This is a genomic window from Fulvimonas sp. R45 (assembly GCF_030504985.1).
In the GTDB taxonomy this organism is placed as follows: Bacteria; Pseudomonadota; Gammaproteobacteria; order Xanthomonadales; family Rhodanobacteraceae; genus Rhodanobacter_A.
Genome location: NZ_JASERU010000008.1, coordinates 112,248 through 161,211, shown reverse-complemented (window position 1 = coordinate 161,211; position 48,964 = coordinate 112,248). Strand labels below are relative to the sequence as shown.

At 69.8% G+C, this 48,964-nt stretch carries 47 protein-coding genes, 2 tRNA genes and 1 pseudogene (1 of these 50 running past the window's edge); 19 read left to right on the top strand and 31 right to left on the bottom strand.

Translation table 11 applies throughout. The annotated features are described in order from the left end of the window. A partial coding sequence (locus QMK61_RS10025) for an IS110 family transposase (RefSeq protein ID WP_302072060.1) occupies window positions 1–584 on the bottom strand: 584 nt, incomplete at its 3' end. A gap of 206 nt (window positions 585–790) precedes the next feature. Between QMK61_RS10025 and bla the strand changes: the two genes are divergently transcribed. Then, entirely contained in the window at window positions 791–1,804 is a 1,014-nt protein-coding gene (gene bla / locus QMK61_RS10020) for a class A beta-lactamase (RefSeq protein ID WP_302072055.1), read from the top strand. On the opposite strand, the gene QMK61_RS10015 is transcribed toward bla, so the two are convergent. Further along, entirely contained in the window at window positions 1,805–3,193 is a 1,389-nt protein-coding gene (locus tag QMK61_RS10015) for an FAD-binding oxidoreductase (protein ID WP_302072054.1), read from the bottom strand. A 108-nt stretch (window positions 3,194–3,301) separates the two neighbouring features. On the opposite strand from QMK61_RS10015, the gene serA reads away from it, so the two are divergent. Beyond that, window positions 3,302–4,534, top strand: coding sequence for a phosphoglycerate dehydrogenase (gene serA / locus QMK61_RS10010; protein ID WP_302072053.1), 1,233 nt, complete (start codon window positions 3,302–3,304; stop codon window positions 4,532–4,534). A 1,987-nt stretch (window positions 4,535–6,521) separates the two neighbouring features. Here serA and QMK61_RS10005 read toward each other — a convergent pair. The 9 genes from QMK61_RS10005 to thrS form a co-directional block, all read right to left on the bottom strand. Continuing rightward, window positions 6,522–6,598 (bottom strand) — tRNA-Pro (locus tag QMK61_RS10005). Between the two features lie 105 nt (window positions 6,599–6,703). Further along, the gene (locus tag QMK61_RS10000; protein WP_302072052.1) at window positions 6,704–7,060 is read right to left on the bottom strand and encodes a MerR family transcriptional regulator; all 357 of its coding nucleotides are present in this window, start codon (window positions 7,058–7,060) and stop codon (window positions 6,704–6,706) included. Beyond that, window positions 7,041–7,340: an integration host factor subunit alpha gene (ihfA, locus tag QMK61_RS09995; protein WP_302072051.1), complete on the bottom strand. Its 300-nt coding sequence runs from the start codon at window positions 7,338–7,340 to the stop codon at window positions 7,041–7,043. The genes QMK61_RS10000 and ihfA overlap by 20 nt, the downstream gene beginning before the upstream one ends. Window position 7,341: 1 nt before the next feature. Beyond that, complete coding sequence (pheT, locus tag QMK61_RS09990) at window positions 7,342–9,720, bottom strand: phenylalanine--tRNA ligase subunit beta (RefSeq protein WP_302072050.1); 2,379 nt, start codon at window positions 9,718–9,720, stop codon at window positions 7,342–7,344. 19 nt (window positions 9,721–9,739) lie between these two features. Next, window positions 9,740–10,735: a phenylalanine--tRNA ligase subunit alpha gene (gene pheS, locus QMK61_RS09985; RefSeq protein WP_302072049.1), complete on the bottom strand. Its 996-nt coding sequence runs from the start codon at window positions 10,733–10,735 to the stop codon at window positions 9,740–9,742. 258 nt (window positions 10,736–10,993) lie between these two features. Beyond that, complete coding sequence (gene rplT, locus QMK61_RS09980; protein WP_128898432.1) at window positions 10,994–11,353, bottom strand: 50S ribosomal protein L20; 360 nt, start codon at window positions 11,351–11,353, stop codon at window positions 10,994–10,996. A gap of 15 nt (window positions 11,354–11,368) precedes the next feature. Beyond that, window positions 11,369–11,566: a 50S ribosomal protein L35 gene (rpmI, locus tag QMK61_RS09975; RefSeq protein ID WP_026635107.1), complete on the bottom strand. Its 198-nt coding sequence runs from the start codon at window positions 11,564–11,566 to the stop codon at window positions 11,369–11,371. A gap of 334 nt (window positions 11,567–11,900) precedes the next feature. Beyond that, entirely contained in the window at window positions 11,901–12,428 is a 528-nt protein-coding gene (infC, locus tag QMK61_RS09970) for a translation initiation factor IF-3 (RefSeq protein ID WP_302072059.1), read from the bottom strand. Between the two features lie 165 nt (window positions 12,429–12,593). Beyond that, window positions 12,594–14,495 (bottom strand): threonine--tRNA ligase, encoded by a 1,902-nt coding sequence (gene thrS, locus QMK61_RS09965; protein ID WP_302072048.1) that lies wholly within the window; start codon window positions 14,493–14,495, stop codon window positions 12,594–12,596. 230 nt (window positions 14,496–14,725) lie between these two features. Between thrS and QMK61_RS09960 the strand changes: the two are divergent. Beyond that, window positions 14,726–15,731, top strand: a pseudogene (locus tag QMK61_RS09960) (NAD-dependent epimerase). Window positions 15,732–15,823: 92 nt separating this feature from the next. Here the strand turns inward: QMK61_RS09960 and QMK61_RS09955 are convergent. Together QMK61_RS09955 and QMK61_RS09950 are read right to left on the bottom strand one after the other, a co-directional pair. Then, window positions 15,824–16,273, bottom strand: a complete 450-nt coding sequence (locus QMK61_RS09955) for a CopD family protein (RefSeq protein ID WP_302072047.1) — start codon at window positions 16,271–16,273, stop codon at window positions 15,824–15,826. A gap of 71 nt (window positions 16,274–16,344) precedes the next feature. Next, on the bottom strand, window positions 16,345–17,226 hold the full coding sequence (locus QMK61_RS09950; RefSeq protein WP_302072046.1) for a hypothetical protein: 882 nt from the start codon (window positions 17,224–17,226) through the stop codon (window positions 16,345–16,347). Here QMK61_RS09950 and QMK61_RS09945 point away from each other — a divergent pair. Continuing rightward, a complete protein-coding gene (locus QMK61_RS09945; protein ID WP_302072045.1) occupies window positions 17,225–18,139 on the top strand; it encodes a winged helix-turn-helix domain-containing protein in 915 nt (304 codons plus the stop codon). The genes QMK61_RS09950 and QMK61_RS09945 overlap by 2 nt on opposite strands. A gap of 162 nt (window positions 18,140–18,301) precedes the next feature. Here the strand turns inward: QMK61_RS09945 and QMK61_RS09940 are convergent. After that, a tRNA-Val gene (locus QMK61_RS09940) sits at window positions 18,302–18,376 on the bottom strand. A gap of 89 nt (window positions 18,377–18,465) precedes the next feature. Further along, window positions 18,466–20,490, bottom strand: coding sequence for an excinuclease ABC subunit UvrB (gene uvrB / locus QMK61_RS09935; protein WP_302072044.1), 2,025 nt, complete (start codon window positions 20,488–20,490; stop codon window positions 18,466–18,468). A gap of 152 nt (window positions 20,491–20,642) precedes the next feature. Between uvrB and QMK61_RS09930 the strand changes: the two genes are divergently transcribed. Then, window positions 20,643–21,200, top strand: coding sequence for a GspH/FimT family pseudopilin (locus tag QMK61_RS09930; protein ID WP_302072043.1), 558 nt, complete (start codon window positions 20,643–20,645; stop codon window positions 21,198–21,200). Window positions 21,201–21,226: 26 nt separating this feature from the next. Here the strand turns inward: QMK61_RS09930 and QMK61_RS09925 are convergent, their stop codons facing one another. Genes QMK61_RS09925 through QMK61_RS09915 form a run of 3 tightly spaced genes read right to left on the bottom strand, consistent with a single transcriptional unit; the run spans window position 21,227 to window position 23,239 of the window. Further along, on the bottom strand, window positions 21,227–21,730 hold the full coding sequence (locus QMK61_RS09925) for a TPM domain-containing protein (RefSeq protein WP_302072042.1): 504 nt from the start codon (window positions 21,728–21,730) through the stop codon (window positions 21,227–21,229). A gap of 1 nt (window position 21,731) precedes the next feature. After that, window positions 21,732–22,613 carry a TPM domain-containing protein gene (locus tag QMK61_RS09920; protein ID WP_302072041.1) on the bottom strand — a complete coding sequence of 294 codons (882 nt, stop codon included), beginning with the start codon at window positions 22,611–22,613 and terminating at the stop codon, window positions 21,732–21,734. Window positions 22,614–22,615: 2 nt separating this feature from the next. Next, entirely contained in the window at window positions 22,616–23,239 is a 624-nt protein-coding gene (locus QMK61_RS09915) for a LemA family protein (protein ID WP_302072040.1), read from the bottom strand. A gap of 126 nt (window positions 23,240–23,365) precedes the next feature. On the opposite strand from QMK61_RS09915, the gene QMK61_RS09910 reads away from it, so the two are divergent. Continuing rightward, on the top strand, window positions 23,366–24,139 hold the full coding sequence (locus QMK61_RS09910) for a sel1 repeat family protein (RefSeq protein ID WP_302072039.1): 774 nt from the start codon (window positions 23,366–23,368) through the stop codon (window positions 24,137–24,139). Between the two features lie 6 nt (window positions 24,140–24,145). On the opposite strand, the gene QMK61_RS09905 is transcribed toward QMK61_RS09910, so the two are convergent. Then, entirely contained in the window at window positions 24,146–24,520 is a 375-nt protein-coding gene (locus tag QMK61_RS09905) for a diacylglycerol kinase (RefSeq protein ID WP_302072038.1), read from the bottom strand. 227 nt (window positions 24,521–24,747) lie between these two features. Between QMK61_RS09905 and QMK61_RS09900 the strand changes: the two genes are divergently transcribed. The 7 genes from QMK61_RS09900 to QMK61_RS09870 all read left to right on the top strand — a co-directional run bounded on the left by QMK61_RS09900 (window position 24,748) and on the right by QMK61_RS09870 (window position 34,164). Then, a complete protein-coding gene (locus QMK61_RS09900; RefSeq protein ID WP_302072037.1) occupies window positions 24,748–26,298 on the top strand; it encodes an oligopeptide:H+ symporter in 1,551 nt (516 codons plus the stop codon). An 81-nt stretch (window positions 26,299–26,379) separates the two neighbouring features. After that, window positions 26,380–27,645 carry an ATP-binding protein gene (locus tag QMK61_RS09895; RefSeq protein ID WP_302072036.1) on the top strand — a complete coding sequence of 422 codons (1,266 nt, stop codon included), beginning with the start codon at window positions 26,380–26,382 and terminating at the stop codon, window positions 27,643–27,645. Window positions 27,646–27,712: 67 nt separating this feature from the next. Beyond that, window positions 27,713–28,297: a response regulator transcription factor gene (locus QMK61_RS09890; RefSeq protein ID WP_302072035.1), complete on the top strand. Its 585-nt coding sequence runs from the start codon at window positions 27,713–27,715 to the stop codon at window positions 28,295–28,297. 363 nt (window positions 28,298–28,660) lie between these two features. Beyond that, window positions 28,661–30,913 (top strand): TonB-dependent receptor, encoded by a 2,253-nt coding sequence (locus QMK61_RS09885; protein WP_345783627.1) that lies wholly within the window; start codon window positions 28,661–28,663, stop codon window positions 30,911–30,913. Window positions 30,914–31,044: 131 nt separating this feature from the next. Continuing rightward, window positions 31,045–32,214, top strand: a complete 1,170-nt coding sequence (locus QMK61_RS09880) for a sialidase family protein (protein WP_302072034.1) — start codon at window positions 31,045–31,047, stop codon at window positions 32,212–32,214. Further along, on the top strand, window positions 32,214–32,678 hold the full coding sequence (locus QMK61_RS09875; RefSeq protein ID WP_302072033.1) for a hypothetical protein: 465 nt from the start codon (window positions 32,214–32,216) through the stop codon (window positions 32,676–32,678). Before QMK61_RS09880 ends, QMK61_RS09875 begins: the two co-directional genes overlap by 1 nt. 130 nt (window positions 32,679–32,808) lie before the next feature. Next, window positions 32,809–34,164: a 3-oxoacid CoA-transferase gene (locus QMK61_RS09870; RefSeq protein ID WP_302072032.1), complete on the top strand. Its 1,356-nt coding sequence runs from the start codon at window positions 32,809–32,811 to the stop codon at window positions 34,162–34,164. A gap of 29 nt (window positions 34,165–34,193) precedes the next feature. On the opposite strand, the gene QMK61_RS09865 is transcribed toward QMK61_RS09870, so the two are convergent. The 3 genes from QMK61_RS09865 to QMK61_RS09855 form a co-directional block, all read right to left on the bottom strand. Then, window positions 34,194–35,219, bottom strand: a complete 1,026-nt coding sequence (locus QMK61_RS09865; RefSeq protein ID WP_302072031.1) for a histidine kinase dimerization/phospho-acceptor domain-containing protein — start codon at window positions 35,217–35,219, stop codon at window positions 34,194–34,196. Window positions 35,220–35,236: 17 nt separating this feature from the next. Further along, the gene (locus QMK61_RS09860) at window positions 35,237–35,968 is read right to left on the bottom strand and encodes a response regulator transcription factor (protein ID WP_302072030.1); all 732 of its coding nucleotides are present in this window, start codon (window positions 35,966–35,968) and stop codon (window positions 35,237–35,239) included. A gap of 116 nt (window positions 35,969–36,084) precedes the next feature. Then, window positions 36,085–36,708 (bottom strand): arylesterase, encoded by a 624-nt coding sequence (locus QMK61_RS09855; protein ID WP_302072057.1) that lies wholly within the window; start codon window positions 36,706–36,708, stop codon window positions 36,085–36,087. Between QMK61_RS09855 and QMK61_RS09850 the strand changes: the two genes are divergently transcribed. The 5 genes from QMK61_RS09850 (at window position 36,707) to QMK61_RS09830 (ending at window position 42,131) form a co-directional block, all read left to right on the top strand. Continuing rightward, a complete protein-coding gene (locus tag QMK61_RS09850; protein ID WP_302072029.1) occupies window positions 36,707–37,414 on the top strand; it encodes an ATP-binding cassette domain-containing protein in 708 nt (235 codons plus the stop codon). The genes QMK61_RS09855 and QMK61_RS09850 overlap by 2 nt on opposite strands. Then, window positions 37,411–39,894: an FtsX-like permease family protein gene (locus tag QMK61_RS09845; RefSeq protein ID WP_302072028.1), complete on the top strand. Its 2,484-nt coding sequence runs from the start codon at window positions 37,411–37,413 to the stop codon at window positions 39,892–39,894. Before QMK61_RS09850 ends, QMK61_RS09845 begins: the two co-directional genes overlap by 4 nt. Before the next feature lie 42 nt (window positions 39,895–39,936). After that, window positions 39,937–40,155 carry a hypothetical protein gene (locus QMK61_RS09840; protein WP_302072027.1) on the top strand — a complete coding sequence of 73 codons (219 nt, stop codon included), beginning with the start codon at window positions 39,937–39,939 and terminating at the stop codon, window positions 40,153–40,155. Window positions 40,156–40,174: 19 nt separating this feature from the next. After that, window positions 40,175–40,804, top strand: a complete 630-nt coding sequence (locus QMK61_RS09835; protein ID WP_302072026.1) for a glutathione S-transferase family protein — start codon at window positions 40,175–40,177, stop codon at window positions 40,802–40,804. Window positions 40,805–40,997: 193 nt separating this feature from the next. Beyond that, window positions 40,998–42,131: an SLC13 family permease gene (locus tag QMK61_RS09830; protein ID WP_302072025.1), complete on the top strand. Its 1,134-nt coding sequence runs from the start codon at window positions 40,998–41,000 to the stop codon at window positions 42,129–42,131. A gap of 48 nt (window positions 42,132–42,179) precedes the next feature. Here QMK61_RS09830 and QMK61_RS09825 read toward each other — a convergent pair whose 3' ends face one another. From QMK61_RS09825 to QMK61_RS09795, 7 genes are all read right to left on the bottom strand, one after another. Then, on the bottom strand, window positions 42,180–42,953 hold the full coding sequence (locus QMK61_RS09825) for a DUF4097 family beta strand repeat-containing protein (RefSeq protein WP_302072024.1): 774 nt from the start codon (window positions 42,951–42,953) through the stop codon (window positions 42,180–42,182). Window positions 42,954–43,029: 76 nt separating this feature from the next. Beyond that, window positions 43,030–43,842, bottom strand: a complete 813-nt coding sequence (gene mazG, locus QMK61_RS09820) for a nucleoside triphosphate pyrophosphohydrolase (RefSeq protein ID WP_302072023.1) — start codon at window positions 43,840–43,842, stop codon at window positions 43,030–43,032. Beyond that, window positions 43,839–44,660 (bottom strand): 3'(2'),5'-bisphosphate nucleotidase CysQ, encoded by an 822-nt coding sequence (gene cysQ / locus QMK61_RS09815; protein ID WP_302072022.1) that lies wholly within the window; start codon window positions 44,658–44,660, stop codon window positions 43,839–43,841. The genes mazG and cysQ overlap by 4 nt, the downstream gene beginning before the upstream one ends. Continuing rightward, on the bottom strand, window positions 44,657–45,217 hold the full coding sequence (gene nudE, locus QMK61_RS09810; protein ID WP_302072021.1) for an ADP compounds hydrolase NudE: 561 nt from the start codon (window positions 45,215–45,217) through the stop codon (window positions 44,657–44,659). The genes cysQ and nudE overlap by 4 nt, the downstream gene beginning before the upstream one ends. A gap of 25 nt (window positions 45,218–45,242) precedes the next feature. Then, window positions 45,243–46,031, bottom strand: a complete 789-nt coding sequence (locus QMK61_RS09805) for an inositol monophosphatase family protein (protein WP_302072020.1) — start codon at window positions 46,029–46,031, stop codon at window positions 45,243–45,245. After that, window positions 46,028–46,813 carry a type II secretion system protein N gene (gene gspN / locus QMK61_RS09800; protein WP_302072019.1) on the bottom strand — a complete coding sequence of 262 codons (786 nt, stop codon included), beginning with the start codon at window positions 46,811–46,813 and terminating at the stop codon, window positions 46,028–46,030. The genes QMK61_RS09805 and gspN overlap by 4 nt, the downstream gene beginning before the upstream one ends. A 260-nt stretch (window positions 46,814–47,073) precedes the next feature. After that, window positions 47,074–47,400, bottom strand: a complete 327-nt coding sequence (locus QMK61_RS09795) for a hypothetical protein (protein WP_302072018.1) — start codon at window positions 47,398–47,400, stop codon at window positions 47,074–47,076. A 153-nt stretch (window positions 47,401–47,553) separates the two neighbouring features. Here QMK61_RS09795 and QMK61_RS09790 point away from each other — a divergent pair, with 153 nt between their 5' ends. Continuing rightward, complete coding sequence (locus QMK61_RS09790; protein ID WP_302072017.1) at window positions 47,554–48,291, top strand: 16S rRNA (uracil(1498)-N(3))-methyltransferase; 738 nt, start codon at window positions 47,554–47,556, stop codon at window positions 48,289–48,291. A gap of 100 nt (window positions 48,292–48,391) precedes the next feature. Here QMK61_RS09790 and QMK61_RS09785 read toward each other — a convergent pair whose 3' ends face one another. Then, the gene (locus QMK61_RS09785) at window positions 48,392–48,883 is read right to left on the bottom strand and encodes a chemotaxis protein CheW (RefSeq protein ID WP_302072016.1); all 492 of its coding nucleotides are present in this window, start codon (window positions 48,881–48,883) and stop codon (window positions 48,392–48,394) included. Then, window positions 48,880–48,964, bottom strand: the final stretch of a protein-coding gene (locus QMK61_RS09780; RefSeq protein ID WP_302072015.1) for a chemotaxis protein CheB. 1,595 nt of this gene lie beyond the right edge of the window; only the last 85 of its 1,680 coding nucleotides appear in the window; its start codon lies beyond the right edge, outside the window; it ends in the stop codon at window positions 48,880–48,882. Before QMK61_RS09780 ends, QMK61_RS09785 begins: the two co-directional genes overlap by 4 nt.

Here is a 48,964-nt window from a genome sequence, read left to right as displayed (position 1 = left end):
TCCATGTCCACCTGCAATCCCGCCAATCGCTCCAGCAACTCGCCCAGCGTGTGACGCAGGGCCATCGGCAGGTCGTTGTCGCCGTCTTCGAGTGCCGCCAGCACCGCCGGACGTACCTTGGTCGCGCCCAGCGGAATGACCAAGCCGAACTCGCGCAACACGCCACGCAGCAAATTGATCGTGGCGGTGCGCTGGGCCTTGAGCCGCTCGCGGATGCGATGCAGCGCCTGCACGCCCTGCTGCTCGGGCGACTTCACTGGCACCGGATCGATCTGCGCACAACGATCCGCCTCGAGTATCCCGGCCACATCGGTGCGATCGGTCTTGTTGCGCCGGACGTACGGGCGCACATCGCGCGCGGGCAACAGCCGCACCGAGTGCCCTTGCCGGGTAAACCGACGCGCCCAGTAGTGCGCGCTGCCGCACGCTTCCATCACCACGCGCAACGGACCACGGTTGTCCAACGCATGGGCAAAGGCACGGCGCGACAGCCGCTTGCGCGCCACGATTCGGTGCTCGGCATCGGCATACGCCAGCTCAAACACGTCCTTGGCCAGATCCACGGCGACCATGGTCGCCGGCACAGTTTCAGGCGTAGCATGCATGGCGGACTCCTCTCGTGATCCCGTCGACTGAACGGCAACGGCTCAGTCTGGCTCATCGAAGCCGTGTGGCGCGGGAGGAGTCCATTCAATCATTCCAGGCGACGGCTCCGCCGAGCCATCCGCACGCCATCATCCGGGCCTTTCCACATGGAAGAATGGGCATCCGCCACCTTCCGGCCCACCGCATGCACGCCGCCCGCGTCCGCCTCGCCAACCTGTTCGCCCTGGCCCTCGCCTTCATCGCGCCGACGGCATTGCCGGCGACTCCGGCCCCGGACGTTCCCGCAGCCCACGCCGCGCTGCAAGGCAGGCTCGAAGCCCTGGCCAGGCGCGCCCGGCCCGGCGTGCTCGGCATCACCGTGCTCGACCCGCGGAACGGCGAACGCTGGCAGGTCAACGTCGAACGCGCCTATCCGATGATGAGCGTGTTCAAGGCGCCGGTCGCCGCCGCGGTCCTCGCACGCATCGACCGGGGCGAGCTGTCGATGTCGCAGGCCGTCACCTTGACCCGCGCAGACATCGTCGCCGGCTCCGCCGTGCCATCCATCGGCGCACATTTCCACGGCGAGCGCATGAGCTTCACCGTACGCCAGCTGCTCGTCGCGGCCGTCAGCGACAGCGACAGCACCGCGGTCGATGCCCTGCTGAAGCTCGTCCCGCCGCGGGACGTCACCGCCTTCCTGCGCGCGCACGGCGTCACCGGCATGCGGGTGGACATCGGCGAAGCCGGCGTCAGCGACGTCTTCGAGCAACTCGCCGCCGGCCAGCAACCGCCGGCCAACGAGACGGACGAGGCGCGTGACCTGCGTCTGCAGCGCGGCTATCGCGCCTATCTCGCCGATCCGCGCAACCGCAGCACGCCGGGCGCCGCCGCCGATTTCCTGCGCCAGCTGCAGCGCGGCACCCTGCTTTCGCCTTCGTCGACGCAGGCCCTGCTGGCATGGATGCGGGCGCAGACCAGGCCGGCCCGCATGCGGCAAGGCCTGCCCCGCGGCGTGGTGCTGGCAGACAAATGTGGCACGTCCTACACGCTGGACGGGCTCACCGCCGCCTACAACGACATCGGCATCCTGACCTGGCCCGATGGCCGCAGCGTGATCGTGGCCGCCTTCCTCACGGCTTCACGCGCGCCGAAAGCCGACCGCGACGCGCTGTTCGCCGACCTGGCGCGCACGGTCGCGGCGACATGGCATCGCTGATCACTCCGCCTCGAACAGCTTGCCCGGGTTGAGGATGCCATTGGGATCGAACACCTTGCGCACGCCGCGCATCAGCGCGATCTCCGCCGCGCCGCGGGTGCTGTCCAGGTAGGGCCGCTTGACCAGGCCGATGCCGTGCTCGGCCGAGATGCTGCCGCCATGCTTCTTCAGCGTGGCGGCCAGCAGTTTCGTCACATGCTCGCACTGCGCGATGAAATCGGCGTCGGCCAGGCCGGATGGCTTCAGCACGTTGATGTGCAGGTTGCCGTCGCCGATGTGGCCGAACCACACCACTTCGATGTGCGGGTACTCGCGCGCCAGCAGCGCCTGCATCGCATGCAGGAAGGCCGGCACCGCGGCTATGCGCACCGACACGTCATTCTTGTACGGTCTGTGCGGCGCCAGGCTTTCGGTGATGCCCTCGCGCAGCCGCCACAGCGCCGCGGCCTGGGCCTCGCTCTGCGCGATCGTGCCGTCGACGATCCAGCCCCGCTCCATGCCTTCGCCCAGCACCGCCAGCGCGGCGTCCTGTGCGGCCTCGTCCGGTGCGTCGAACTCGGTGACCACGTAGTACGGATGGTCGCCGCCCAGCGCACGCTGGGCGCCGTGCGCCAGCACGTGCTTCAGCGCCAAGTCGGTGAAGAACTCGAAGGCCTGCAGCGAAAGCTTCGCGCGGAACAGGCCGAACACCGCCAGCACCGCGTCCATGTCCGGCAATGCCAGCAGCATGGTCTGTGCGGGTGGCGGCGGGTCGGTGAGCTTCAGCGTGGCTTCCACCACGATGCCCAGCGTGCCTTCCGAGCCGATCATCAGCTGGCGGAAGTCGTAGCCGCTGGAGTTCTTCACCAGGCCGCGGTTGAGGTCGAGCAGCTCGCCGTTGCCGGCCACCACCTTCAAGCCCGCGATCCACTCGCGCGTGTTGCCGTAGCGGATCACCCGGATGCCGCCGGCATTGGTGGCGATGTTGCCGCCAATGGAACAGGAGCCGCGCGCGGCGAAGTCCACCGGGTAGACCAGCCCGTGTTCGCGCGCCGCCGCATGCACCGCCTCCAGCGGCATGCCCGGCTGCACGGTGAGCGTGCGGTCGGCCGGGTCGAAGCCCAGCACGCGGTTCATCCGCTCCAGGCTGAGCACCAGCTCGCCGTTGGCCGCCACCGCGCCGCCGGAAAGCCCGGTGCGGCCGCCCGAGGGCACGACGGCCACGCGCTGCTCGTTGGCCCAGCGCACGATGCCCTGCACCTCCTCCACCGTGGCCGGCAGCGCGATCGCCAGCGGCGCCGGCGTCCAGCGGCGGGTCCAGTCGCGGCCGTAGTGTTCGAGGTCGCCGGCGTCGGTGAGCAGGCGCACGTCGGGCAGGCGGCGGGCCAGTTCGTCCAGGGTGGGGCTCATGGGGACTCCCATATCGATAGGACGAGACTGCCAGTCGGACGTCCAAACGTCCAGTGCTGCAACGCCGCAATTCTGGCATAGTGGGGACTCCACTCGCCGGGGACCGCCATGAAGACCTCCTTTCCGAAGCAAGACATCCGCGTGCTGCTGCTGGAGGGCGTGAGCCGCACCGCGGTGGAGGCCTTCCAGCGCGCCGGCTACACCCAGATCGAGTACCACGCCAAGTCGCTGCCGGAAGGAGAGTTGCTGGAACGCATCGCGGAAGCGCATATCGTGGGGCTTCGCTCGCGCACCCAGCTCACCGCCGAGGTGCTGTCGCACGCCAAGCGGCTGATCGCGGCGGGCTGCTTCTGCATCGGCACCAACCAGGTGGACCTGGGCGCGGCCGAGCGGCTGGGCATCCCGGTGTTCAACGCGCCCTATTCCAACACGCGCAGCGTGGCCGAGCTGGTGATCGCCGAGGCCATCATGCTGCTGCGCGGCATTCCGCAGAGGAACGCGCAATGCCACCGTGGCGGCTGGAGCAAGTCGGCCGCCGGCAGCTACGAGGCGCGCGGCAAGGTGCTGGGCGTGATCGGCTACGGCCACATCGGCACCCAGGTCGGCGTGCTGGCCGAAGGCCTGGGCATGCAGGTGATCTTCCACGACGTCGAGACCAAGCTGGCGCTGGGCAACGCCCGCGCCGCCGCCGGCCTGGACGACCTGCTGGCGCGCGCCGATGTGGTGACCCTGCACGTGCCGGAAACGCCGGCCACCAAGCTGATGTTCGGCGCGCGCGAGATCGCGGCGATGCGGCCCGGCGCGGTGCTGATCAACGCCTCGCGCGGCAGCGTGGTGGACATCGAGGCGCTGGCCGGGGCGCTGCGTTCCGGGCACGTCGCCGGCGCCGCGGTCGACGTGTTCCCGGTGGAACCCAAGGGCAACGACGACCCGTTCGTGTCGCCGCTGGTCGGCCTGGACAACGTGATCCTCACCCCGCACATCGGCGGCAGCACGCTGGAGGCGCAGGACAACATCGGCATCGAGGTGGCCAGCAAGCTGGTGCGCTACAGCGACAACGGCTCCACCCTGTCGGCGGTGAACTTCCCCGAGGTGTCGCTGCCCGAGCACCCGCGCAGCCGCCGCCTGCTGCACATCCACCGGAACGTGCCCGGCGTGCTGTCGCGCATCAACGAGCTGTTCTCCGCCGGCAACATCAACATCGACGCGCAGTTCCTCCAGACCGACGCCGAGCTGGGCTACGTGGTGATCGACGTGGCCGCCGACGAGGCACAGGCGAATGCGCTGAAAGACCAGCTCGCGGCAATCCCGGGCACGCTGCGCAGCCGCGTGCTGTACTAAATTTAACCGGAACACTAGAAGCTTGGCTTATCTTGAAATACTAATTATCACCAGCCGACAACCCCTTGGGTGCGCACACGTTCACAATAGCAGCAGTTGACTACATACACAGGCGCAATTAGTCTAATCATGCGCATTTGCGCACCCTAAGGAAGGAGAAAAGGAAGTGTCGATTTCTACTTGGAATGTAAAAGCTCTTGCCATTTCTTTAACGATGATTTGCGCAACCGGATTTGGCAGTAAAGCGATAGCAATGCCATCCGGCACATACGCAATCCGCTGCGACCAATGCGCCAATCCTGTTATTATCAACATGCTAAGAGAAAGTTACCCCAGTCGTGATTCTTGGTTTGTATATGATTTACAGAGATAGACAATTCGTTATTTTGTAAAAGAATCAAGCGTTCCCAATGAGCATGCATGGACACCCAGAGAGCAGCCCTTGCCATCGGATGTAGCCTCTTACTGGGCACTAGCAATGTCTTTCTACAATAGAAATAATCACTCCCTCTCTTTTTCAATAGAGCTACCAGTAAGCACTTCGAAAGCAAGCGGCGTGACCGCTCTCAGCCATCCAAGAGCAACCCCTTCGACACTATCCGTCGCGCTAGCGACTGCAAATGGGGAGATAACTGCTTGGGATGCAATCAATGAGGGCTACTACCGCAACCAAGTTGTTTCATACCTAAATACGCAGAGTTCGTCTTCATCGGGAGGAATCTACGCCAGGATGGTAGAAGCAACTGGCATGGCTGCCGGGAATCTTAATGTGCTATTTGGTGCCAGCAGTTCAGATTCCGTTAGAGTCTCATTAAGAGAACTTGGCCTATCAATTACCGTCCAATTTCCAGATGGAAGCACCCAGCGTTATGACTGGAGTCCGTCAGATCATTCGTGGTTCTATGTTCCAGGCACGTCAAGGGATGCATCTGGAAACACCATTCCTGACAATCCATCTCAGGTCGGCGGGAGTAATGGAAGCACAAAAAACTATGTTTTTCCTGGAACCCCCCAAGGCTCATTGGATGCAATATCTTGGTATCAGCGAGTAGAACTATGGGGCGTTAACACACCGAGCCCGCAGGCACCCGCCGTCCTCGCTTGCGTTACCACAGGCGGGACAACACGCTGCACTCTTTCTCGGTGAATCTCGAGCAAAAGTAAAAAACCCGGAGCATGCATGCTCCGGGTTTTTTATTTCAACCTCGACAACCTACCGATAACTGTCATCGCGATCTGAATAAACGCACCAAGCAAAGCCAGAAAAACAAAGGGCCATGAATAGCTCATTACGGATAATGGACCCAATATTATTCCATACGCCAATACCAACATGATGCAGAGCAAGGAAAAGTAACATATATAAAGACCAATATATTTCATTCTCATATTTTACTCCTTGGCTTAGGTGAGACTCACCCCTGTGGCAAACAGCTGGAACCAAGCGTTTATCCACATCTTCTTTTAAGAATAGCCGACCAAAGAATCTTGTAGCGACCCTTGAAACTCTACATTCCCGAGCCATCTGAAAATAAAGATGGCGGATAACATCGTGCATGGCGTGAGCAATAAATGAATCTGCCGAATGCACGATGGGGATGTTGATGGATGTAGCGGGTGGTGCCAGCCTTCGGCTATGCGTTGCCTCAGGCAAGCTGGTGAAGACGTGCGATCCAACACCTCGGCGAGGCACGCCCGTTGAAGCGCTCGATGTAGGCACTCTAGGTCTGCCCTGCCGACTTTCCAGCTTGCTCCCTGAGCTTACGAAGCTCTTTCGGGGCAGCAGCGGTGCGGAAGCTCAGCTTGCCACCTCGATGCACAATGCTTCGTTTCACGTGCACCTCTCTCCGTCGATGACTGACCCAGACGTAGCAGTGCGACGTAACAAAGAGACGTAGCATTTCAGGGATAGCGTAGCCGCCAGAACCGCTGTGTATTCAGGATCAATAATTTGGGCACTCGCCAGGCAAAGTGCCGATCATCGAATTGGTCGGGGCGGCCGGATTCGAACCGACGACCCTTTGCCCCCCAGGCAAATGCGCTACCAGGCTGCGCTACGCCCCGACTTGGCTTCACTCATGCAGCCATCCTGGCCGCGAAGATCAAAATGCGGCCATCCATGGGCCGCACTTTCTACAGACGAACGAGTATAGCAGATACGCGGCGGATTCAACGCCGCAGCAGGCTCAGCACTTCTTCCAGCTCCATGCGCACCTGGCGCACGATCTGGTGCGACATGCTGGCTTCCATCCGCGCCTGCGGACCTTCCAGTCGCGCGCGGGCACCGGTGATGGTGAAGCCCTCGTCGTACAGCAGCGAGCGGATCTGGCGGATCATCAGCACGTCGTGGCGTTGGTAGTAGCGGCGGTTGCCGCGGCGCTTCACCGGGTTCAGCGCGGGGAATTCCTGCTCCCAGTAGCGCAGCACGTGCGGCTTCACCCCGCACAGTTCGCTGACTTCGCCGATGGTGAAGTAGCGCTTGGCCGGGATGGCGGGCAGCTCGGTGTTATTCCCTTGATCCAGCATAGCTTTCGACTCGCACCTTGAGTTTCTGCCCGGGCCGGAACGTTACCACGCGGCGGGCGGAGATGGGGATCTCCTCGCCCGTCTTGGGGTTGCGCCCCGGGCGCTGGTTCTTCTGGCGCAGGTCGAAGTTGCCGAAGCCGGACAGCTTCACCTGCTCGCCGCGCTCGAGGGCCTCGCGCACGACCTCGAAGTAGGCGTCCACGAATTCCTTGGCTTCCCGCTTGTTCAGGCCCACCTCGAGAAACAGGCGCTCGGCCATCTCCGCCTTGGTCAGCGCCATCTTATCCTCGCAATCGCGCCATGCATGTCGTCTCCAACGCCGCGACCGCTTCGCGTACGCAGCGATCCGCGTCTTCGTCGGTAAGCGTGCGTGAAGCGTCCTGCAAAATCAAGCCCATAGCGAGACTCTTGCGCCCGGATTCGATGCCCTTGCCGCTGTAGCGGTCGAACAGGCGCAGTTCCTTCAGCACCCCGCCAAGCGTGCTCCGGACCACCTGCCCGATCTGTGACCAGGCCACCTGTTCGGGCACCTCCACCGCGATGTCGCGGCGCACCGAGGGGTAGCGCGGCACCGCCTGCGCCTGCGGCAACCGGCGCGCCAGCAGCGGCTCCAGCGCCAGTTCCAGCACATGCGCGTCCGGTCCCAGGTCCAGCGCCTTGGCCAGTTGCGGGTGCAGCGCACCGAACCAGCCCGCGGTGACGCCGTCGCGCGCCACCCGCGCGCCGCGCCCGGGATGCAGCCAGCCCGGCAGGCCGTCGGCGTGCAGCGACCAGCGCTGCGGTTCGCCGCCCCAGGCGATCAAGGCATCCAGCTCGCCCTTGAGGTCGAAGAAATCCAGCGCGCGCGCCGGTTCGCCCCATTGCTCGGCGCGTGCGGCGCCGCAGGCGACGATGGCCAGGCTGGGCGTCTCGACGGGCGGGTCGCCCGCCTCGAACACGCGGGCGACCTCGAACAGGCGCACGCGTTCCTGCTGGCGCGCGCGATTGTGGCGCAGCGCCTCGACCAGACCGGGCAGCAGCGAGGGACGCATCACCGCCAGGTCGGCCGACAGCGGGTTGGCCAGCGGCACGCCGTGGCCGCCGAGCCCCCACTGCGCCAGCAGCTCGACGGACACGAAGGACAGGTTCACCGCCTCGTGGAAGCCACGCGCGGCGAGCTGCTCGCGCAGGGCCAGCGCGCCGATGCGCGCCTCCGGCTCGGCCGCCAGCGCCAGCGCGCCGGCCGGCGTGGCGGTGGGGATGTTGTCGTAGCCGAAGATGCGCGCGACCTCCTCGATCAGGTCCTCTTCGCGCTCGATGTCGAAGCGGCTGCTGGGCGCCGTGACCTGCCAGCCGCCGGTCTGCGGGGCCACCTGCATGCCCAGCGCGGTGAAGATGCGCGCCACCTCGGCATCGGCTACCTTCACGCCCAGCACACGCCGCAGCCGCGCGCGGCGCAGCGTCACCGGCGCCGGCTGCGGCAGGTCGGCCGGGTTCTCCGCCACCAGCACCGGGCCGGCCTTGCCGCCGGCGATCGCCAGCAGCAGTTCGGTGGCGCGCTCCAGCGCGCGGCGCGGCAGCGCGGGATCGACGCCGCGCTCGAAGCGGTGGGAGGCGTCGGTGTGCAGGCCCAGCTTGCGTGCACGGCCCATGATCGCGGCCGGCGCGAAATGCGCGGCCTCCAGGAAGATGTTGCGCGTGGCGTCGGTGACACGCGAGTCATGGCCGCCCATCACGCCGGCTACCGCCAGCGGCTTGCTGTCGTCGGCGATCAGCACGAAGCCTTCGTCCAGTGTCGCCTCGCTGCCATCCAGCAGCTTCAGCGCCTCGCCGGCGCGCGCATGGCGCACCACCACGTCGCCTTCGAGCCGGTCGTTGTCGAAGGCATGCATGGGCTGGCCCAGCTCGAGCATCACGTAGTTGGTGACGTCAACCACCGCGCTGATCGGGCGCAGGCCGGAGCGGCGCAACCGCTCGGCCAGCCACAGCGGCGTGCGTGCGGCGGGGTCGATGCCCTCGACGATGCGACCCAGGTAGCGCGGCGCGTCCTTGCCGGCTTCGAGCCGGATGCCGCGGCGAGCCGTACCGGTCACCGGCGCGGCCGGCTGTTCGCCGGTCTTCACGCGGCTGCCGAACAGCGCGGCCACGTCGTGCGCGAGGCCGTAGAGGCCCAGGCAGTCCGGGCGGTTCGGGGTGAGCTTCAGCTCGATGCTGGCGTCGGGCAGGCCGAGATACGTGGCCAGCGGCTGGCCGACCGGCGCGTCGGCCGGCAGCTCCAGCAGGCCGGACGCGTCGGCGTCGATGCCCAACTCCTTCGCCGAGCACAGCATGCCGAACGATTCCACGCCACGCAGCCTGGCGGCCTTGATGTGGATGCCACCCGGCAGGTTCGCGCCCACGGTCGCCAGCGGCACCTTGATGCCCACGCGCGCATTCGGCGCGCCGCAGACGATCTGCAGCGGCTCGCCCCGCCCCGCGTCGACCTTGCACACCTGCAGGCGGTCGGCCTGGGGATGCTTTTCGGCGCCGACGATCTCGGCCACCACCACGCCGTCCAGGCCCTCGCCCAGCGGCACCAGTTCTTCCACTTCCAGCCCGGCCATGGTCAGCGCGTGGGCCAGGGCGGCGCGGTCGGCCTTGATGTCGACCAGTTCGCGCAACCAGTTCTCGGAGAATTTCATCGTGTGTTCCCTGCCCGGTTTACGCGAACTGCTTGAGGAAGCGCAGGTCGTTCTCGAAGAACGCGCGCAGGTCCGACACGCCGTAGCGCAGCATGGCGAAACGCTCCACGCCCAGGCCGAAGGCGAAGCCGGTGTAGCGTTCCGGGTCGATGCCGCAGTTCTTCAGCACGTTCGGGTGCACCATGCCGCAGCCCAGTACCTCCAGCCAGCGCGATCCGCCGTCCTTCGTTTCCCAGCGGATGTCCACCTCGGCCGAGGGCTCGGTGAAGGGGAAATAGCTGGGGCGGAAGCGCATCTCGAAATCGCGCTCGAAGAACGCGCGGATGAACTCGGCCAGGGTGCCCTTGAGGTCGGCGAAGCTGGAGGTCTCGTCCACCAGCAGGCCCTCGATCTGATGGAACATCGGCGAGTGGGTCTGGTCCGAATCGCTGCGGTAGACCTTGCCCGGCGCGATGACACGGATCGGCGGCTGGCGGCCGGCCATCGAGCGGACCTGCACCGGCGAGGTGTGCGTGCGCAGCAGGCGCCCGTCGCCGAAGTAGAAGGTGTCGTGCATGGCGCGCGCCGGGTGGTGCGGCGGGAAGTTCAGCGCCTCGAAGTTGTGCCAGTCGTCCTCGATCTCGGGGCCGTCGGCGCGCTGGTAGCCCAGCCGCGCGAAGATGCCGGCGATGCGCTCCAGCGCGCGGGTGATCGGGTGGATGCCGCCGCGCTCGCCGTCGCGGCCGGGCAGCGTGATGTCGAGGGTCTCGGAAGCGAGCCGGCGATCCAGCTCGGCCTGCTCCAACGCCGCCTTGCGCACGGCCAGCGCGTCGACGAGGCGCTCCTTGACGCGGTTCACCTCGGCGCCGCGCGCCTTGCGCTCGTCCGGCGCCAGCGCGCCCAGCGCCTTCAGCGCGGCGGTGACGATGCCGCTCTTGCCGAGCAGGCCCACGCGCAGCGTTTCGAGCGCATCGAGCGAGGCGGCGTTTTCTATGTCGGCCAGGGCCTGGCTGGCGCGGCTATCCAGATCGTCCATCGGTGCGAGTCTCGCTTTGGCTTTTGGCTCCCTCTCCCCTCCGGGGGGAGGGTTGGGGTGAGGAGCCGCTCTTGCGTCAGCGTCAGGAGCGAAGCGTGCTTTCGGTGCAGGCTAACGCGAGCACCCGCCCCTCACCTCAATCCTCTCCCCGGAGGGGAGAGGAGGCAAACGCAGGAAGCGCATCATTGAAATGAAAACGGGGAGAAGGCGTTGGCCTTCTCCCCGCTTGATTCACATCATATCGTCAGTGAGCGACGATCAAGCGGCCAGGCTGGCCTTCGCCTTTTCCGCGATGGCGCCAAACGCCTTGATGTCGTGCACGGCGATGTCCGCCAGCACCTTGCGGTCGACCGTGATGCCGGCCTTGGCCAGGCCGTTGATCAGGCGGCTGTAGGACAGGCCGAACTGGCGGGCGGCGGCATTGATGCGCACGATCCACAGGGCGCGGAACTGGCGCTTCTTCTGCTTGCGGCCGATGTAGGCGTACTGGCCGGCCTTGATGACGGCCTGGTTCGCTACGCGGAAGACCTTGCGGCGGGCGTTGTAGTAGCCCTTCGCGCGGCCGATGATCTTCTTGTGACGACGACGGGCGGTGACGCCACGCTTGACACGAGCCATGGTGTTCTCCTCCCCTTAGACGTACGGCAACATGCGGGCCACACCCTTGGTGTCGCACGCCTTGACGTGGTTGGTGGCGCGCAGGTTGCGCTTACGCTTGGTCGACTTCTTGGTCAGAATGTGCGACTTGAAGGCGTGACCGGCCTTGAACTTGCCGGAAGCGGTCTTGCGAAAACGCTTCGCCGCCGCCCGGTTGGTCTTGATCTTGGGCATGGATTGCTCCGTATCTCGGTTTCTGACTGATCTGGCGGCGGCCCGGGAGGCCACGCTTTCCGTCCTGCCATGATCGGTGCACGACCCTTCCTGGCGGGTCGAACGGGCGATTATACGAGGGAAGCCGGGCTGGCGCCAGCCCGCGGCTTTGCCCCCTCTCCCCTCCGGGGAGAGGGCCGGGGTGAGGGGCGGGTGCTCGCGGGAAGGCAGGTCCGGAGCGCGCTCCGATCCGGTTCCTGGGCAAGATTGTCTCCTCACCCTGCCCTCTCCCCACGGGGAGAGGGGAACTCCACCACGCATATGCAAAACGGCGACCCGCTGGCCGCCGCTCGCTTCACTGCTTTTTCTTGGGGCCGATCATCATGACCATCTGGCGCCCTTCCAGCCGGGGGAAGGACTCGATCTGGCCATTCTCGCCCACGTCCTCCTGGATGCGCTTGGCCAGGCTCTGGCCGAGGTCCTGGTGCGACATCTCGCGGCCGCGGAAGCGGATGGTGACCTTGACCTTGTCGCCTTCCTCCAGGAAGCGGAGCATGTTGCGCAGCTTGATCTGGTAGTCGCCCACGTCCGTGACCGGACGGAACTTCACTTCCTTGATCTCGACCTGCTTCTGCTTCTTCTTGGCGGCCTGGGCCTTCTTCTGGGCTTCGAACTTGAACTTGCCGTAGTCCATGATCCGGCACACCGGCGGGTCGCCGTTCGGCTGGATCTCGACCAGGTCGAGGCCGGCCTCTTCGGCGGCGCGCAGCGCCTCGTCGCGCGAGAGAATGCCGAGTTGCTCGGAATCCGGGCCGATCACGCGCACGCGGGGCACGCGGATTTCATGGTTGCGACGGTTGCCCTTGTTGTCGGTGGTAGCGATACCACTATCCTCCAGAAGTGTTAGCGAAGTACCGAAGAAGCGCCGTCCCGCGCCTTTCCGGCTCGCCGGCCCGGGCACATGCCCGGAATCGGCTCCGCCGGACCGGGCAGGCCCGGTCCGGGGGCGGCGCGTCCTGCGCCGCCTGGGTTCACGGCCTGCGCGGCTTCAGCGCCGCGTCTCGGCCTCCAGCCGTTCGATGAAGGCTGCCACGGGCATGCTGCCCAGGTCCTCGCCCGAACGGGTACGCACGGAAACAGCCCCCGCCTCCCTCTCGCGATCGCCGACCACGAGCTGGTAAGGGACCTTCTGCAACGTATGCTCGCGGATTTTATAGCCGACCTTTTCATTGCGCAAATCGGCCTGGGCACGGAAGCCTTTGTCGACAAGGGTTTGCGCCACCTGCCCGGCATAATCGCCCTGGGCGTCGGTGATATTCAGCACCACCGCCTGCACCGGCGCCAGCCAGGCCGGGAAGTTGCCGGCGTGGTGCTCGATCAGGATGCCGATGAAGCGTTCCATCGAGCCCACGATGGCCCGGTGCAGCATCACCGGGTGCTGGCGTTGCGAGTTCTCGTCCACGTACTCGGCGCCCAGGCGCTCGGGCATCATGAAATCCACCTGCATGGTGCCCACCTGCCAGGCGCGGCCGATCGAGTCCTTCATGTGGTACTCGATCTTGGGGCCGTAGAAGGCGCCCTCGCCGGGCAGCTCTTCCCAGGCGACGCCGGCCGCGCGCAGGGCGGCACGCAAGGCTTCCTCGGCCTTGTCCCAGACTTCGTCCGAGCCGATCCGCTTGTCCGGGCGCAGCGCGATCTTCAGCGCGATGGTGTCGAAGCCGAAGTCGGCGTAGACCTGCATCGCCTGCCGGTGGAAGGCGGTCACCTCGGGCTCGATCTGCTCGGGCGTGCAGAACACGTGGCCGTCGTCCTGGGTGAACGCGCGCACGCGCATGATGCCGTGCAGCGCGCCGGAGGGCTCGTTGCGGTGGCAGCCGCCGAACTCGCCGTAGCGGATCGGCAGGTCGCGGTAGCTGTGCAGGCCGGCGTTGAAGATCTGCACGTGGCCGGGGCAGTTCATCGGCTTCAGCGCGTAGGTGCGCTTCTCCGACTCGGTGAAGAACATGTTCTCGGCGTAGTTGTCCCAGTGGCCGGATTTCTTCCACAGCGAGACGTCCAGCACCTGCGGGCAGCGCACTTCCTGGTAGCCGCTCTTCCTGTAGACATTGCGCATGTACTGCTCGACCTGCTGCCAGATCGCCCAGCCGCGCGGGTGCCAGAACACCATGCCGGGGCCTTCTTCCTGCTGGTGGAACAGGTCCAGCGCCTTGCCGATCTTGCGGTGGTCGCGCTTCTCGGCTTCCTCCAGCTGGTGCAGGTAGGCCTTGAGGTCCTTGTCGTTGAGCCAGGCCGTGCCGTAGATGCGCGAGAGCATCGCGTTGTTGCTGTCGCCGCGCCAGTAGGCGCCGGCCACCTTCATCAGCTTGAACGCGCGCAGCTTGCCGGTGTTCGGCACGTGCGGGCCGCGGCACAGGTCGGTGAACTCGCCCTGCGAGTACAGCGAAAGCGCCTCGTCGGCCGGAATCGACTCGATGATCTCCGCCTTGTACGCCTCGCCCAGGCCGCGGAAGAACGCCGCCGCCTCGTCGCGCGACTTCACGCTGCGCGTCACCGGCAACTGCTCGGCGACGATCTTGTGCATCTCCTCCTCGATCTTCGGCAGGTCCTCGGGCGTGAACGGGCGCTCGTAGGCGAAGTCGTAGTAGAAGCCGTTCTCGATCACCGGGCCGATGGTGACCTGCGCGCCGGGGAACAGCCGCTGCACGGCCTGCCCCATCAGGTGCGCGGTGGAATGGCGCAGGATCTCCAGCGCCTCGGGGCTCTTCTCGGTGACGATCTCGAGGCGGGCGTCGTGCTCGATCGGGAAGCTGGCGTCCACCAGCTTGCCGTCCACCTTGCCGGCCAGGGTGGCCTTGGCCAGGCCGGCGCCGATGGAGGCGGCCACGTCCTGCACGGAAACGGGGTGGTCGAACGGCTTCTTGCTGCCGTCGGGTAACGTGATCTCGATCATGGAGTGCGTTCTCTGAAAAGCAAAAAAGGGCATGACGCCCTTTTGGAAAACGAGGCGTGCGTGGTTCGATCAGGGGAAGCGGGTAGTTGCCATGTCGCACACTCGACCGGCGCCTGGGCGCGGGCCACCTTGCCTTCAGCGGTGGATGCAGGATCCTAGTCTAGCCTACTCGCGGCCGCCGGACAGCCGCCGGCGGTAGAATCGCTCCCCGCTTCCCAAGGATCCCCCCCATGCGCATCCTCGTCACCGGCACCGCCGGCTTCATCGGCGCCGCCCTGGCCCGGCGCCTGCTGGCGCGCGGCGACGAGGTCTACGGCATCGACAACCACAACGACTACTACGACCCGTCGTTGAAGGAAGCCCGCCTGGCGCAATTCGCCAACCACCCGGCCTACACCCACCTGCGCGCGGACCTGGCCGACGCCGACGCGGTCGACCGCGCCTTCGCCGGCTTCCGGCCGCAGCGCGTGGTGAACCTGGCCGCCCAGGCCGGCGTGCGCTACTCGCTGAAGAACCCGCGCCTACGTGCGCAGCAACCTCGACGGCTTCCTCAATATCCTGGAGGGCTGCCGCGCCGGCCAGGTCGAACACCTGGTCTACGCCTCGTCCAGCTCGGTCTACGGCGCCAACCGCAAACTGCCCTTCGCGGTGGAGGACGCGGTCGACCACCCGGTCAGCCTGTACGCCGCCAGCAAGAAGGCCAACGAGCTGATGGCGCACAGCTACAGCCACCTGTACGGCCTGCCCACCACCGGCCTGCGCTTCTTCACCGTGTACGGGCCGTGGGGCCGGCCGGACATGTCGCCGATGCTGTTCGCCGACCGCATCAGCCGCGGCGAGCCGATCGACGTGTTCAACCACGGCCACCACAGCCGCGACTTCACCTACATCGACGACATCGTCGAGGGCGTGGTCCGCGCGCTCGACCATCCGGCCGAGCCCGACCCGGCCTACGACGCGGAAGCGCCGAACCCCGGCACCTCGAACGCGCCCTACCGCGTCTACAACATCGGCAACGACCAGCCGGTGCAGCTGCTGCGCTTCATCGAGCTGCTGGAGCAGCACCTCGGCCGCACGGTGAAGAAGAACCTGCTGCCGATGCAGCCGGGCGACGTGCCCGACACCTGGGCCGACGTGTCGGCGCTGCGCCGCGACGTGGGCTATGCGCCCGACACGCCGATCGAGGAAGGCGTGGCGCGCTTCGTGGCCTGGTACCGGGACTACTTCAAGCGATGACCACGCCGTAGGAGCGCACCCTGTGCGCGAATGCCATTGCCGCTGCCTCGCCCAGCCTTTCGCGCACAGGGTGCGCTCCTACCAGCACCTCGTCAGAACGGCTTGGCCAGCACCAGGAAAACCACGCCGAGCAGCAGCAGTACCGGCAGCTCGTTGAACCAGCGCAGGGCCTTCGACGACGGCAGCGCGCCGCCACGTTCGCAGCGCTTGATCATCCGCCCCGCCCACACGAAGTGGACCAGCAGCAGCGCCACCAGGGCCAGCTTGGCGTCGATCCAGTGCATGCCCGCCACCACGTTCGGCAACTTCGACGGGAACAACCGCCAGCCCTGCCACAGGGTCAGACCGAACAGGAAGGCGATGCCGAACATGTTGTGGCCGAACTTGTACAGCCGCCGTCCCATCAGCAGCAGCCGCGCCTTCACCGCCGGCTCGTCGCCGGCCTCGGCCAGATTCACCAGGATGCGCGGCAGGTAGAACACCGCGGCCATCCAGGCGATCACGAACAGCACGTGGAAGGATTTGATCCAGAGATAGGTCATCGGGCGGCACCTGGGGACGGAACCGGGCCATTGTGGCGCAGCCGGCAGGCCACCTCCACTGCCCTGCGCGCTCAACCAAGGCAGGCGCGCAGGAGCGCCAGCCAGCCTTCGGGCGCCGCCAGCGCCAGGTAGAGCGCCAGCGCCTGCCCGGCCATCACGCCCGGCAAGCCGATCCGGTAGGCCCGGTGCACCCGGCCCTCCACGACGAGGTCGCGCAGCAGGCCCAGCGCGATCAGCAGGTCCACGCCCGCATACCAGGCGTTGGCCGGCACCAGCGTCCGCGGGAAACGCGCGAACGCGGCCACCGTCAGCGCGCAGCTGGCGATCAGCATCAGCCGCCGATGAAACTCCGGCTGTCGCCGCCAATGCAGCGCCAGGCCGAAGGTCACCGCAAAGGTCAGCATGTCGTTGAAGGAGACGGCCAGGAAAGCATCGTTCACCGGCCCCCGGCTTGCATGCCATTGGCGCATCACGAGCGCGGTCGCCACACCCAGCAGGGGCAACGCGGCCCCCAGCCCCGCGCCGAGCATCCCCAGCCGCCGGTGCAACCGCACCTGGTGCCGGCGCACCAGCCCGGACTGCACGAGGAACAGCAGCACCCAGCCGGAAAACACCAGCGCGTGAACGTGCAGGATCCACGGCAGCGGCACCGCCGGATGCAGTAGCCGCCCGCCGAGCCCCCGGCCGAAACCGTACGCCACCACCAGCAGCACGAGCCAGGCCATGCCGAAGTAGAACCACCGGTCCAGTGCCTTGCGCAGCATGCCGGCGGCGCCGCCGCCGAAACCCTCGTGCCGGGTCGGGGCGTCGTGGAAGGGAGTGTTCATGTAACCTCTCGCTGGCCTGGGACGATCCCCACCGTCGCCGGGCGGCGCGCGCAAGTCCTGAAACGCGCCTGAAAAAGCGTTGAAGAACTCCTGAAAACGCATGGCACGACCGGAATCGAGTCGCATGGACCGTCCCCGCACCACCCCGCTACGCATCGGCGCCTGGCGCATCGATCCGTCCTTGGGCGAGATCTCCCGCGAAGGCGAGACCCTGCGGCTGGAGACGCGCACCCTGCGCACCCTGCTCTGCCTGGCCGAACGCGCCGGGCAGGTGGTGGGCATCGACGAACTGCTCGACGAGGTGTGGGCCGGCGTCATCGTCACGTCCGATTCGGTGTACCAGGCGATCGCCTCGCTGCGCCGCGCACTCGGCGACGACCCGCGCAATCCCAGCTACATCGCCACCGTGCCCCGGCTGGGCTACCGGCTGGTGGCCGCGGTCGAGCCCCTGGTGGAGAACGCGCCGGCGCCGGCATCGGCCGTGGCCGCACCGCCTCCCGCGCGGAAACGTCGCCGCCTGCTGCCCTGGGCCGTCGCCGCAGTCGCGCTGGCACTCGGCCTGATCGCGTTCCGCTACGTCTCCGGTGCGCTCACCGCTCCGCTCGCGGATCGCACGGCACCCACGCGCTCCATCGCCGTGATGCCGTTCCTGGACCTCACGGCCGCCATGGACGAGGAACCCTTCGCCGACGGCATGACCGAGGAACTCATCGACAAGCTGGGCCGCATCCCCGGCCTGCGGGTGTCCGCGCGCACCGACACGTTCTACTTCAAGCACAAGCGCGCCACGATCGCCGAGATCGCCCGCGAGCTGCACGTGGACTACGTGCTGGAAGGCAGCGTGCGCAAGTCGGGCCGCACGATGCGCGTCACGACGCAGCTGGTGCGCTCCGGCGACGGCTACCTGGCATGGGCCGGCAGCTACGACCGCCCGGCTTCCGACATCCTGGCGGTCCAGGACGAGATCGCCGCCGAAGTCGTCCGCGCGCTCAGGGCCGGCACGCTGGGCCAGCCGCCGCCGCGGTCGCCGGCGTCCTAGCGCCGTTCGGGCTTCTCCCGGAAAGGCGGGGAAGGCGCCGGACGCGTGGCTGGCCGACTTGGCGAAGGAAGTACCCGGCTTCGCGGTGTCAGTGCGGGTCAGTCGGAACCAGAAACAGAAACGGCGCCAAGCCCGAAGGCCGCGCCGCTGCTGGTTTGAAAGTGGTGGGCGGTACAAGGATCGAACTTGTGACCCCTACCATGTCAAGGTAGTGCTCTACCGCTGAGCTAACCGCCCGATTCGCGTGGCCGCAGGCCGCGCGAGCCGCGCAGTATAGGCGACTTGCCGCAGCGCCACAACTGCACCCGGGACCGGGGCGGGAGGGCTCAGCGCAGCGCCTGCTCGCGCAGCTGGTGGATCTGGTCGCGGAGCCTGGCCGCGGCCTCGAATTCCAGGTTCTGGGCGTGCTGGTACATCTGCGCTTCCAGCTTCCTGATCGCGGCGGCGGCCTTGGCCGGGTCCATCGCCTCGTAGCCGGCGGCAGGCTCGGCCACGGCACGGGCCCTGCCCCTGGCGGCCTTGCCACCGCGCCCGCGCGGCGATTCGCTGCGCGCGCCTTCCATGATGTCGGCGATGCGCCGTTCCACCGTCTTCGGGGTGATGCCGTGCTCGGCGTTCCAGGCCAGCTGCTTTTCGCGGCGTCGGCCGGTCTCGTCCATCGCCGCCTGCATCGAGCGGGTGACCTCGTCGGCGTAGAGGATGGCCTTGCCGCGCACGTTGCGGGCGGCGCGGCCGATGGTCTGGATCAGCGAGCCGGTGGAGCGCAGGAAGCCCTCCTTGTCGGCGTCGAGCACGGCCACCAGCGACACCTCGGGCATGTCCAGGCCCTCGCGCAGCAGATTGATGCCGACCAGCACGTCGAACTCGCCCAGGCGCAGGTCGCGGATGATTTCGCTGCGCTCGACGGTCTCGATGTCCGAGTGCAGGTAGCGCACCTTCACGCCGTGCTCGGCGAGGTATTCGGTGAGGTTCTCGGCCATGCGCTTGGTCAGCGTGGTGACCAGCACGCGGTCGCCCATGGCGATGCGCTTGTTCGCCTCGCCGAGCAGGTCATCGACCTGGGTACGCACCGGGCGCACCTCCACTTCCGGATCGACCAGGCCGGTGGGTCGCACCACCAGCTCGGTCACGGCATCACCGGATTTCTGCAGCTCGTAGTCGCGCGGGGTGGCGGAGACGTAGATCGCCCGCGGCACCCGCGCCTCCCATTCCTCGAAGCGCAGCGGGCGGTTGTCCAGCGCCGACGGCAGGCGGAAACCGAACTCCACCAGGGTCTCCTTGCGCGAGCGGTCGCCCTTGTACATGGCGCCGATCTGCGGCACGGTGACATGCGACTCGTCCACCACCAGCAGGCCGTCGGCCGGCAGGTAGTCGAACAAGGTGGGCGGCGGCTCGCCGGGCGCGCGCCGGGTGAGGTGGCGCGAGTAGTTCTCGATGCCCTGGCAGTAGCCCACCTCGGCCATCATCTCCACGTCGAAGCGGGTGCGCTGGTCCAGCCGCTGCGCCTCGACCAGCTTGTTGTCGCGGTACAGCACCTCCAGCCGCTCCTTCAGCTCGTCCTTGATGGTGTCGATGGCGTTCAGCACGCTCTCGCGGGTGGAGGCGTAGTGGGTGCGCGGGTACACCGTGTAGCGCGGCACCTTGCGGACCGTCTCGCCGGTGAGCGGGTCGAACAACGCCATGCCCTCCACCTCGCCGTCGAACAGCTCGATGCGCAACGCCTCGGTCTCCGACTCGGCCGGGAACACGTCGATGACTTCGCCGCGCACGCGGTAGGTGCCGCGGCGCAGCTCGGTCTCGTTGCGGGTGTACTGCAGTTCGGTGAGCTGGCGGATCAGCTGGCGCTGGTCGATGCGCTCGCCCTTGGCCAGGATCAGGCGCAGGGACAGGTAGTCCTCGGGGTTGCCCAGGCCGTAGATCGCCGACACCGTGGCCACGATGATCGCGTCGCGCCGCGACAGCAGCGCCTTGGTCGCCGCCAGCCGCATCTGCTCGATGTGCTCGTTGATCGAGGCGTCCTTCTCGATGTAGGTGTCGGAGGCCGCCACGTAGGCTTCCGGCTGGTAGTAGTCGTAGTAGCTGACGAAGTACTCCACCGCGTTGTTGGGGAAGAACTCGCGGAACTCGCCGTACAGCTGCGCCGCCAGCGTCTTGTTCGGCGCCATCACGATGGTGGGCCGCTGCACCCGCTGGATCACGTTCGCGATCGTGTAGGTCTTGCCCGAGCCGGTGACGCCGAGCAGGGTCTGCGCGGCCAGGCCGGCCTCGAAGCCCTCGCTGAGCCGGCGGATCGCCTCGGGCTGGTCGCCGGCGGGCTGGTAGGGCGCGACAAGTTCGAATTGCTCGGTCATGGCGGACGATATGCGGGCGGTTGCCGGCATATTAAATCGCCGCTGCTGACAGGCCGTGTCAGCAGACTCCGACGCCAATCGGCACGGCACGGCCACAGACGTCGGCCCTCCCGTGGCCGAGCATGCAGGAAGCATGGAAGGGAGCGACGCTCATGCGATTCGTGCAGGGACGCACCCAGGCGGGCTTCAGCCTGGTCGAACAAATCATGGTGCTGGCGGTCCTGGCCGTGCTGGCCGGCATCGCGATGCCTTCCATGGCCCGGCTGCTGGGCAATCATCGCCTGCAGGCCGTGCAGTTCGACTATCTCGCCGCCATGCGCTACGCACGTGCCGAGGCCGTGCAGGCCGGGACACGCGTACTGCTCTGCCCGAGCAGGGACGGCAACCACTGCGGCGGCGGTGCCGACTGGAACCGCGGCTGGCTGCTGGCCCTCGACCGCGACCACGACGGCCACCCCGACGGCGCCCCTCTGCGCGTCCGCCGGCTGGACGGGAAGCTGACCGTGCTGGGCAGCAGCGGCCGCGACCGCGTACGGTTCCTGCCCGACGGAAGCGCGCTGGGCAGCAACCTCAGCCTGCTGCTCTGCAGCCGCGATGCCCCCGGCAGCGCCCTGCTGGTGGTGGTATCCAATGCTGGCCGGGCGCGTGGCGGCGTGGCCACGCCGGCGCAGGTCGCCAGTTGCGCGGCCGCAGCAACCGCTTCGACCTGAAGAATCGGGCGCCAGCCGGCTGCCGGCTACAGCAGCACCGGTCGGTCCGGCAGCTCGTCCCTCCGCTCGCCGCCCTCGGCGGGGAAGTGCCGCCGCAGCAGGGCGTGCACTTCGGCAATGCCCTGCAGCGCGCCTTCGCGCCAGGCGCCCCGCGCGAAGTCGTCGCGCATGCGGGCACAGGCCACCGCCCATTCATCGGCGTCGACGCGCTGCGCGATGCCACGGTCGGCCACGATCTCGATGCGGTGCTCGGCCATCAGCACGTACAGCAGCACGCCGTTGTTGTGCTCGGTATCCCACACGCCGAGCTGGGTGAACACCTGCCGCGCCCGTGCCGGTGCGTCCAGCCCGTGCAGCACCGCCCACGGGCTCAGGCGCGACTCCACCGCCAGCCGGACCTCGCCCTGGTGGGTGCGCTCGCCCGCGGCGATGGTCGCGGCGATCTCGTCCAGCACCGCCGCCGGGAGGCGCCGGCGCAGCTGGAACCAGCCGTCGAACAGGTTGGCGCCAAGGCGCTGCAGTCGACCCATCTCACCAGCTCCCCGAGGCGCCGCCGCCGCCGAAGCTGCCGCCGCCTCCGCTGAAACCGCCACCGCCACCGCCACCGAAGCCGCCGCCACCGCCGAACCCGCCGCCGCCCCAGCCACCGAAACCGCCCCAGCCGCCGCCGCCGATCGAGCGCCCGGCGCCGGCCGGCAACAGCATGAAGACCGCGCCCAGCAGGCCGCCCAGGATGCCGATGCCGGCGGAGGCCAGCAGCCACAGCAGGCCGCCCACGATCGCGCCACCCACGGGCGCGCGCACCAGCGCATGGGCCCGTCCCAGCACGCCGCGCAGGAAGATCGCCGCGAACAGGCCGATCATGAACACGCCCTCGAACCCCGGGCCATGGCGCTCGCGCGGCGCGCCCTGCACGGGCGGTGGCAGGGGTTCGCCATCGATCAGCTGGGTCAGCGCGCCCACCGCGTCGCTGATGCCGCCGTAGTAGTCGCCGGTGCGGAACTTCGGCGCCAGGTACTCGCGGATGATGCGCGCGTTGGCCGCGTCGGGGATCGCGCCTTCCAGCCCGTAGCCCACCTCGATGCGCACCCGCCGGTCGTCCTTGGCGACCAGCAGCAGCACGCCGTCGTCGGTGCCCTTGCGGCCAATCTTGTTGGCTTCCGCCACGGCCAGCGAGTACTCCTCGATGGGCTGGTCGCCGGTGCTGCCGACCATCAGCACCACCAGTTGCGCGCCCTTGGCCTTCTCCAGCGCGACCAGCTTCGCGTCGAGCTGGTCCACCTGTTGCGCAGTCAGCGTGCCGGTGAGGTCGGTGACGTGCCGGGCCAGCTTCGGCACGGTGTCGGCGGCGTGCAGCAGCGCCGGCGCCAGCAGGGCCAGCGTCAGCACGCACAGCAGGCGGCGGAAGCGCATCGTCAGTGCGCGGCGGACGCGGCGGGCGCCGGCGCGCCGTTGCCGAAGTTCACCACCGGCGCGGTGGAGATCGCCTTCTCGTTCTCCACGCTGAAGTTCGGCTTCACGGTATAGCCGAACATCTTGGCAGTGAGGTTGTTGGGGAAGGTGCGGATCATCGAGTTGTATGCCTGCACCGCCTGCACGTAGCGGTTGCGCGCCACGGTGATGCGGTTCTCGGTGCCTTCCAGTTGCGCCTGCAGATTCTGGAACAGGCCGTCGGCCTTGAGGTTCGGGTAGTTCTCGCTGACCACCATCAACCGCGACAGCGCATTGCCGAGCTGCCCCTGCGCGGCCTGGAACTTCGCCAGCGCCTGCGGATCGTTGGCCAGCTCCGGCGTCGCCTGGATGCTGCCCACCTTGGCGCGCGCATTGGTGACCTCGGTCAGCACCTTCTCCTCGTGCTGGGCGTAGCCCTTCACCGTGTTGACCAGGTTCGGCACCAGGTCGGCGCGGCGCTGGTACTGGTTCAGCACTTCCGACCAGGCGGCCTTGACCGCCTCGTCCTGCCGCTGCATGGCGTTGTAGCCGCAACCGGTGAGGCACACCGCCAGCACCAGCAGCACGAGATTGCGAAGAAGTTTCATGACGACGCTCCTGATCGTGGACGCCCCATTCCACCACTGCCGGCCGCGCCTGCGCAATCGCTCCGCGACGACGGGGTGCACTATGCTGGCCGCGTGCAGTCTCCCGCATGGATCGAAGGAGCCGTCATGGACATCAAGCCGTTGCCCCGCCGGTTGGCCGCCACAAGCCTTGCCCTTGCCTTCGCCGGCCCCGCTGCCGCCCAGGTATCTCCCGCCAGCATGCACGACGCCGCCTCGCAGAAGGTGCTGGCCGCCATAGAACACACGCCGACCGCAGGCCACCCGGACCTGTACGGCGAGTTCGCCGGCATGCAGCACTTGGCATCGGGCGACTACAAGGCGGCGATGAAATATTTCCTGATCGGCGCTAGCTACGCCGACAAGCTCTCGCAGCTCAGCATCGGCCTGATGTATCTCAACGGCCAGGGTGTGAAAAAGGATCCGGTCACCGCTTTCGCGTGGATCGCCATCGCCGCCGAGCGCAAGTACCCCAGATTCCTCGCCACACGCGATGCGGTGTGGGCCGGGCTCGACGCGCAGCAGCGCGAACAGGCCAAGGCACTGATTGAAAGGCTGTACCCGGAATACGGCGACCTGACGGCACAACCGCGCATGGCCAAGCGACTGCGCTGGGAACGCACCGAACTGACTGGTTCCTATCTGGGCGAACAGATCGGCCCCATGGCCAGCCTCACGCCCGGAGAATTCACCGGCACCGGGGCCCAGCCGCCCTGCGGTGCAGCGACCATAGGCGGCGTGCCCATCACCGGTTGCGGCAACCTGGCCGATGTCCAGTGGTACTGGGATCCGAAGGACTACTTCAAAGCGCGCGATGCCGAGTGGTCCGGCACGGTCACCGTCGGCAAGGTCAATCAGGGTGTCACGTCACAAGGCAAATAGGTCCGCTCAGAACGCGCGCGGCACCAGCACCAGCACCCAGCACAGCACCGTCGCCGCCATCAGCACGAACACCGCGGCCGAGCCCATGTCCTTGGCGCGCCCGGCCAGTTCGTGGAACTGCGGGCTGACGAGGTCCACCACCGACTCCACCGCGGAATTGAGCAGCTCGGCGGAGAGCACCAGGAAGATCGGCAGCACCAGCGCGATCTTCTCCAGCGCGCCGTGGCCCAGCCACAGCCCCAGCGGCAGCAGTACCACGGCCAGCAGCACTTCCAGCCGGAACGAGGCCTCGTGGCGCCAGCCGGCGCACAGGCCGCGCATCGACCAGCGGAAGGCGTTCCAGAGCTGACGCGGATGACCGCGAAATCCGCTGCCGGGCATGGGTGGGGCGTCTCCGAGCGCGACCGCCCGGGGCGGGCGGCAAGGCGCGCATGATGCCACAAGCGGCGAGCAGCCACGGCGCCTGCAGGACCCTGCGATGTCGCACCGCAACGAGCCGCCGGCGGGTTATGGGTTACCCTTCGGCGGTTGTGGTGCCGTTCATGCAGCGCCGCAGTAGGGTCGCGTCCGGCGCGACCGTTGTATGAACCGTACCCCGGAATCCGTTGATGGCCACACAGAACCCACCCGTTTCGCAAACCCGCTCGTTCAGCACCGTCTTCCTCATCGAGATGTGGGAGCGCTTCGGCTTCTACGGCATGCAGGTGCTGATGGTCACCTACATGATGAAGAAGCTGGGCTTCGTCGATACCAAGGCGAACCTGGTGTGGGGCGCGGCCGCCGCCCTGATCTACGTGACCCCGGCGATCGGCGGCTGGGTGGGCGACCTGCTGATCGGCACCCGCCGCACCATGCGCATGGGCGCGATGGTGCTGATGCTTGGCTATGCGCTGCTGTGGATCCCCACCGACAACGCCACCTTCCTGTACTTCGCGCTGGGCGTGATCATCGTCGGCAACGGCTTCTTCAAGCCCAACGCCGGCAACCTCGTGCGCAAGATCTACGAGGGCGACGACACCAAGATCGACAGCGCATTCACCATCTACTACATGGCGGTGAACGTCGGTTCGATGATCTCGATGACGCTGACGCCCTGGATCCGCGACTACGTGGGCGAGCACTACGGCGACGACTGGGGCTGGCACACCGCCTTCGGTGTGTGCGCCATCGGCCTGCTGCTGGGCCTGGCCAACTACGCGCTGATGAGCCGCACGCTGAAGCACATCGGCTCGCCCGCCGACAGCCGCCCGCTGGACCTGAAGCGTCTTGCGGGCGTGCTGGGCGGCGCCCTGGTGCTGGTGTTCGTGTCGGCCTTCATCCTGCACAACGAACTGGTGGCGCGCATCTGCGTGTACGCCGCCGGCGTGGTGCTGCTGGGCATCTTCGCCCACCTGATCCGCAACAGCCACAAGGACGAGCGCGCCGGCCTCACCGCGGCGCTGGTGCTGGTGGTGCAGACCATCTTCTTCTTCATCTTCTACCAGCAGATGTCCACCTCGCTGAACCTGTTCGCGCAGAAGAACGTGGACCTATCCTTCGACGTGTTCGGCGTCCACCTGTTCAACTGGATCCCCGAGCAGTTCCAGAACCTCAACGCGATCTGGATCGTGCTGCTGAGCCCGGTGCTGGTGTTCGTCTACAACGCGCTGGGCCGGATCGGCAAGGATCCGTCGGTGGCCGCCAAGTTCGCCTGGGGCTTCGCCGCGGTGGCGATCGGCTATTTCATGTACGGCATCGGCGCGCGCTTCGCGGTGAACGGCCAGGTGTCCTCGTGGACGATGGTGTGGGGCTACGGCTTCTACTCGCTGGGCGAGCTGCTGGTGTCGGGTCTGGGCCTGGCGATGATCGCCCGCTACGTGCCCGAGCGCATGGGCGGCTTCATGATGGGCGCCTACTACGTGGCCTCGGGCATCTCGCAGTACCTGGGCAGCGTGGTGGCCAACTACGCGCACGTGCCGAAGGGACTGAACGATCCGGTGGCCTCGCTGCCGATCTACACCAGCCTGTTCAACAAGCTGGGCTTCGCCGGCGTGGCCTGCACCGCGATCGCGCTGGCCATGCTGCCGCTGATGAAGAAGCTGTCGGCCAGCCACGCCGACGTGGCCACGAACCACGACCCGCTACCCGCCGTGCGCAGCGAGGAATTCGAGACGCCCTGAGCGTTCCCGCGGGGCGGCAACGCCGTCCCGCCCGCGCCCCGCCGCTTCCCGCGGCGGGCGCGATGCGGCACGATGGCCGCCATGCCGCCACGCCCTCTCCAGCAACGCTTCGGCCCGTTTGCGCTCGCCCGCACGCTGACCTGGCTGCGGCTGTGCGCCATCGTGGGCCAGACCGGCGCGGTGCTGGTCTGCGCCTGGGTGATGGGACTGGACCTGCCGCTGCCGCCGCTGCTGATCGGCATCGACATCCTCGCCGTGTTTGCGGTGTTCGCCGCCTGGCGGCTGCACCAGCCCTGGCCGGTGCACGAGTGGGAAGCGATCGGCCACATCGCCTTCGACACGCTGGGACTGAGCTACCTGCTCTACTTCACCGGCGGCGCCAGCAACCCCTTCGTCACCTTGCTGCTGGTGCCGATCGCGCTGTCGGCGGCCACGCTGTCGGTACGCGCCATCCTCGCCGTGGCCGCCATCGCCGGGCTGGCCTACCTGGCGCTGATGCTGCGCTACGTGCCGTTGCCGCTGGCGATGCAGGAGGACGGCTTCTCGCTGCACGTGATCGGCATGGCGGTGAACTTCGTGGTCACCGCGCTGCTGCTGGGCTTCTTCATCCACCGGCTGGCGCGCGCGGTCCGGCTGCAGCAGCAGGAAGTGCAGCGCGTGCGCGAACGCGCGCTGCGCGACGAGGGCATCCTCGCCATCGCTACCCAGGCCGCCGGCGCGGCGCACGAGATGAACACGCCGCTGTCCACCATGCGCACCCTGCTGCCGGAAATGCGCCGCGAGCACCCGGAAGACGGCCCGCTGGGCGAGGACCTGGCCCTGCTGCAGGACCAGGTCGAGCGCTGCCGGACGATCCTGCGCGAAATGGTGGCGTTCGGCCAGGCGCAGCTGTCGCACGTGCCCGAGCGGGTCACCCTGGCGGCCTTCCTGCATGGCTGCCTCGAACGCTTCCAGTTGCTGCGGCCGGAGGCGGAGCTGGCGCTGGACGTGGACGTGGCCACCACCGGCATCGTGCTGCGCACGCCGCCCGGCCTGCGCCACGCCCTGCTCAACCTGCTCAACAACGCCGCCGATGCCTCGGCGCTGCGCGATTCGCAGGTAGTGGAACTGCAGGTCTGCCGCGAAAGCGGCTGGCTGGAATTCCGCGTGCGCGACCACGGCCCCGGCTTCACCCCTACCGGCGCGCCCGCCGTGCTGGGCCAGACCGGCAAGCAGGCCGGGCTGGGCATCGGCCTGGCGCTGGCCGAGGCCACCGCCGAACGGCTCGACGGCGAGCTGACCGCCCGCAACACCGACAGCGGCGCCGAGATGCGCCTGCGCCTGCCGCTGGCCAGCGTCGCGGTCTAGGCCGGTCCGGGCATCACGCCGCCGCATCCGGCAGAATGGGCGCCATCCCCCCATCTCCCGATCCACGATGAACGAGCCCGCCCCGACCTCCGCCCGACCGCTGCTGATCGTCGACGACGATCCCACCTTCGCCCGCGTGCTGGCCCGTGCGCTGGGCTCGCGCGGCTTCGCCACGATCACCGCCGCCAGCCTCGACGAGGCCCGCCAGTTGGCCCGGCGCCAGCAGCCGCGCTACTGCGTGCTCGACCTCAAGCTGGGCGAGGAAAACGGCCTGAAGCTGATCCCGGAACTGCACTCGCTGGTACCGGACATGCGCATCCTGCTGCTCACCGGCTACGCCTCGATCGCCACCGCGGTGGAGGCGATCAAGCGCGGCGCGCACGACTACCTGGCCAAGCCGGTGGATGCCGACGCGGTGGTGCGCGCCCTGCTCGACGGCGACGGTCCCGCGCCCGCCGACGACGACCTGCCGGACGCGCCCGAGGCCCCGCTGGCGCTGCGCCGGCTGGAGTGGGAACACATCCAGCGCGTGCTCACCGAATGCGACGGCAACATCTCCGAGACCGCCCGCCGGCTCGGCATGCACCGCCGCACCCTGCAGCGCAAGCTGAGCAAGCACCCCGTGCGCGAGCGCCCGGACAGCGACGACTGAGAGCCTGTTCAGGATTCCCCCGTAGCTCGCGTTGCCTTGTCCTGGCCGCCCGGTGGGAGTGCGTGGCGCAGCGCCTGCCTGGCTGGCAGGTCAAGCCGCGCGCTGCCGCATGGCGGCCAGGGCAAGGCAACCCGGAGGGCCGGGCCTGTTGGCCCACATCCCCGCGTCATCGCTCAGTCGTGGACGGACGTCCACGCCTTCGCTCTTCCTTGGCCTGCGCGCAAACAGTTCCCGGCGCGGCCACGGAGAGATCTTGAACAGGCTCTGACGTCCCGCCGGAGCGAGCACTGCGACATCGCGTCACCCGCCGCCCACGCCCGATACGGCTATCCTGCAACCTTGGACCCACATCCAAGGTTTCCCGTGAAGCTCCCCGCTCCCCGACTCGCCGCCCTGCTGTTCGCCGGCGCCGCCCGCGCCGCGCTCGCCGGCGAACCGCCGCAAACCATCACGCTGGCGCCGATGTCGGTGCATGCCAGCGACACCCAGGTGGCGAACGTGCCCAGCGTGGCGGTGCGCATCACCCGGGCCCAGTTGCAGCGACAGAACGTCGTCGACAGCGCCGACGTGCTGCGCTACGCGCCGAACCTGCAGGTGCGCCAGCGCTACATCGGCGATCCCAACGCCACCATCAGCGGCCGCAACAGCGGCACGCTGCAGAGCGCACGCAGCCTGCTCTACGCCGACGGCCTGCTGCTCTCCAACCTGATGAGCAACGGCTGGGACGGCGCGCCACGCTGGGGCATGGTGGCGCCCGCGGAGATCGGCGCGGTGGACGTGCTGTACGGCCCCTACTCCGCGCTCTATCCCGGCAACTCGATGGGCACCACGGTGCTGATCCACACGCGCCTGCCCGAGCGCCTCACCGCCAGCGCCGATGCGCAGTACTTCAGCCAGGACTACGCCGATCGCTACGGCGCCGGCGGCCACTACGACGGCCATCGCCTCGCCGCCCTGCTCGGCGACCGCCAGGGCCGCTGGCGCTGGCTGCTCGCGCTGAACCAGCTCGACAGCCACGGTCAGCCGATGCAGTACGCCACCGCCAGGGCCGGCGGAAACCCGGCCGATGCCGTACCGGTGACCGGCGCCACGCTGGACCGCAACCCCAACGGCACGCCACGGCTGGTCTACGGCGCCAACACCCTCGAGCACACCCGGCAGACCCAGGCCACCCTGCAGGTGGGTGCGGACATCACCGACCAAGTCGGCGCGCTGTTCACCCTCGGCTGGTGGCACAACCACGCCTTCGACGCCACCCGCAGCCTGATCCGCGACGCCGCCGGCCGGCCGGTCTACGCCGGTACCATCCTCGCCGGCGGCCGGGCCTGGACGCTGCCCGCCAGCGGCCTCGCCCCCAGCGCCTACGAGCAGACCCACGTGCTCTACGGCGCCGAGCTCGACGGCCGCCTCGACAACGGCTGGCGCTGGGACGCCGTGGCCAGCCGCTACGACTACCAGCGCAACCTGGAACACGATGCCGCCGCCGCTTCGCCCGCCAGCGCCCGCGGCGGCCCCGGCACGGTGGCCGACATGGGCGGTTCCGGCTGGGGCACGCTCGACCTGCGCAGCTCCGGTCCGTTGGGCGACGAACACACGCTGTACGCCGGCGCGCACGTGGACCGCTACCGGCTCGACTCGCGCGTGTACTCCGCCAGCGACTGGCGCGGCCCCGCCGACGGCCCGCTGGTCGGCGCCTACGCCGGCCGCACGCAGACGCGCGCGTTCTACCTGCAGGACGTGTGGAGCTTCGCCGAGGCCTGGGCGCTGACCGCGGGCGTCCGCTGGGAACAGTGGCGCGCCTACGGCGGCCTGCGCGCGACCGCCGACAGCGTCCTGCGCTATCCCTCGCGCCGGCGCAGCGATGCCTCGCCCAAGGCCGCACTGAACTGGGACCTCGCCGACGACTGGCAGCTGCGCCTGTCCTTCGGCAAGGCCGTGCGCTATCCCACCGTCGAGGAGCTGTTCCAGGGCTCTGTCTCCAACGGCGCCATCGTCGACAACGATCCCGACCTGCGGCCGGAACGCGACTGGTCCACCGACCTCAGCCTGATCCGCCACCTGCCGCACGGCCACTGGCGCGTGTCGCTGTACCAGGACCGCGTGGCCGACACGCTCTACTCGCAGACCGACATCACCCTGCCGGTGCCGGTGACGAACGTGCAGAACATCGACCTCGTGCGCACGCGCGGCGTCGAGGGCGAACTGGTGCTGACGGACGTCTGGATGCCCGGACTGGACCTCAGCGCCAGCGCCGCCTGGAACCAGGCGACCACCCTGCGCGACCGGCAGTTCCCTGCCGCCGACGGCAAGGCCTTCCCGCGCATCCCGCGCCTGCGCGCCAGCCTGTTCGCGGACTGGCGCTTCGCGCCGGGCTGGGACGCCTCGCTGGGCGTGCGCCATTCGGGCCGCCAGTACGGCACGCTGGACAACCGCGACTTCGTCGACACCTATGGCGCCGTCAGCCGCTTCACCGTGGCCGACGCCAAGCTGCGCTGGCGCTTCGCACCGCAATGGACGGCGTCGCTGGGCGTGGACAACCTCACCAACGAACACTACTGGGTCTACCATCCCTACGCCGGCCGCACCTGGTTCGGCGAGCTGCACTGGGAACTGTAGCCCGCCTTTCCCCCTCCCCGGCTTGCAGGGGAGGGCCGGGGGTGGGGTCAATCAACCTCGCCGCAAGATGGCCTACCCCTCCCAACCTCCTCCTGCGCGCAGGGGGAGGAGCAAAAACCAAGGTCGAAGCCATGCGCAAACCCATCCTCGCCCTGCTCTGCCTGCTGTCGTCCGCCGTCGCCGCCCACGACATGCACGGCATGAAGATGCCGTCCGGACCCGAGCTGGGCGCCAGCGCCGCCTTCGACGCGCACGGCCGGCTGTGGGTAGTGGACGCGGCGGACGGCCACGTGCGCCTGCGCCATTCCGACGACCTCGGCCGCACGCTCAGCGCGCCGGTGGACGTCAACGCCATCGCCGAACCGATCTACGACGAAGGCGAGAACCGCCCGAAGATCGCCTTCGGCCCGCGGGGCGAGCTGTACGTGAGCTGGTCGCAGCCGCGCGCGAAGCCGTGGACGGGTTTCGTGCGCTTCGCCCGTTCGCTGGACGGCGGCGTGCACTTTTCCGCGCCGCTCACCGTGCACCACGACCGCGCCGAGATCACCCACCGCTTCGACGCGTTGGCGGTGGACGGTCGCGGCCGCGTGGTGATCGCCTGGATCGACAAGCGCGACCTGGAAGCGGCACAGGCGCAGGGCAAGCCGTATCTCGGCGCCGCGGTGTACTACAGCTGGTCGGACGACGCCGGCAAGACCTTCGTGCCCGAGCGCAAGCTGGTCGACCAGAGCTGCGAATGCTGCCGCATCGCGCTGGCGCATACGCCCGACGGCCAGGTCGCCGCCTTCTTCCGCGCCATCTACGGCGACAACATCCGCGACCATGCCTACGCGGTGCTGCGCACGGACGGACGGCCCGCGCAGGTCGAACGCGCCACCTTCAGCCAGTGGCACATCGATGGCTGCCCGCACCAGGGTCCCGGCCTCGCCATCGGCGCCGACGGCGTGCGCCACGCGGTGTGGTACCAGGCGAAGGACGGCCCGGCGATCCATTACGGCCAGCTCGATCCCGGTCACCCGCCGCGGCATCTGCTGAAGCTCGGCGGGCCGGGCGCCAGCCACGCGGACGTGGCGGCGCACGACCGCACCGTCTGGGTGGCCTGGAACCAGGTGGACGCGCAGGGCTACGCGTTGATGCTGCGCGTATCCACCGACGACGGCGCGCACTTCGGCGCGCCCCGCACCATCGCGCATTCCGAGGTCGCCGCCGGCTCGCCGCAGCTGCTGGTGCGGCAGGGTCGCGCCTGGGTGGCCTGGAACACCGCCGCCGGCTTCCGCCTGGTTCCCGCCGGAGCCCGCTGATGCGCCGCGCCCTGCTTGCCGCCCTGCTCGTGCTGGCGCCCGCCTTCGCCCATGCCGGCACGCTCGCGCCGCTGTCCGCCGCCGATGTGCCCGCCCTGCTGAAGCCGCCCGCGCACGACGAGCGCATCCTCGCGATCTGGGCGCTGGACTGCGCCTATTGCGAGGCGAACCTGCAGGCGCTAGCGAAGCTGCAACGCGCGCACCCGCACGAGATCGAGTTGGTGACCGTGGCCACCGACGACATCGCGCAACAGCGCACGGCCCTCGAACAGCGCCTGCACGCCGCCGGCATGGACGCTTACCCGGCCCGCGCCTACGCCGCCGCCACGCCGGAACGCATCAACTACCTGCTCGACCCGGACTGGGGCGGCGAAACCCCGCGCACCCTGGTGATCCACGCCGACGGCACGCGCACCGGCATCAGCGGCGCGCTGACCGGGCAGGTGCTGCAAAAGCTCTACTGACCGACGACCCGCCGCCACGGTGCGGCGGCCTGGGCCCGCTCCACGGCCGGCCGTGCGGCCCTGCCGCTCATGGCCCCGGGCCATTCCGTCGTATCCTTGGCGTCTGGCTCTCACTGCATGAAGGCATCCCATGGACAAGGTCTACGCAACCGCATCGCAGGCGCTCGACGGACTGCTGTTCGACAACATGACCATCGCCGCCGGCGGCTTCGGCCTGTGCGGCATCCCCGAGAACCTGATCGGCGCGCTGCTGGAAGCCGGCACCAAGGGGCTGACCATCGTGGGCAACAACGCGGGCGTGGACGACTTCGGCATGGGCCCGCTGCTGAAGACCCACCAGGTGAAGCGCGTATACGCCTCCTACGTGGGCGAGAACAAGGAATTCGAGCGCCAGGTGCTGGCCGGCGAGCTGGAGCTGCACCTCACCCCGCAGGGCACGCTGGCCGAGAAGCTGCGTGCCGGCGGCGCCGGCATCCCCGGCTTCTACACCCGCACCGCATTCGGCACCCAGCTGGCCGAGGGCAAGGAAACCAAGGTGTTCGACGGCAAGGAGTACGTGCTGGAGGAAGCCATCCATGCCGACCTTTCCATCGTGAAGGCATGGAAGGGCGACCGCCTCGGCAACCTGGTGTTCCGCGAGACCGCGCGCAACTTCAACCCGATGATCGCCACCTGCGGCAAGGTCTGCGTCGCCGAGGTGGAGCACCTGGTCGAGGTGGGCGAGCTGGACCCGAACAACATCCACGTGCCGGGCATCTACGTCGACCGCATCATCCAGGGCGCGAAGTACGAGAAGCGCATCGAGATCCGCACCCTCGCCGGCGCCAACACCGGCAAGGAGAACCCCACCCGTACCGCGATGGCGCAGCGCGCCGCCAAGGAGCTGCGCGACGGCTTCTACGTCAACCTCGGCATCGGCATCCCGACCCTGGTGGCGAACTACATCCCCGCCGGCATGGAGGTGGTGCTGCAGTCGGAGAACGGCCTGCTCGGCATCGGGCCGTTCCCCACCGAGGACCAGGTCGACCCCGACCTGATCAACGCCGGCAAGCAGACCATCACCACCCTGCCCGGCTCCAGCTTCTTCTCCAGCGCCGACTCCTTCGCGATGATCCGCGGCGGCCACATCGACCTGTCGATCCTCGGCGGCATGGAAGTCTCGGCCACCGGCGACCTCGCCAACTGGATGGTGCCCGGCAAGATGGTGAAGGGCCCGGGCGGGGCGATGGACCTGGTCAGCGGCGTGCGCCGCGTGGTGGTGCTGATGGAGCACTGCGCGAAAGACGGCTCGCCGAAGATCAAGGACCAGTGCGAGCTGCCGATCACCGGCAAGGAATGCGTGGACCTGGTCATCACCGAGCTGTGCGTGTTCGCGGTCGAGAAGGGCAAGGGCCTCACCCTGGTCGAGCTCAACCCCGGCGTGACGGTGGACGAGGTGAAGGCGAAGACCGGCTGCGCTTTCGCCGTGGATCCGCGACTCGGCTGAGCGCGCGCCGGGCGCGCGGGCGCGCTGCTCTAGGCCGGCGCGCCCGGCTGCGCGGCCTTCGCCGGCAGCGGCCGCGGGAAGCGCACGCGCACGGTGCGCTGCGCGCCGTCATGCCCCTGGCCCGGCCAGTCCAGCGGCCACGCGAAGCGTTCGCTGATGCGCTGGGCGATGGCCAGCTCGAACCCCTGCGGCGAATCGCCCCCACCGCCCGCCGTCCCGCCGGCGCCCGGGCCGGTGCTGCCCACCGTTACCGCGCCGGGCAGCACCGTCACCACCACCTTGCCCTGTCCCGCCGCGTGCTGGCCCGCGTAGCGGATCAGCTGCCCGCACAGCACCGCGAACACGCGTGGCGAACCATGCAGCGCGAAGCGCGCCGGCTCGTCCAGCTGCAGCGCGACCAGCCGCCCGTGCAGGCCTTCGCGCGCGTCGTCCAGCGCGCGGCGCAGCACGTCGTTGACCACGAACTCGTGCTCGCCCTGGCCGTTGTCGGACTCGCGCGCCAGGATCAGCAGCGCCTCCACCACCGACTCCAGCTCGCGCGTGGCGCGGCGGATGCGACGCAGCGAGCGCTGGCCGCTCTCGCCGAGCCCGGACTCGTCCGCCAGCATGTCGGTGGACATCTTGATGATGGTGAGCGGGCTGCGCAGCTCGTGGCTGGCGTCGCGGGTGAAGTTGCGCTCGCGCTGGTTGTAGCCGGCGATGCGGCTGGCGAAGGCGTGCAGGCCGCGCGCCAGTTCCACCACGTCGGCGTCGGCATGGTGCGGCAGCCGCTCCGGTTCCAGCGCGTCCAGGTCGGGCTGCTGCTCGTTCCAGCGGCTGACCACGCGGGCCAGCACGCTCACCGAGCGCCATTCCCGCTGCGTGGCCAGCCAGGCCAGCAGGCTGACGATGACGATCAGCGCGATCACCGCCATCGGCGGCGCCGTATCGCGGAAGCCGAGCAGGCACGCGATCACCACCGCCGCCAGCTGCAGCGCGAAGATCAGCGCCAGCCGGCGCTGGAACCCGCCGCGCCGGGGCGCGGGGAGCGTTGGCGGCGAACCCCTGTCTATCATGGTCGATTTGCGGCCGATCAAGCCGGCTGCGTGGCCGAAGCCACCTCCGCGGTGAGGTCGGCCAGCCGGTAGCCTGCCGAGTGGATGGTGTGCAGCAGCGGATGCTCGAACGGCTTGTCGATCACCCGGCGCAGGTTGTACAGGTGCGAACGCAGGGTATCGGAGTCGGGCAGCGTGTCGCCCCAGATCTCGCGCTCGATGTCGCGGCGGCTGACCACGCGCGGCGATTCGCGCATCAGGATCGCCAGCAGCTTCAGCCCGATCGGCGACACGGTCAGCTCCTGCCCGCCGCGGGTGAGGCGCAGGGTGGCGGTGTCCAGGGTCATGTCGCCCACGGTGAGCACCTCGGTGGAGACCTGGCGGCGGTCGCGACGGATCAGCGCCCGCAGCCGCGCCTCCAGCTCGCGCACCTCGAACGGCTTCACCAGGTAGTCGTCGGCGCCGGCCTCCAGGCCGATCAGCTTGTCCTCCAGCGTGTCGCGCGCGGTAAGCATCAGCACCGGGGTGGACTTCTTGGCGTCGCCACGCAGCTTGCGGCACACGTCCAGTCCGTCCATGCCCGGCAGCATCAGGTCCAGCACCACCACGTCGTAGCTGTTGGACACGGCCAGGTGCAGGCCGCTGACGCCGTCGGCCGCGTAGTCCACCGAGTAGCCGCGTTGCTCGAGGAACTCGCCGACCATCTCGGCGATCTGGCGGTTGTCCTCCACCAGCAGGATCAGCCCGGCATTCTCTTCGCGTGCATTCATGACGCCTTCCTCGCTGCTTCACATTTGTGAAAGGCTAGCGGCGCCGGCCGTGAGCCGGGCGTGAAGCGAAGGTCGAAGCGTTCAGCCAGCCCTCACCTTGCCCCCACGCCGTCGCTTCATTGCAGCAGGGATCGCAGCGCTTTCCATACCGTTTCCAGCACGATCGGCTCACCGGCCGCGCGCGGATGCATGCCGTCGTCCTGCATCAGCTGTGGCTCGAGCGCCACGCCTTCGAGCAGGAAGGGCACCAGCGCCACGTGCTTCTGCCGGGCCAGGTCCGCATAGACCGCCCGCAGGCCGTCGCGGTACTGCGGGCCATAGTTCACCGGCAGCTCGATGCCCAGCAGCAGCACCTTGGCCTTCGCCGCCTGCGCCGCGTCGACCATCGCCGCCAGGTTGGCGCGCAGCTCGTCCAACGGCAGGCCCTGCAGGCCATCGTTCGCGCCCAGCTCGATCGCCACCACCCCCGGGTGGTACTTCGCCAGCAGCCCGGGCAGGCGGTTGCGTCCGCTCAGCGAGGTCTCGCCACTGATGCTGGCATTGATCGCGGCCCACGGCGGCACCATGTCGCCCAGGCGGACGTCCAGCAGGTGCACCCAGCCCTGGTCCGCGGCAATGTTGTGCGCGGCGGACAGCGAATCGCCCAGCACCAGCACCGTGCGCGACGGCGCGGCCTGGGCCGCGGCGGCCGCCAGCCACCCCACCACCAGCCATCCCGGCCATTTCAGGAAACGACGCATGAGCGGCACGCCCCAGCTTCTTCTCGATGTGCGCGATGTTAGCAAGTCGGTGCGGGGACCCGAGGGCCGGCTGGACATCCTGCGCGGGGTGAGCCTGCAGGTGGCCGAAGGCGAGAGCTTCGCCATCGTCGGTGCCTCCGGCTCGGGCAAGACCACCCTGCTCGGCCTGCTCGCCGGGCTGGACACGCCCAGCAGCGGCGGCATCCGCCTCGACGGCCATGCGCTGGAGACGCTGGACGAGGAAGCCCGCGCCGACCTGCGCCGGCGCCTGGTCGGCTTCGTGTTCCAGTCCTTCCACCTGCTGCCCGCGCTCAGCGCCGAGGAAAACGTGATGCTGCCGCTGGAGCTGGAAGGCGACGCCGGGGCGCGCCGCAAGGCGCGCGAGGCGCTGGCCGCGGTCGGCCTGGACGCGCGCCGCCGGCACTACCCCGCCCAGCTTTCCGGCGGCGAGCAGCAGCGCGTGGCGATCGCCCGCGCCTTCGTGCACGGGCCGCGCCTGCTGTTCGCCGACGAGCCCACCGGCAACCTCGACCAGCGCACCGGCCACCACGTCGCCGACCTGCTGTTCGCGCTGAACCGCGACCACCGCACCACCCTGGTGCTGGTCACCCACGACGCGCGGCTGGCCGGCCGCTGCACCCGCGGCGTGGAACTGGAGGAAGGCCGGCTGCGCGCGCCGCGTGCCGCCGCGGCGGTGACCGCATGAGCCTGCTGCGCCTGTCCCTGCGCACCCTGCGCCGCGAATGGCGGCTGCCCGAGCTGCGCACCCTGGCCGGTTCGCTGGTGCTGGCGGTGGCGGCGCTGGGCGTGGTCGCCACGCTGGCCGCGCGGGTGGAGCGCGGCGTGCTGGCCAGCGCCGCCGAGCTGATCGGCGGCGATGCCGGCATCGGCGCACCGCAACCCGTGCCCGATGCCTTCGCCACGCAGGCCCGCGGCCGCGGGCTCGCGGTGAGCCGCAGCGCCGGCTTTCCCAGCGTGGCCTTCGCCCACCGGCGCAGCCAGTTGCTCGACGTCGCCGCCACCGATGCCGCCTGGCCCCTGCGCGGCACGCTGGAACTGCGCGACGCGCAGGGGCGCACACACGCCGCCCACGGCCCCGCGGCCGGCACGGTCTATCTCGACCACCGCGCACTGGTGGCGCTGCAATTGCAGGTGGGCGACAGCGTGCAGCTCGGCGGCCGCACCCTGCGCATCGCCGCCGAACTGCTGCGCGAACCCGACGGCGGCCAGCTGGTCGCGCTGGCGCCACGCGCGCTGATGAGCCTGGCCGACGCCAGGCAGGCCGGCCTGCTCGGCGTCGGCAGCCGTGCGCGCCATCGCCTGCTGGTCGCCGGCGCGCCGGCGGCGGTGCGCGATTGGCTGGCCTGGACCCGCGGCGCGACGCTGCCGCAGGGCGCCGAGCGGATCACGCCGGAACGGACGCAGGAACGCATGCGCGGCGCGTTCGACCGCGCCAGCGCCTTCCTGCGCCTGGTCGCGCTGCTGTCGGCGCTGCTGGCCGGCGTGGCGATCGCGCTGGCGGCGCAGCGCTACGCGCGGCGCAAGGCGCCCGAGGTGGCCCTGCTGCGCGCGCTGGGCACGCCGCGCCGGCGCGTGCTCGGCCTGCTGCTGGGCACGCTGCTGGCGCTGGCGCTGCCGGCCGCGGCGCTGGGCGTGGCGCTGGCGCTGGGCATGGCGCAGGGCGCGTGGCTGTTCGCCCGCGCGCTGTTCGCCGGCGTGTCCACCGCCTTGCCGCTGCTGCCGGCGCTGGCCGCCGCGGGCCTCGGCCTGGCGGTACTGGCCGGCTTCGCGCTGCCGCCGCTGGCGCGGCTGGCCGAGGTGTCGCCGGTGGCGGTGTTCCGCGCCAGCCTGGCGCGCCGCGTGCGGCGCTTCGACGTGCTGTACCTGGTGCCGGCGCTGGTCGCGCTGGCGCTGATCTGGAGCCAGAGCGGCTCGGCGAAGCTGGCCGGCATCCTCGCCGCCAGCCTGGCCGGCGTGGCCGCCGTCGCGGCCCTGCTGGCGCTGCTGCTGCTGTGGCTGGCGCGGCGGGTGGCGCCCGGGGCACACCCCGCCCTGCGGCTGGGGCTGGCCGCGCTGGCGCGGCGGCGCGCGCTCAGCGTGATCCAGGCGACCGCGCTGGGGCTGGGGCTCACCGCCCTGCTGTTGCTGGCCGTGGTCGCGCCCGCCCTGCTTGATGGCTGGCGCCGTGAGCTGCCGCCGGACACCCCGAACTGGTTTGCGCTGAACCTCCAGGACGACCAGCGCGCCGGCTTCGCCCAGGCGCTCGGCCGGCTCGGCGCCGACCAGCTCAACATGATGCCGCTGGCGGTGGGCAAGCTGGTGGCGATCGACGGCCGGCCAATCGACGGCCGGCGCTACGCCGACCCGCGCGCGAAGGACTGGGCCGACCGCCAGCTGCGCCTGTCCTGGGCCGAGGCGCTGCCGCCGGCCAACACGGTGGTCGCCGGGCGCTGGTTCGACGCGCGCCCGGCCCGGGCGGAAGTGTCGGTGGACACGATGTGGCGCGACATGTTCGCGCTGAAGCTGGGCGACACGCTGCGCTTCGACGTGGGCGAAGGCACGCTCGACGCGACGGTGACCAGCTTCCGCCACGTCGACTGGAGTTCGTTCCGGGTCAACTTCTTCCTGCTGCTGGACCCCGCCCATGCCGGCGCGCTGCCGCACACCTGGCTGGCCAGCTTCCACCTGCCGCGCGGGCGGGCGGCACAGGTGGCCGCGTTGTCGCGCGACTATCCCAACCTCAGCCTGGTCGACGTGGACGACCTGCTCGACCGCCTCCGCCAGATCGTGGACCGGGTGGGCGGCGCGGTGCGCTGGGTGCTGGCCTTCAGCCTGCTCGCCGGCGCGCTGGTGCTGGCCGCGGCGCTTGCCGCCAGCGCGGCCGAGCGCCGCCACGAGGCGGCCCTGCTGCGCACCCTGGGCGCGCGGCGCGCGCAGTTGCGCGTGGCCGCCGCCTGCGAGTTCGCCCTGCTCGGCCTGATCGCCGGGCTCACCGCCGCGCTCGGCGCGGCAGGCGCGGGCTGGTGGCTGGGGCGCGCGGTGTTCCGCATCGGACACTTCGTGCCGCCGCTGCTGCCGCTGGGCCTGTACGCGCTGGCGGCGGCCATCGTGGTGATGCTGCTGGGGCTGGGCGGCACGCGCCGGGTGACGCACACCTCGCCGATGCGGCTGTTGCGGGAGGGTTGAGCCGGCCCCAGACTGGACGCCCCTATTCCACGGAATGCCCCGATGAGCGACGATCGCCCACCCTCCGGCAAGCCCGCTCCGCCGGGCCGACGCGCCGTCGGCTTCGGTTCTGGCCTCAGCCTGGGCATCGGCATCGGCGTGGCGCTGGGCGTCGCCCTGCACAGTCTCGCGCTGGGGATCGGCCTGGGCGTCGCCATCGGCATGGCGTTCGGCGCCGCCTTCGATGCGGCCGGGCGCAAGAACGGTCGCCACGACGACTGACGCCGCCTGGGAGCCGCCGATGTACACCCTCTACTACTCGCCCGGCACCGCCAGCATGGTGGTGCACCTCGCCCTGCTGGAAACCGGCGCGCCGTACGAGCTGCGCCTGGTCGATTTCGACAAGGACGCGCAGCACGGCGACGACTACCTCCGGCTCAACCCGCGCGGGGTGGTGCCTACGCTGGTGATCGACGGCCGGCCACGCCACGAGTCGGCGGCGCTGCTGGCGATGCTGGCCGAGCGCCACCCGGAGGCGAAGCTGATCCCGCCGCCGGGCACGCCGGAGCGCGAGGCGTGGCAGCAGTGGGTGGGCTATCTCAGCAACACGCTGATGTCCACGTACCGGCTCTGGTTCTATCCCGCCGAACTGGGCGCGGCCGGGCACACGCCTGAAGTGCGCGCCGCCTTGCAGAAGAAGATCGAAGGCGTGTGGGACCTGCTCGACGCGCAGCTGGCGAAGGACGGCCCGTACCTGCTCGGCGCCGCGTTTTCCGGCGCCGACCTGCTGCTGACCATGCTGATGCGCTGGTCGCGCAATATGCCGCGCCCGGCCACCGGGTGGCCCGCGCTGAAGCATCTGGCCGACCGGGTGCGCGCGCGACCGAGCTGGCGGAAGCTGTACGAGCTGGAAGGCCTCACCGAGTGGTGATCCCGATCGCGCGATGCTCGTCCCGCCGCCTTCCCGGCATAGACCGGACAGGCGAGGAACGCGCGCAGGACGACTCCGAACCCGCAGACGCGATGGGTCATCCGGCCATGCCGCCCGCTCCGGCGGCCCCGTGGCTGGATTCCGGCCTGCGCCGGCATGGCGGGCCACGGGCCACGCCTGGGGCGTCCTCGTGGTGAGCGAGGCCGCGTCCCCGCGCACCGGCTGGCGCGCCCGGCTCAAGGCCGAATGGCTGCTGCTGCTGTTCGCCGCGCTGGCGGCGGCGCTGGCGCTGCTCGACCCGCGCCCGGCGGCCGACTACCGCCGCTGGCTGCAATCGCCCACGCTGGCCGGCCTGCTCGGCCTGCTGGTGGCGATCCAGGGCATCCGCGACAGCGGCCTGGTGCAGCGCATGGCGGGCGCGCTGGTGGCGCGCATGCACAGCCTGCGCACGCTGGGCCTGCTGCTGGTGGCCGCCACCGCGTTGCTCTCGATGGTGCTGACCAATGACGTGAGCCTGTTCCTGATCGTGCCGCTGACGGTGGCGATCGGCGGCATCTCCAACCTGCCGGTGGCGCGCATGGCGGTGCTGGAGGCGCTGGCGGTGAACGCGGGCAGCACGCTCAGCCCGATCGGCAACCCGCAGAACCTGCTGTTGTGGCAGCACGCGCACCTGCCGTTCCTGCGCTTCGCGCTGGCGATGCTGCCGGCGGCGGCGGTGATGTTCGTGCTGGTGGCCGCGCTGACGCTGGCATGGCTGCCGAAGGGCCGGGTCACGCTGCTGTCCGCGCAGGTGGACGGGCACGCGGTTTCCGTGCCGCTCGCCGTCGGGTCGGTGGCGGCGCTGGCGGCGATGGTGCTGGCGATGGACCACGGCCGCGCGCTGGAAGGCGCGCTGCTGCTGGCATTGGCGTTCGCCGCGCTGGCGCGGCGCAGCCTGGCGCGGATCGACTGGCTGCTCCTGGCCACCTTCGCGGCGATCTTCCTCGGCCTGGGCCACCTCGCCGAGCTGGCGCCGGTGCGGCACGGCCTGGACCACCTCGCGCTGGACCGACCGCTGCCGCTGTACCTGGCCGGCATTGTCGCCTCCCAGCTCATCAGCAACGTGCCGGCCACGGTGCTGCTGCTGGACCGGGCGCAGGACGCGATCGCGCTGGCGGTGGCGGTGAACGTGGGCGGCTTCGGCCTGGCCATCGGCTCGCTGGCCAACCTGATCGCGCTGCGGCTGGCGAAGCAGCCGCAGGGGCTGCGGCTGTTCCATCGGGTGTCGGTGCCGTTCCTGCTGGTGTGTGCGCCGCTGGTGTATCTGGCGTGGCGGTGGCTGGGATGACCCCTCCCCAACCCTCCCCTGCAGGCAGGGGAGGGCGTCGACACGGGATCAGTCGTCGTCGCGGGGGACGCTGACCTTGCCCTTCACGCCGCCGTGGTCGACGTCGCCGCTGCCCTTGGCGGCCAGGCTGAAGTCGCCCTGCACGTCGCGCACGGTGAGGTCGCCCGAGCCCAGCGTCTCCGCATGCACGCTGCCGCCGACCTGGTGCAGGGTGACGTCGCCCGAGCCGATGCTGCCGACGTGCGCGTCGCCGTGGATGCCCTCCGCCTTGAAGTCGCCCGAGCCCACCGAGCCGACTTCGAGGCTGCCGATGTCGTGCGCCTCCACGTCACCGGAGCCCACGCTGGTGCTGAACCTGCCGGCGATGTCGCGCACGTGCAGGTCGCCCGAGCCCACGTGGCTGGCGAGCTGCTTCACGCCGGCGACGTCCGCGTCGCCGGAACCCACCTCCACCGTCAGCGGCATGTCGGCCGGCAGCTGCAGGTTGACCTCGAGGTTGGTGTAGGAGCTGCCGAACAGGCTGAAGCTGGACCAGCCCGAACGGCTGCCGAGCGTGACGATCAGCTGGTCGCCCTCGCGCCGCGAGGTGAGCTGCAGCCGGTCGAGCAGCGACTGTTCGGAGGCGCAGGCGCGGCCGGTCGCCTGCAGGCCGTTGGCGCCGCCGGCGGTCACGTGCAGGTCGAAGCTGTTCACCTCGACCTGCACGCCGCGCACGCCGGCGAGGTCGGCCTTGAGCGCGCGCGGCGCTTCGTACTTGCAGTGTTCGGCGGCGGTGGCCGCCAGCGGGGTGGACAGCAGGGCGAGCAGGAGCAGGTGGCGCATGGCGTTCTCCACGGGTGATGACGGGGCTTGGATGCGCCCGGCCGGCGCAGGGTTGCATGCCCGGGCGCCGGGAAACTCAGCCGGCCGCTTCCTCGGCCTTGGCGCGCCGCCACAACGCTTCCTGAGCGGCCAGGTCGTGCCCGGCCAGGGGCGCGCCGCCGGCCGCGGCCAGCGCCTCCATGCGGCGGAAGCGACGCTCGAACTTGGCGTTGGCGTGGCGCAGCGCGCGCGAGAAATCCACCCCGGCGTGGCGCGCCAGGTTCGCCGCCACGAACAGCACGTCGCCGATCTCGTCCTCCAGCCGCGCCGGGTCGGCGCCGGCGTCGAACTCGGCGCGCACTTCGTCCAGTTCCTCGGCCAGCTTGTCCAGCACCGGGCGGTGGTCGGGCCAGTCGAAGCCGACCGCGGCGGCGCGCTGCTGCAGTTTCTGCGCGCGCTTCCATTCCGGCAGGCCGCGCGAGACGCCGGCCAGCGCGCTGGCGTCGTGCGCGTCGCCCTTCGCGGCGCGCTCGGCGGCCTTGATCGCGTCCCAGGCCCGCGCCTGGGCGTCGAGGTCTTCGTACTGCGCGTCGCCGAACACGTGCGGATGACGGCGGACCATCTTGGCGCCGATCGCGCGCGCCACTTCGTCGAAGCCGAACAGGCCGCGTTCCTGCGCCATCTGCGCGTGGAACACCACCTGCAGCAGCAGGTCGCCCAGTTCGTCGCGCAGGTCGTCGAAGTCGCCGCGGTCGATCGCATCGACCACCTCGTAGGCCTCCTCGAGGGTGTAGGGCGCGATGCTGGCGAAGTCCTGCTTCACGTCCCATGGGCAGCCGCGATCGGGATCGCGCAGGCGCGCCATGATGGCGAGCAGTTCGTCGATGCCGCGGCGCGCGTCGTCGCTCATGGCAGGCCGGCGTCGCGCAGGCGGGCGGGCCAGTCCAGGCCGGCGTCGCCCACGGCGATGAATTCGGGGTTGAGCAGCGACTCGCCGCGGTTGTAGCGCAGCGGCCGGCCGTGCAGGTCGAGCACCGCGCCGCCGGCCTGCTCCAGCACGCACTGGGCCGCGGCGGTGTCCCACTCGCTGGTGGGGCCGCGGCGCAGGTAGACGTCCGCGCCGCCGCGCGCGAGCAGGCAGAACTTCAGCGAGGAACCGAGCGGCTGCAGCGCGTAGTCATCGCCGAGCAGGCGGCGCAGGGTGTCCTCCTGCGCGCCGCCGTGGGAGCGGCTGCCCGCCACGCGCGGCGGCTGCGCCAGTGCGCGGGTGGAGATGCGCTCCCAGTCGCCGCCTTCCTCCGCCTGCCACCAGGCGCCGTCGCCCTGCGCGGCGGCGAACAGCTCGCCGGTGACCGGGGCCAGCACCACGCCCAGCACCGGCCGGCCGTCCTCGACCAGGGCGATGTTGACGGTGAACTCGCCGTTGCGCTTGACGAACTCGCGCGTGCCGTCGAGCGGATCGACCAGCCAGTAGCGCGGCCACTGCCGCCGCTGCTCCCATGGCAGCTGGCTGGCCTCTTCCGACACCAGCGGCAGCGCCGGATCCAGTTGCGCCAGGCCGGCGGCGATCACCTGCTGCGCGGCCAGGTCGGCGGCGGTGAGCGGCGAGCGGTCGTCCTTCAGCTCGACGTCGAAGTCCTCGCGGTAGACCGCCAGGATCGCCTCGCCGGCGCGCCGGGCCAGCGCGCCCACCTGCCGCAGCAGGCCATCCCCGGGGGCGCCGCTCACGGCAGCTTCCAGCGGCCGGCCAGGTATTCGCGCGCCATGAACAGCGCGGCGATCGAGCGCCCTTCGCTGACGTCGTCGCGCCCGATCAGGGTATGCAGGTCGGACAGCTTCCAGGGCACCACTTCCAGTTCCTCGGGCTCGTCGCCGGGCAGGCGCTCGGGGTAGAGATCGCGCGCCAGCACCACGTAGGCCCTATGCGTCATGTAGGCGGGTGACAGGGTGAGGGTGCCGAGCAGGCGCAGCTCGCGCGCGCCGTAGCCGATCTCTTCCTTCAGCTCGCGGTCGGCGCCCTGCTCCACCGTCTCGTCGCCGTCCAGCTTGCCCTTGGGGATGCCCAGTTCGTAGCGGTCCACGCCCACGCTGTACTCGCGCACCAGCAGCACCGTGTCGTCGTCCAGCATCGGCACGATGAAGGCGGCGCCGCGGCCGCCGGCCTTGAGCCGCTCGTAGGTGCGGCGCTCGCCGTTGGAGAATTCGAGGTCGACCTCCTCGGCGCGGATGAAGCTGCTGCCGGAGACGTCGCGGATGGCGTGGATGACGGGCGGCTTGGTGGGCATCGCGTGATTGTAGCGCGCCGCCGGCTCAGCCGATGGCCGGCGACGCCAGCCGCTGCAACGCCTGCGCATGGATCGCCGGGGTGCCGGCCAGCACGCTGCACGTCTCCAGCGTGGGCGGCGCGCCGTCGAGGCCGGTGAACACGCCGCCGGCCTCGCGCACGATCACCGCCAGCGCGGCCACGTCCAGGATGTTCACGTCGGACTCGACCACCAGGTCCAGCCCGCCGCGCGCCAGCAGGTGGTAGTGGCAGAAGTCGCCGTAGCCGCGGATGCGGTTGCTGTCGCGGATCATGCCGCCCAGCGCGGCCCAGCGCGCGTCGCCGGTGAGCGTCTTCACGTTGCCGGTCGAGATCGAGGCCTGCGCCATGTCGGCGGTGGCGGCCACGCGCACGCGCTCGCCGTCGAGCCAGGCGCCGCCGCCGGCGCGCGCCCACATCGTCTCGCCGTACACCGGCGCGCTGGACACGCCCAGCACCAGCTCGCCGCGGTCCATCAGCGCGATCTGGGTGGAGAAGAACGGCGTGCGCCGCACGAAGCTCTTGGTGCCGTCCAGCGGGTCGACCAGCCACAGCAGGCCGTCGCGCGCGCCGTCCAGGCCGTACTCCTCGCCGTAGATCGCCGCCCCGGGCAGCGCCGCGTGCAGCACCTGGCGGATCGCCCGCTCGGCCTCGCGGTCGGCCACCGTCACCGGCGTGGCATCCTGCTTTATCTCCACTTCCACGCCACGGTTCCAGTAGTGGCGGATCACCTCCGCCGCCGCCTGCGCCGCCTCGCGCGCCGCGGCCAGCGCCGCATCCAGTTGCATCGGGTTCATCGCCGCTCCATCCGGGACAGGGTTTTCGCAAGGCCGCCGCTGCCGTGCAGGCGCAGGGAGCCATCGGGTGCCGGCTGGCCGAAGCGCTGCAACCAGCGATGCAACGCGGGATCGTCCGTGCGCGGCTGCAGCGTCAATGCATAGCGCCAGCCCAACGGGCTCAGCGTCGCCTGGCCGTCGGCATGCAGCGGCCCGCGCCCATCGTCGCCCGCGTGCAGCCGCAGCACGCCGCCTTCGCCGTCCGCGTCCAGCCGGAAACCGCCCAGCTCAACGCGGCGGCCGGCGTCGTCCACCGCGCCGTCCAGCCATTGCGCCGAGCCGTGCAGCCGCATCGGCCAATAGCCCTGCAGCCGCGCGTCCACGATATGGACGTTTAGCCGTCCATGCAAGCGCTGCCCGCCGAGCACCACCCAACCATCCAGCACCGACGCATCGGCCTGCACGCGCACGTCGCGCCAGGCCGATTCGGTGGCGGACAGGCGCCGCATCGCGCCGGAGATCGACCGCCCCGGCCCGTCCAGCGCGAAACGGAGCCGCAGGTCGCCCAGCAGAGCGCGCCGCGACAGCGTCCAGTCCAGTGCGCCCAGGTCGTCGCCACCGGCATCCAGCACACGGCCCGCATGACCGTGCCAGAGCAGGCCGGACACCTGTTCCAGCCGCACGCCGTGCAGGCGCGGCTGCAACGCCGCCAGGGCCCAGCGCGCGGGCAGGAACCACGCCAGCAGCGCCAGCGCGGACAGCAGGGCCAGCGCGCCGGCCAGCACGATGCGCAGGGCTTTCAATCGTCGATCCTCGTGGCGCCGGTCTGCACGCGCGCCGGCCAAGGAATCGATGATAGAGCTTAGAGCCTGTTCACGATCTCCAGGTACCTCGCGTTGGCCTCGCATGGCGGCCATGCGAGGCCAACCCGGAGGGCCGGGCCTGTTGGCCCGCAGGCCGGCGTTATCGCTCCGTCGTGGACGGAGGTCCACGCCCTCGCTCTTCCTTGGCCTGCGCGCAAACAACCCCCGGCGCAAGGTGCCTGGAGATCGTGAACAGACCCTCAGTGACCGTGCACGGCGATGCTGGGGTCGAGCTGGCCCAGCGCGGCCGCGGTATCGGTCTGGCCGGTGCGGCGCAGGTCGTCCTGGCTGTAGCTGCGGCCCGCCACCGGCAGGCAGTGGCCGGGCCTGGCCGGGATCAGGCTGCCGGTGTCGCGCAGGCAGTTGCGGTCGCCCGGCCGCGATCCTGCCGTTCCGCCCCTATGCGCCGGCCTGGTCTGGAGCGCGGCGGCATGGCCGCTGGCCTGTTGCGGCATGTCCTGCGCCGAAGCGACGCTCGCGGCGAAACCCGCCGCCAGCAGCAGGGATGCGGATGCGAATCTGGGCATGGGACCTCCCGCTCGCGATGGGGAAGGCGGCGAGCGCGCACGATGACGGCGCCATCCTCCGCCCGCACGCCGGGCGGTGCAAGTGGTGGCGCTGCGCGCGTCCGGCCGGTGCGGCGCGCTATGCTGGAGAGCCCGCACCGATCCGGCCGTTCCATGCGCACCATCCGCATCCACGTCGACCAGCCGCTCGCCGCCGGCGCCGAACTGGCGCTGCCCGCCCAGGCCGCCGAGCACGTGGCGCGCGTGCTGCGCATGGCCGCCGGCGATCCGCTGGTGCTGTTCAACGGCGATGGCTGCGACTACGAGGCGATCCTGCTCGCCGTCGGCAAGCGCGAGGTCGCGGCACGGGTCGAACGTGCCTGCCCGCGCGACAACGAATCCCCGCTGCGGCTGACCCTGGCCCAGGGCGTGGCACGCGGCGAGAAGATGGACCTGATCGTGCAGAAGGCCACCGAGCTGGGCGTGGCGCGCATCGTGCCGCTGCTCACCGAGCGTTCCGAAGTGAAGCTCGACCCCGCCCGCGCGGAAAAACGCCTGGCCCATTGGCGCGCGGTGGTCGCCAGCGCCTGCGAGCAGAGCGGCCGCGTCCGCGTCCCGGCGGTGGAGGCCGCCCAGCCGCTGCAGGCCTGGCTGGACGGGCTGCCCGGCGACGGCGCCCTGCGCCTGGCCCTGCTGCCCGAGGCCACGCGGCAACCGGGCGCGCTGCGCTTCGGCGCCGGCGGCGGCCTGCTGGTGGTGGGACCGGAAGGCGGCCTGGGCGAACGCGACGTCGCCGCGCTGCAGGTCGCCGGCTTCGCCGGCCTGCGCCTGGGCCCGCGCATCCTGCGCACCGAGACCGCCGGGCTGGCCGCGCTGGCGGCCTTGCAGGCGCTGCACGGGGATTTCCAGTAGGGCTGCGCGCTTTCGCGCATCCGCCATCCGTGCTTCGCGCCACACCGGTGCGCGGAAGCGGTCCTTCGCCGATATCGGCTCGGAGCCTGTTCAAAGGCTCTCAGGCGGCGCCGGCCTGCTCGTCCAGCCCCAGCAGGTCGGCCAGCTCGGCCTCGATGCCTTCCAGGTCGGGGATCACCGCCATGTCGTCGCGCACCAGCACCTGCGCCTTCACGCCCGCGGGCAGCGGGGCGCCGTCGTGGGTGGGGATGACCAGCTCGGCGTTGAGCGTGGTCAGGCGCGGGAAGCCCTGGGTCAGCACGGCCACGAAGGGCAGCTGCGGGTTGCCCCCCAGCGCCTTCAGCACGGCCACGCGCATGGCCAGGTCGGCATCGCCCTCCTGCGCGCCGGCGAGCCGGGTGAAGGACACCAGCGGCACGCGCCAGCCGCGCCAGGCGATGCGGCCCAGCAGCCACTCCGGCGCGCCGTCGACGGGCTCAGGCGTGGGCAGGGTGATCACCTCGGCCACGGTGGCGTTGGGCAGCAGCAGGCGCAGGTTGCCCACCGGCACCAGCACGCAGCGGATCTCGCGCGGCAGTTCTTGTTCGCTCATCGACGACCTTCCGTCTGGAACTCTTCGGCCAGGCGCGCCGCCAGCTCGTGCGGCGTGCCGGAAAACTGGGACAGGCGTTCG

Excerpts from the sequence above, each read along its gene's own strand:
- bla (WP_302072055.1), top strand. The coding sequence starts at position 791 with ATGCACGCCGCCCGCGTCCGCCTCGCCAACCTGTTCGCCCTGGCCCTC.
- QMK61_RS10015 (WP_302072054.1), bottom strand. The coding sequence starts at position 3,193 with ATGAGCCCCACCCTGGACGAACTGGCCCGCCGCCTGCCCGACGTGCGC.
- serA (WP_302072053.1), top strand. The coding sequence starts at position 3,302 with ATGAAGACCTCCTTTCCGAAGCAAGACATCCGCGTGCTGCTGCTGGAG.
- QMK61_RS10000 (WP_302072052.1), bottom strand. The coding sequence starts at position 7,060 with ATGCTGGATCAAGGGAATAACACCGAGCTGCCCGCCATCCCGGCCAAG.
- ihfA (WP_302072051.1), bottom strand. The coding sequence starts at position 7,340 with ATGGCGCTGACCAAGGCGGAGATGGCCGAGCGCCTGTTTCTCGAGGTG.
- pheT (WP_302072050.1), bottom strand. The coding sequence starts at position 9,720 with ATGAAATTCTCCGAGAACTGGTTGCGCGAACTGGTCGACATCAAGGCC.
- pheS (WP_302072049.1), bottom strand. The coding sequence starts at position 10,735 with ATGGACGATCTGGATAGCCGCGCCAGCCAGGCCCTGGCCGACATAGAA.
- rplT (WP_128898432.1), bottom strand. The coding sequence starts at position 11,353 with ATGGCTCGTGTCAAGCGTGGCGTCACCGCCCGTCGTCGTCACAAGAAG.
- rpmI (WP_026635107.1), bottom strand. The coding sequence starts at position 11,566 with ATGCCCAAGATCAAGACCAACCGGGCGGCGGCGAAGCGTTTTCGCAAG.
- thrS (WP_302072048.1), bottom strand. The coding sequence starts at position 14,495 with ATGATCGAGATCACGTTACCCGACGGCAGCAAGAAGCCGTTCGACCAC.
- QMK61_RS09955 (WP_302072047.1), bottom strand. The coding sequence starts at position 16,273 with ATGACCTATCTCTGGATCAAATCCTTCCACGTGCTGTTCGTGATCGCC.
- QMK61_RS09945 (WP_302072045.1), top strand. The coding sequence starts at position 17,225 with ATGGACCGTCCCCGCACCACCCCGCTACGCATCGGCGCCTGGCGCATC.
- QMK61_RS09950 (WP_302072046.1), bottom strand. The coding sequence starts at position 17,226 with ATGCGACTCGATTCCGGTCGTGCCATGCGTTTTCAGGAGTTCTTCAAC.
- uvrB (WP_302072044.1), bottom strand. The coding sequence starts at position 20,490 with ATGACCGAGCAATTCGAACTTGTCGCGCCCTACCAGCCCGCCGGCGAC.
- QMK61_RS09930 (WP_302072043.1), top strand. The coding sequence starts at position 20,643 with ATGCGATTCGTGCAGGGACGCACCCAGGCGGGCTTCAGCCTGGTCGAA.
- QMK61_RS09925 (WP_302072042.1), bottom strand. The coding sequence starts at position 21,730 with ATGGGTCGACTGCAGCGCCTTGGCGCCAACCTGTTCGACGGCTGGTTC.
- QMK61_RS09920 (WP_302072041.1), bottom strand. The coding sequence starts at position 22,613 with ATGCGCTTCCGCCGCCTGCTGTGCGTGCTGACGCTGGCCCTGCTGGCG.
- QMK61_RS09915 (WP_302072040.1), bottom strand. The coding sequence starts at position 23,239 with ATGAAACTTCTTCGCAATCTCGTGCTGCTGGTGCTGGCGGTGTGCCTC.
- QMK61_RS09910 (WP_302072039.1), top strand. The coding sequence starts at position 23,366 with ATGGACATCAAGCCGTTGCCCCGCCGGTTGGCCGCCACAAGCCTTGCC.
- QMK61_RS09905 (WP_302072038.1), bottom strand. The coding sequence starts at position 24,520 with ATGCCCGGCAGCGGATTTCGCGGTCATCCGCGTCAGCTCTGGAACGCC.
- QMK61_RS09900 (WP_302072037.1), top strand. The coding sequence starts at position 24,748 with ATGGCCACACAGAACCCACCCGTTTCGCAAACCCGCTCGTTCAGCACC.
- QMK61_RS09895 (WP_302072036.1), top strand. The coding sequence starts at position 26,380 with ATGCCGCCACGCCCTCTCCAGCAACGCTTCGGCCCGTTTGCGCTCGCC.
- QMK61_RS09890 (WP_302072035.1), top strand. The coding sequence starts at position 27,713 with ATGAACGAGCCCGCCCCGACCTCCGCCCGACCGCTGCTGATCGTCGAC.
- QMK61_RS09880 (WP_302072034.1), top strand. The coding sequence starts at position 31,045 with ATGCGCAAACCCATCCTCGCCCTGCTCTGCCTGCTGTCGTCCGCCGTC.
- QMK61_RS09875 (WP_302072033.1), top strand. The coding sequence starts at position 32,214 with ATGCGCCGCGCCCTGCTTGCCGCCCTGCTCGTGCTGGCGCCCGCCTTC.
- QMK61_RS09870 (WP_302072032.1), top strand. The coding sequence starts at position 32,809 with ATGGACAAGGTCTACGCAACCGCATCGCAGGCGCTCGACGGACTGCTG.
- QMK61_RS09865 (WP_302072031.1), bottom strand. The coding sequence starts at position 35,219 with ATGATAGACAGGGGTTCGCCGCCAACGCTCCCCGCGCCCCGGCGCGGC.
- QMK61_RS09860 (WP_302072030.1), bottom strand. The coding sequence starts at position 35,968 with ATGAATGCACGCGAAGAGAATGCCGGGCTGATCCTGCTGGTGGAGGAC.
- QMK61_RS09850 (WP_302072029.1), top strand. The coding sequence starts at position 36,707 with ATGAGCGGCACGCCCCAGCTTCTTCTCGATGTGCGCGATGTTAGCAAG.
- QMK61_RS09855 (WP_302072057.1), bottom strand. The coding sequence starts at position 36,708 with ATGCGTCGTTTCCTGAAATGGCCGGGATGGCTGGTGGTGGGGTGGCTG.
- QMK61_RS09845 (WP_302072028.1), top strand. The coding sequence starts at position 37,411 with ATGAGCCTGCTGCGCCTGTCCCTGCGCACCCTGCGCCGCGAATGGCGG.
- QMK61_RS09840 (WP_302072027.1), top strand. The coding sequence starts at position 39,937 with ATGAGCGACGATCGCCCACCCTCCGGCAAGCCCGCTCCGCCGGGCCGA.
- QMK61_RS09835 (WP_302072026.1), top strand. The coding sequence starts at position 40,175 with ATGTACACCCTCTACTACTCGCCCGGCACCGCCAGCATGGTGGTGCAC.
- QMK61_RS09825 (WP_302072024.1), bottom strand. The coding sequence starts at position 42,953 with ATGCGCCACCTGCTCCTGCTCGCCCTGCTGTCCACCCCGCTGGCGGCC.
- mazG (WP_302072023.1), bottom strand. The coding sequence starts at position 43,842 with ATGAGCGACGACGCGCGCCGCGGCATCGACGAACTGCTCGCCATCATG.
- nudE (WP_302072021.1), bottom strand. The coding sequence starts at position 45,217 with ATGCCCACCAAGCCGCCCGTCATCCACGCCATCCGCGACGTCTCCGGC.
- QMK61_RS09805 (WP_302072020.1), bottom strand. The coding sequence starts at position 46,031 with ATGAACCCGATGCAACTGGATGCGGCGCTGGCCGCGGCGCGCGAGGCG.
- QMK61_RS09795 (WP_302072018.1), bottom strand. The coding sequence starts at position 47,400 with ATGCCCAGATTCGCATCCGCATCCCTGCTGCTGGCGGCGGGTTTCGCC.
- QMK61_RS09790 (WP_302072017.1), top strand. The coding sequence starts at position 47,554 with ATGCGCACCATCCGCATCCACGTCGACCAGCCGCTCGCCGCCGGCGCC.
- QMK61_RS09785 (WP_302072016.1), bottom strand. The coding sequence starts at position 48,883 with ATGAGCGAACAAGAACTGCCGCGCGAGATCCGCTGCGTGCTGGTGCCG.